Annotated in this window: 52 protein-coding genes (2 of these 52 cut by a window edge); 39 read left to right on the top strand and 13 right to left on the bottom strand. The window is 70.3% G+C overall.

All coding sequences use genetic code 11. The features are described 5' to 3' along the window. Both AB0I79_RS22365 and AB0I79_RS22360 read left to right on the top strand, forming a co-directional pair. Nucleotides 1-865 carry the 3' portion of a glycosyltransferase family 2 protein gene (locus AB0I79_RS22365; RefSeq protein ID WP_357875815.1) on the top strand. The gene continues 278 nt to the left of window position 1, outside the view, so 865 of the gene's 1,143 nt are visible here — the last part of the coding sequence; its start codon lies off the left edge, out of view; its stop codon occupies nt 863-865. Further along, a complete protein-coding gene (locus tag AB0I79_RS22360; RefSeq protein ID WP_357875813.1) occupies nt 862-2,490 on the top strand; it encodes a glycosyltransferase in 1,629 nt (542 codons plus the stop codon). The genes AB0I79_RS22365 and AB0I79_RS22360 overlap by 4 nt, the downstream gene beginning before the upstream one ends. Before the next feature lie 300 nt (nt 2,491-2,790). Here AB0I79_RS22360 and AB0I79_RS22355 read toward each other — a convergent pair whose 3' ends face one another. After that, the gene (locus AB0I79_RS22355) at nt 2,791-4,209 is read right to left on the bottom strand and encodes a glycosyltransferase (RefSeq protein WP_357875811.1); all 1,419 of its coding nucleotides are present in this window, start codon (nt 4,207-4,209) and stop codon (nt 2,791-2,793) included. Between the two features lie 240 nt (nt 4,210-4,449). Here AB0I79_RS22355 and thrC point away from each other — a divergent pair, with 240 nt between their 5' ends. From thrC to AB0I79_RS22235, 24 genes are all read left to right on the top strand, one after another. Next, nucleotides 4,450-5,508, top strand: coding sequence for a threonine synthase (gene thrC, locus AB0I79_RS22350; protein ID WP_357875809.1), 1,059 nt, complete (start codon nt 4,450-4,452; stop codon nt 5,506-5,508). Nucleotides 5,509-5,535: 27 nt separating this feature from the next. Next, nucleotides 5,536-6,441 carry a homoserine kinase gene (thrB, locus tag AB0I79_RS22345; protein WP_357875807.1) on the top strand — a complete coding sequence of 302 codons (906 nt, stop codon included), beginning with the start codon at nt 5,536-5,538 and terminating at the stop codon, nt 6,439-6,441. A 457-nt stretch (nt 6,442-6,898) separates the two neighbouring features. Further along, entirely contained in the window at nt 6,899-8,992 is a 2,094-nt protein-coding gene (gene rho / locus AB0I79_RS22340; RefSeq protein ID WP_357875805.1) for a transcription termination factor Rho, read from the top strand. Nucleotides 8,993-9,156: 164 nt separating this feature from the next. Beyond that, complete coding sequence (locus tag AB0I79_RS22335; protein WP_357875803.1) at nt 9,157-10,410, top strand: sensor domain-containing protein; 1,254 nt, start codon at nt 9,157-9,159, stop codon at nt 10,408-10,410. Between the two features lie 59 nt (nt 10,411-10,469). Then, on the top strand, nt 10,470-11,105 hold the full coding sequence (locus AB0I79_RS22330; RefSeq protein WP_357875801.1) for a response regulator transcription factor: 636 nt from the start codon (nt 10,470-10,472) through the stop codon (nt 11,103-11,105). A gap of 126 nt (nt 11,106-11,231) precedes the next feature. Then, a complete protein-coding gene (gene rpmE, locus AB0I79_RS22325) occupies nt 11,232-11,450 on the top strand; it encodes a 50S ribosomal protein L31 (RefSeq protein WP_357875799.1) in 219 nt (72 codons plus the stop codon). A gap of 90 nt (nt 11,451-11,540) precedes the next feature. Further along, the gene (gene prfA, locus AB0I79_RS22320) at nt 11,541-12,593 is read left to right on the top strand and encodes a peptide chain release factor 1 (protein WP_357875797.1); all 1,053 of its coding nucleotides are present in this window, start codon (nt 11,541-11,543) and stop codon (nt 12,591-12,593) included. After that, entirely contained in the window at nt 12,590-13,444 is an 855-nt protein-coding gene (gene prmC, locus AB0I79_RS22315) for a peptide chain release factor N(5)-glutamine methyltransferase (protein ID WP_080042514.1), read from the top strand. Before prfA ends, prmC begins: the two co-directional genes overlap by 4 nt. A gap of 10 nt (nt 13,445-13,454) precedes the next feature. Then, nucleotides 13,455-14,102: an L-threonylcarbamoyladenylate synthase gene (locus AB0I79_RS22310; RefSeq protein ID WP_357875795.1), complete on the top strand. Its 648-nt coding sequence runs from the start codon at nt 13,455-13,457 to the stop codon at nt 14,100-14,102. An 89-nt stretch (nt 14,103-14,191) separates the two neighbouring features. After that, nucleotides 14,192-16,282, top strand: coding sequence for a hypothetical protein (locus AB0I79_RS22305; RefSeq protein ID WP_357875793.1), 2,091 nt, complete (start codon nt 14,192-14,194; stop codon nt 16,280-16,282). Beyond that, nucleotides 16,282-16,650 carry a hypothetical protein gene (locus tag AB0I79_RS22300; protein WP_357875791.1) on the top strand — a complete coding sequence of 123 codons (369 nt, stop codon included), beginning with the start codon at nt 16,282-16,284 and terminating at the stop codon, nt 16,648-16,650. The genes AB0I79_RS22305 and AB0I79_RS22300 overlap by 1 nt, the downstream gene beginning before the upstream one ends. Nucleotides 16,651-16,713: 63 nt before the next feature. Further along, nucleotides 16,714-17,979: a serine hydroxymethyltransferase gene (gene glyA / locus AB0I79_RS22295; RefSeq protein ID WP_357875789.1), complete on the top strand. Its 1,266-nt coding sequence runs from the start codon at nt 16,714-16,716 to the stop codon at nt 17,977-17,979. Nucleotides 17,980-18,036: 57 nt separating this feature from the next. Further along, nucleotides 18,037-19,326, top strand: coding sequence for an MraY family glycosyltransferase (locus AB0I79_RS22290; RefSeq protein ID WP_357875787.1), 1,290 nt, complete (start codon nt 18,037-18,039; stop codon nt 19,324-19,326). A 130-nt stretch (nt 19,327-19,456) separates the two neighbouring features. Beyond that, nucleotides 19,457-19,879: a hypothetical protein gene (locus AB0I79_RS22285; protein WP_357875785.1), complete on the top strand. Its 423-nt coding sequence runs from the start codon at nt 19,457-19,459 to the stop codon at nt 19,877-19,879. Nucleotides 19,880-19,944: 65 nt separating this feature from the next. Further along, nucleotides 19,945-20,160, top strand: a complete 216-nt coding sequence (locus AB0I79_RS22280) for an AtpZ/AtpI family protein (RefSeq protein WP_357875783.1) — start codon at nt 19,945-19,947, stop codon at nt 20,158-20,160. Between the two features lie 67 nt (nt 20,161-20,227). Further along, entirely contained in the window at nt 20,228-21,025 is a 798-nt protein-coding gene (gene atpB / locus AB0I79_RS22275; protein ID WP_357875781.1) for a F0F1 ATP synthase subunit A, read from the top strand. 72 nt (nt 21,026-21,097) lie between these two features. After that, nucleotides 21,098-21,328, top strand: a complete 231-nt coding sequence (atpE, locus tag AB0I79_RS22270; protein WP_103955992.1) for an ATP synthase F0 subunit C — start codon at nt 21,098-21,100, stop codon at nt 21,326-21,328. Nucleotides 21,329-21,362: 34 nt separating this feature from the next. After that, entirely contained in the window at nt 21,363-21,917 is a 555-nt protein-coding gene (locus tag AB0I79_RS22265) for a F0F1 ATP synthase subunit B (protein ID WP_357875779.1), read from the top strand. Next, complete coding sequence (locus tag AB0I79_RS22260; RefSeq protein ID WP_357875777.1) at nt 21,917-22,726, top strand: F0F1 ATP synthase subunit delta; 810 nt, start codon at nt 21,917-21,919, stop codon at nt 22,724-22,726. The genes AB0I79_RS22265 and AB0I79_RS22260 overlap by 1 nt, the downstream gene beginning before the upstream one ends. 23 nt (nt 22,727-22,749) lie before the next feature. After that, nucleotides 22,750-24,399, top strand: coding sequence for a F0F1 ATP synthase subunit alpha (atpA, locus tag AB0I79_RS22255; RefSeq protein WP_357875775.1), 1,650 nt, complete (start codon nt 22,750-22,752; stop codon nt 24,397-24,399). A gap of 3 nt (nt 24,400-24,402) precedes the next feature. Continuing rightward, nucleotides 24,403-25,305, top strand: coding sequence for a F0F1 ATP synthase subunit gamma (locus tag AB0I79_RS22250; protein ID WP_357875773.1), 903 nt, complete (start codon nt 24,403-24,405; stop codon nt 25,303-25,305). A gap of 1 nt (nt 25,306) precedes the next feature. Continuing rightward, nucleotides 25,307-26,755: a F0F1 ATP synthase subunit beta gene (gene atpD / locus AB0I79_RS22245; protein WP_357875771.1), complete on the top strand. Its 1,449-nt coding sequence runs from the start codon at nt 25,307-25,309 to the stop codon at nt 26,753-26,755. Nucleotides 26,756-26,822: 67 nt separating this feature from the next. Further along, a complete protein-coding gene (locus AB0I79_RS22240) occupies nt 26,823-27,224 on the top strand; it encodes a F0F1 ATP synthase subunit epsilon (RefSeq protein WP_080042501.1) in 402 nt (133 codons plus the stop codon). A gap of 30 nt (nt 27,225-27,254) precedes the next feature. After that, nucleotides 27,255-27,635, top strand: coding sequence for a DUF2550 domain-containing protein (locus tag AB0I79_RS22235; RefSeq protein ID WP_357875769.1), 381 nt, complete (start codon nt 27,255-27,257; stop codon nt 27,633-27,635). Nucleotides 27,636-27,649: 14 nt separating this feature from the next. Here AB0I79_RS22235 and AB0I79_RS22230 read toward each other — a convergent pair whose 3' ends face one another. Next, entirely contained in the window at nt 27,650-28,240 is a 591-nt protein-coding gene (locus tag AB0I79_RS22230; protein ID WP_357875767.1) for a cob(I)yrinic acid a,c-diamide adenosyltransferase, read from the bottom strand. Nucleotides 28,241-28,367: 127 nt separating this feature from the next. Between AB0I79_RS22230 and AB0I79_RS22225 the strand changes: the two genes are divergently transcribed. From AB0I79_RS22225 to AB0I79_RS22210, 4 genes are read left to right on the top strand one after another with little or no spacing between them, the layout of a single operon-like run. Further along, nucleotides 28,368-29,264 (top strand): ATP-binding cassette domain-containing protein, encoded by an 897-nt coding sequence (locus AB0I79_RS22225; protein ID WP_357875765.1) that lies wholly within the window; start codon nt 28,368-28,370, stop codon nt 29,262-29,264. Beyond that, nucleotides 29,261-30,370, top strand: coding sequence for an ABC transporter permease (locus AB0I79_RS22220; RefSeq protein ID WP_357875763.1), 1,110 nt, complete (start codon nt 29,261-29,263; stop codon nt 30,368-30,370). Before AB0I79_RS22225 ends, AB0I79_RS22220 begins: the two co-directional genes overlap by 4 nt. Continuing rightward, entirely contained in the window at nt 30,371-31,537 is a 1,167-nt protein-coding gene (locus AB0I79_RS22215) for a histidine kinase (RefSeq protein ID WP_357875761.1), read from the top strand. A gap of 40 nt (nt 31,538-31,577) precedes the next feature. Beyond that, the gene (locus AB0I79_RS22210) at nt 31,578-31,895 is read left to right on the top strand and encodes an STAS domain-containing protein (protein WP_225272131.1); all 318 of its coding nucleotides are present in this window, start codon (nt 31,578-31,580) and stop codon (nt 31,893-31,895) included. A gap of 121 nt (nt 31,896-32,016) precedes the next feature. Here the strand turns inward: AB0I79_RS22210 and AB0I79_RS22205 are convergent, their stop codons facing one another. The 5 genes from AB0I79_RS22205 to nucS form a co-directional block, all read right to left on the bottom strand. After that, nucleotides 32,017-32,559 (bottom strand): TetR/AcrR family transcriptional regulator, encoded by a 543-nt coding sequence (locus tag AB0I79_RS22205; RefSeq protein ID WP_357875758.1) that lies wholly within the window; start codon nt 32,557-32,559, stop codon nt 32,017-32,019. 144 nt (nt 32,560-32,703) lie between these two features. Beyond that, a complete protein-coding gene (locus AB0I79_RS22200; protein WP_357875756.1) occupies nt 32,704-34,176 on the bottom strand; it encodes an aldehyde dehydrogenase family protein in 1,473 nt (490 codons plus the stop codon). Between the two features lie 38 nt (nt 34,177-34,214). Next, entirely contained in the window at nt 34,215-34,775 is a 561-nt protein-coding gene (locus tag AB0I79_RS22195; RefSeq protein ID WP_357875754.1) for a GNAT family N-acetyltransferase, read from the bottom strand. A 5-nt stretch (nt 34,776-34,780) separates the two neighbouring features. Continuing rightward, nucleotides 34,781-36,079 carry a carotenoid oxygenase family protein gene (locus AB0I79_RS22190; protein ID WP_357875752.1) on the bottom strand — a complete coding sequence of 433 codons (1,299 nt, stop codon included), beginning with the start codon at nt 36,077-36,079 and terminating at the stop codon, nt 34,781-34,783. A gap of 106 nt (nt 36,080-36,185) precedes the next feature. After that, nucleotides 36,186-36,848: an endonuclease NucS gene (nucS, locus tag AB0I79_RS22185; RefSeq protein WP_357875750.1), complete on the bottom strand. Its 663-nt coding sequence runs from the start codon at nt 36,846-36,848 to the stop codon at nt 36,186-36,188. Between the two features lie 104 nt (nt 36,849-36,952). Here nucS and AB0I79_RS22180 point away from each other — a divergent pair, with 104 nt between their 5' ends. From AB0I79_RS22180 to AB0I79_RS22160, 5 genes are all read left to right on the top strand, one after another. Then, nucleotides 36,953-37,243, top strand: a complete 291-nt coding sequence (locus tag AB0I79_RS22180; protein WP_357875748.1) for an ATP/GTP-binding protein — start codon at nt 36,953-36,955, stop codon at nt 37,241-37,243. 12 nt (nt 37,244-37,255) lie between these two features. Beyond that, the gene (locus tag AB0I79_RS22175) at nt 37,256-37,960 is read left to right on the top strand and encodes an alpha/beta fold hydrolase (protein ID WP_357875746.1); all 705 of its coding nucleotides are present in this window, start codon (nt 37,256-37,258) and stop codon (nt 37,958-37,960) included. Nucleotides 37,961-38,182: 222 nt separating this feature from the next. Continuing rightward, entirely contained in the window at nt 38,183-41,392 is a 3,210-nt protein-coding gene (locus tag AB0I79_RS22170; protein WP_357875744.1) for a LamG-like jellyroll fold domain-containing protein, read from the top strand. A gap of 34 nt (nt 41,393-41,426) precedes the next feature. After that, on the top strand, nt 41,427-47,666 hold the full coding sequence (locus tag AB0I79_RS22165; RefSeq protein ID WP_357875742.1) for an RHS repeat-associated core domain-containing protein: 6,240 nt from the start codon (nt 41,427-41,429) through the stop codon (nt 47,664-47,666). Between the two features lie 110 nt (nt 47,667-47,776). Continuing rightward, nucleotides 47,777-48,535 (top strand): SDR family NAD(P)-dependent oxidoreductase, encoded by a 759-nt coding sequence (locus tag AB0I79_RS22160; protein ID WP_357875740.1) that lies wholly within the window; start codon nt 47,777-47,779, stop codon nt 48,533-48,535. Nucleotides 48,536-48,617: 82 nt separating this feature from the next. On the opposite strand, the gene AB0I79_RS22155 is transcribed toward AB0I79_RS22160, so the two are convergent. Next, entirely contained in the window at nt 48,618-49,100 is a 483-nt protein-coding gene (locus AB0I79_RS22155; RefSeq protein WP_357875738.1) for a CAP domain-containing protein, read from the bottom strand. Nucleotides 49,101-49,319: 219 nt separating this feature from the next. On the opposite strand from AB0I79_RS22155, the gene AB0I79_RS22150 reads away from it, so the two are divergent. Next, complete coding sequence (locus AB0I79_RS22150; protein WP_357875736.1) at nt 49,320-50,063, top strand: alpha/beta fold hydrolase; 744 nt, start codon at nt 49,320-49,322, stop codon at nt 50,061-50,063. A gap of 107 nt (nt 50,064-50,170) precedes the next feature. Here AB0I79_RS22150 and AB0I79_RS22145 read toward each other — a convergent pair whose 3' ends face one another. The 3 genes from AB0I79_RS22145 to mce all read right to left on the bottom strand — a co-directional run bounded on the left by AB0I79_RS22145 (nt 50,171) and on the right by mce (nt 53,415). Beyond that, nucleotides 50,171-51,346 (bottom strand): AI-2E family transporter, encoded by a 1,176-nt coding sequence (locus AB0I79_RS22145; protein ID WP_357875734.1) that lies wholly within the window; start codon nt 51,344-51,346, stop codon nt 50,171-50,173. 146 nt (nt 51,347-51,492) lie between these two features. Further along, a complete protein-coding gene (locus tag AB0I79_RS22140) occupies nt 51,493-52,788 on the bottom strand; it encodes a DivIVA domain-containing protein (RefSeq protein WP_357875732.1) in 1,296 nt (431 codons plus the stop codon). 204 nt (nt 52,789-52,992) lie between these two features. Next, nucleotides 52,993-53,415 carry a methylmalonyl-CoA epimerase gene (gene mce / locus AB0I79_RS22135; protein WP_357875730.1) on the bottom strand — a complete coding sequence of 141 codons (423 nt, stop codon included), beginning with the start codon at nt 53,413-53,415 and terminating at the stop codon, nt 52,993-52,995. 86 nt (nt 53,416-53,501) lie between these two features. On the opposite strand from mce, the gene AB0I79_RS22130 reads away from it, so the two are divergent. Continuing rightward, the gene (locus AB0I79_RS22130; RefSeq protein ID WP_357875728.1) at nt 53,502-54,689 is read left to right on the top strand and encodes an acetyl-CoA C-acetyltransferase; all 1,188 of its coding nucleotides are present in this window, start codon (nt 53,502-53,504) and stop codon (nt 54,687-54,689) included. 63 nt (nt 54,690-54,752) lie between these two features. Here AB0I79_RS22130 and AB0I79_RS22125 read toward each other — a convergent pair whose 3' ends face one another. Next, nucleotides 54,753-55,127: a nitroreductase family deazaflavin-dependent oxidoreductase gene (locus AB0I79_RS22125; RefSeq protein WP_357875726.1), complete on the bottom strand. Its 375-nt coding sequence runs from the start codon at nt 55,125-55,127 to the stop codon at nt 54,753-54,755. Between the two features lie 96 nt (nt 55,128-55,223). Between AB0I79_RS22125 and AB0I79_RS22120 the strand changes: the two genes are divergently transcribed. After that, nucleotides 55,224-55,889 (top strand): TetR/AcrR family transcriptional regulator, encoded by a 666-nt coding sequence (locus AB0I79_RS22120; RefSeq protein ID WP_357875724.1) that lies wholly within the window; start codon nt 55,224-55,226, stop codon nt 55,887-55,889. A gap of 9 nt (nt 55,890-55,898) precedes the next feature. On the opposite strand, the gene AB0I79_RS22115 is transcribed toward AB0I79_RS22120, so the two are convergent. Then, the gene (locus AB0I79_RS22115; RefSeq protein ID WP_357875722.1) at nt 55,899-56,288 is read right to left on the bottom strand and encodes a hypothetical protein; all 390 of its coding nucleotides are present in this window, start codon (nt 56,286-56,288) and stop codon (nt 55,899-55,901) included. Nucleotides 56,289-56,501: 213 nt separating this feature from the next. On the opposite strand from AB0I79_RS22115, the gene AB0I79_RS22110 reads away from it, so the two are divergent. Beyond that, nucleotides 56,502-57,671 carry the 5' portion of a hypothetical protein gene (locus AB0I79_RS22110; RefSeq protein ID WP_357875720.1) on the top strand. The gene runs 252 nt beyond the window's last position, so the window shows 1,170 of its 1,422 coding nt (coding positions 1-1,170); it begins with the start codon at nt 56,502-56,504; its stop codon lies off the right edge, out of view.

Here is a 57,671-nt window from a genome sequence, read left to right as displayed (position 1 = left end):
CGCCGCCGACGGCACCGTGCGCTCGCCGGCCGACCTGCGGCGCGAGGAGCACAGCGTACGCCTGCGCCGCCTCGCCCACCCCGTCGCCGCCGCCCCGCAGGTCAGCATCGTCATGGCGACCAAGCGGCCCGCCCTGGCCGGCCAGGCGCTGGCCCAGATGGAGCGCCAGCGGGACGTGCGCGCGGAGGTGCTGCTGGGGCTGCACGGGGTGCGCCACGAGCAGGTACGCGAGGCGGTCTCGGCCTGCTCGCTGCCCGTGCGGTGGGTCGAGGCGGACGCGTCCGTGCCGTTCGGCGAGGTGCTCAACCGGGCCGCGGCGCTCGCGAGCGGCGACTACCTCGCGAAGTGGGACGACGACGACTGGTACGGCCCGCGGCACCTGGCCGACCTGTTGATGGCGATGTCCTACGCCGGGGCCGACGTGGTGGGCACCACGGCCGAGTTCTTCTACCTGGAGCCGCTGAAGGCGACGGTCAGGCGGACGACGTTCGCGAGCGGGGCGAGTTATCCGAGCGAGGTCTGGGCCGATCATGTGGCCGGTGGCACGATCCTGGTGCCCCGGGCGAAATTCCGTGAAATAGGCGGATTTCCTGGATTGCCGCGAGCGGTGGATCTTGAATTTCTGAAGGCGGCGCAAAAGGCAGAAGCGCGCATCTACCGGACTCACGGGCTCGGTTACGTCCTGCGCCGCGGCCTCAGCGCCGACCACACCTGGCAGCTCCCGCTGGCCCACTTCCTCAAGGTGGCCGCGAACCAGTGGCGCGGTTTCCGCCCCAGCCTGCTGATGGAAACCGCGGGCATGCCGATGGCGGCGGCTCCCAGCCCTCCGGCGCCGGCCTTGAGCGTGCCGATGGAAGCCGCATGACCTCACGTGTCAGGGTGCGCGGGAACGACTACCGGGTGCTCGTCCCCGACGAGCACTTCACACCCCGGCTGACGGTCAGCGTCGTCATCCCGGCCTACGGCGGGCAGGACAAGCTCGACCTGGTGCTCGCGGCGCTGGCCAGGCAGACGTACCCGGCCGAGCTCACCGAGATCCTCGTCGTCGACAACGGCAGCTCACCGCCCCTGCGCCTGCCCGCGGGCACGGCCGCCCGGCTGATCGTCTGCGACCGGCCGGGCCGGGCCAGCGCCCGCAACGCCGGCCTGGCGCAGGCCACGGGCGACGTCATCCACTGGCTCGACTCCGACGTGGTGCTCACGCCCGGCGCCATCGAGGCCCACATGCGCTGGCACCACGCGGCCCCGTACCTCGTCGTCACCGGCTACATCCGCTTCACCAGCGCCGACCTCCCCGCCGAGCTCCCCGGCGACCTCGCCGGACACTTCGAGCCCGCCGAGCCGCACGCCTGGATCGTGGACCTCGTCGAGCGCACCGACGGCCTCACCGACAACCCGCAGCGCCCCTTCAGCCTGCACGTCGGAGGCGCCACCTCCGTCAACGCCCGGCTCATCGAGGCCGCCGGGCCCATGGACGAGGAGCTGATACTCGGCCAGGACACCGAGATGGGCTACCGGCTGGGACAGGCGGGCGCCGTCTTCGTCCCCGAACCCGCAGCCCGTGCCTACCACCTCGGCCCGACCATGCGCATGCGCGACAAGCAGCCCATCGACCGGGTCAGCCACGCCTTCGTCGCCGACCGCATCCCGGCCTACCGCTGGCTCAGAGGGCATCCCGGGCGGCAGTGGAAGGTCCCGTACGTCACGGTCGTCGTGGACGGGACCCGCGGCTACGACGCCGTACGCACGACGGTCGACGCCGTGCTCGCCGGCACGCTCCCCGACGTGTCGGTACTGCTCGTCGGCCCCTGGTCCACGCTCGACCGCGACCGCCGCGCCCCCCTCCTGGACCCGAACCTGGAGCTGGTGCTGGTCCACGGGCACTACCTGCACGAGGGCCGCGTACGCCTGGCCGAGACGGCGGACGTGGACCCGGCCGTGCCCTTCGTCCTCCACCTGCCCACCGGCTGGGCGCCCGGCGAGGACACCCTCGCCCGCCTGCTCGACCTGGCCCGCGACGACGCCTTGGGCCTGGTCAACGTGCTCCTCCACGAAACCTCCTCCGACGGCGTCGTGGCGGCCCGCCTGGAACGCACCTCCGCCTTCGCCAGGGCCCGCCTCGTCGCGGCGGACGGCGAGGACCTGGACGACGTGGTGGACGAGGTGTCCGGCGTCTCGTGGGTCGAGGGCGAGACGTACGGCTTCACCACCTCACCCGGGGTTGCGCAGGGGCGGCGCGGGGCGTACCGGGCCCGGGCGGAGGCCGAGGCGGAGGCCGCCAGGCTCGCCAAGGAGGCCGAACGGCTGCGCGCGCAGGTGGCCAAGTGGCGCGAGGAGGCCGGACGGTGGCGCAAGTCCACCGTGGAGCTGCGCCGCGAGGTGGGCGCCCTGCGCCGCCAGCTCGCCGCCGTCAACCGAGCCCAGCAGGGTCTGCGCACTTTGGTCTCCACCACCATGAAACGCGCCCTCCGCAAACGCCTCCGCGGCTGACCCACCCCACCGCCCACCGAGCACACTGACGCGTGAGGCTTGGCGTGCCCGCGAGCCGCCTGCGCACCATCACCCCCGCGCACAAAGGCTCCCCGCGCCATGGGCCCACGAAGGCTCCCACGCAAGAGCGCCCCCAGCGCACAAGCGCCCCGTACGCACAAACACTCCCACCGCACGAGCCCGCTCACGCGAAGCGGCCACACGCGCAGCACAAGCCCCCTGCACGCGCGCACACCCCTCGCACGCACAACCGCCCCACGCCACAAGCCCCTCCAACGCAAAGCGCGCCGAGGGAAACCGTCAGTTGGGACGCAGAGCGGACTTCAGACGGCGGAACAGCGAGTTCTCCGCACTCTCCGCAGACACCGCAACAGGTCCGGACGTAGCGGCAGGCGCCGACGGCGGGGCGGGGATGGTGACCGGTTCGGGCTGGGCGGGAGCGGGCCAGAAGCGGTCGGGAGGTTCGTGACGGACACCGTGCGTGGCGGAGATGACCTCGTCCAGGTCGTCCCCGGGCGAGGTGAGCAGGCACGCGCGCCCCAGAGCCGAGGTGCGTTCGAGGCGGGCCGTACGCCCGTCCGGCAGGTCCACGATCAGCACCCCGGCGAGATCCTTCTGGACCGACTCGATCATGCGCTCCAGCGTCGCCCGGTGCAGCGGCACGTCCACCGGCCCCCGGTAGCGGAACGGGGTCGGCGCCGGGGTCGGGGCGGCCTCGTCGATGAGGCGGATGCGTTCGTCGTTGGCGAACAGATCACGCATGAGCCGCAGCTCGAAGCACGGGTCCGACAGGCCGAAGCGCTGCCCGGAGGAGAGCCGCGACCACGGCCCCACCAGCGTCACCACGATGTCCTGCAGCTTGCCGTCGAGAGCCGCCGCCACCGCCTGCCGCACCACCGACTCGCTGGTGTCGGTGACGTCGAGCACGACCTCCACGTACGGCACCAGCCACCGCCGCCCCCGGTCCTTGCGCAGGTCCCTGCGCAGCGGGATCCGGTGCGCCAGGTACGGCTCCACGGCCCGCACGGCCCGCTCCCGGTCGCGGTGCTGCGAGGGCAGCCCCAGGTGTACGGCCTGCGCGTCCAGGTCGGGCACGAAGACGACCCCGTACATGGCCAGCCGGTAGGAGAACTCGGTGTCCTCGCCGCGGATCACGGTCGGGTCGAGACCGCCCACGGCGTGGAAGACCTCCCTGGGAAGGGCGAAGGTCGGGCCCGTGCACACGTGGTACGGGTTGCGGCTCTTGCGTAGCCCGTCGGTCTTGGCGATGGTCGCCTCGGTCGAGCTGGGCACGGCGGTGTCCAGGTCGAACAGCTCTCCCAGGTGCCCCGCCCGGAAGACCTGGTCAGGAGTGACGTGCGGCGGCTCGACGAACTTCTTCATCCCGATCGTGACCAGGTAGTCGGTCACGTGGTGCCATCGAACCAGCGCCTCGATGTGCTCGCGGCAGGCCACCATGTCGGAGTCGAGCCGCTGGATGATCTCGCCGTCGGCGGCCTTCGCGCCGGTGTTGACGGCGTTGGAGATGCCCCAGCCGTCCTCCACCCGTACGAGACGGGTGTTGACGGGGCGGATCTCCGGCAGCCGGATCGGTGGCCGGCTGCCGTCGTCGACGACCAGGACCTCCAAGAGGTGCGCCGGGTACGTCTGTGCGGCCAGCGCCGCCAGCGTCAGGTCGAGCTTGTCCTGCCCGCCGTGCGCGGGTACCACCACGCTCACGGAAAGGGCGGGTGACCAGGCGCCGAGCTGCGGTGCCGCCACTGGTGAAAAGTCGTTCTGCCTCAGAGCAGGACGCGCGTTCATGGTCGTGACCCCCTGCCGAGACCCTATCGGGAGATGCTGAGTATTTCCTGAATAGTGCTCCTGTCTAACCATCAAGTCCGACTCGTGGACACCGCTCCGCGACACGTGCGCGCACCCCGTACACTCGGTGCCCAACAGCGCAGGTAGGGAGTCATCATGAGCAGGTCGTGGCGTGGCCTCATCGAGGAGTACCGCGAGCGTCTTCCGGTCACCGCGAAGACGCCGGTCATCACGCTGCTCGAAGGCGGTACGCCGCTGGTGCCCGCGCACCGCGTCTCGGCCCTCACGGGGTGTGACGTCTACCTGAAGGTCGAGGGGGCCAACCCGACGGGCAGCTTCAAGGACCGCGGGATGACGATGGCCATCAGCAAGGCCGTCGAGGAGGGGGCCAAGGCGGTCATCTGCGCCTCCACCGGCAACACCTCGGCCTCCGCCGCCGCCTACGCCGTGCGGGCGGGGCTGACCTGCGCCGTGCTGGTGCCGCGGGGGAAGATCGCCATGGGCAAGCTGGCCCAGGCGCTCGTTCACGGGGCCACGCTGCTGCAGGTGGAGGGGTCGTTCGACGACTGTCTGGAGATGACCCGCAAGCTGTCGTCCAGCTACCCGATCGCGCTGGTCAACTCCGTCAACCCGTTCAGGCTGCAGGGGCAGAAGACGGCGGCGTTCGAGATCGTCGACGCGCTCGGCGACGCGCCCGACATCCACTGCATCCCGGTGGGCAACGCCGGCAACATCTCGGCGTACTGGATGGGTTACCAGGAGTACGCGGACGACGGCGTGTCGACGAAGCGGCCGCGCATGTTCGGCTTCCAGGCCAGCGGGGCGGCGCCCATCGTCGGAGGCGCGCCGGTCGCGCATCCGCACACCATCGCCACCGCGATCCGCATCGGCAACCCCGCCTCCTGGTCGCTGGCCACCGCGGCCCGCGACGATTCGGGCGGGCTCATCCAGGCGGTGACCGACCGGCAGATCGCGGCCGCGTACAAGCTGCTCGCGCAGGAAGAGGGCGTGTTCGTGGAGCTGGCGTCGGCCGCCAGCGTCGCGGGGTTGCTGCAGGCCCACGCGCAGGGCATGGTTGAGGCGGGGCAGCGCATCGTGTGCACGGTCACGGGCAACGGGCTGAAAGACCCTGACTGGGCCATTTCGGGGGCACCGGCGCCGGTGGTCATCCCCATCGACGTCCACGCCGCCGCGGCGGCGCTCAACCTCGCCTGACGGGGAGTGACGAGGAAAAGTGAACGAATGAGGACCGTTGACATTCGCGTGCCCGCGACGTCGGCGAACCTGGGGCCGGGTTTCGACGCGCTCGGGCTCGCGCTGAGCCTCCACGACGACGTACGCGCCACGCTCACCGGCGAACGCGGCGTGCACGTCACCGTGGAGGGCGAGGGCGCGGGGGAGGTGGATTCCGGCGAGGGGCACCTGGTCGTCAAGGCCATGCGGATGGCGTTCGACCGCATGGGCGTGCCTCAGCCGGAGGGCATACACCTGCACTGCCGCAACCGGATCCCGCACGCACGGGGGCTGGGATCGTCGTCGGCGGCCGTGTGCGCGGGCATTCTCGCCGCGCGCGCTTTGGCTGATAGCGAACTTTCCGACGACGACGTGTACGCGCTGGCCACCGAGATGGAAGGGCATCCCGACAACGTCGCCCCCTGCCTGGCCGGCGGGCTGACCATCTCGTGGTCCGACCACGACGGGCTGCCGCATATGGTGAAACTGGCTCCCGACCAGCGCATCCGTCCGGTCGCCGTCGTTCCGTCGACGCGGCTGTCCACGGAGGCCGCGCGGGGGCTGCTGCCGAAGGACGTGCCCCACAAGGACGCCTCCTTCAACGCCGGCAGGGCCGCGTTGCTGATCGCCGCGCTGACCCGGATGCCTGAGCGAGAGCTGCTGCTCGCCGCCACAGAAGACCGCCTCCACCAGCAATACCGCGCGCCTGCGATGAGGGCGAGCGCGGATCTGGTAGAACGTCTCCGTGCAGTGGGCGTGCCCGCGGTCGTTTCGGGAGCGGGTCCCACGGTTCTTGCGTTTTCGACATCGGATACGCAGGATTTGATCGCGCCAGAAGTGGGTAATGACTGGCACATCCAGCAAATGGACGTCGACCCGGTTGGTGCGAACGTTCAGTTCCCCGAGACACGCTGATGCCTCTTTAGACCTTCAGGGAATAGCCGTGTGCGCTGGTGATGTTAGGCTGATAGCCGCACCAGATGCCCCCTTGGTGGGTGCGTGCTTGTCAGCCACACATCGCTGCATCATGCTTCACGTCGCGAGGCGGAAGCAGCGCGGCTGTCTCCCCGGAATCCGTTGCCTCCGGTTGGCCCACACCCGGTTGGCTCGACGTGAGGTGGCGACGACGGGGATCTGCGCGTTCGAATCACATCGACATCTGGTTGGCGACAGCAATCTGGGGGGTGTCAGCCACGCGCCAAGGGCCATCGGCGGCGTGGAAGAACCCCTCCCCAAGAGTGGCGGCCGTCTCCATCGACAGCCGAAGATCGCAAAGTGCACCCCGACCCGGTCTGTCCCGCCGGATCGCAAGCACCTCCGGGACGCCCGGAAGAACAAATCCGGCGCCCGACCCCTGGGAAGGACCTTTTAGTTGAGCGACACCACCGAACTCCTCTCCGACGCATCAGGCGCTGAGCCCGCGTCCGGCGACACCCCCACCCGCGCCGCGGCCAAGCCGCGTGCGCGTCGCTCCGGCACCGGCCTGTCCGCCAAGGTGCTGCCCGAGCTGCAGAAGATGGCAGCTGAGCTGGGCATCAGCGGGACCGGGCGCATGCGGAAGAGCCAGCTCATCGCGGCCATCCAGGAGAAGCAGGGTGGCGGTTCCGGAGACGGCGCACCCACTGCCGCGGCTGTGACCGAGGCGCCCGCGGCGACCTCGACGGAGGCGGCGCCCGCGGCCGAGCGGCCCACCCGTACGCGCAGGGAACGTTCCCGCACCAAGCCCGCCGACAAGCCCGCTGAGGAGACCGCTCCGCAGCCCGCTGCGGCGCAGGCCCCCGAGCCCGTGGCTGTCGCGCCGGAGCCGGTCGCCGCCGCCCAGGCGGAGCCCGTCGTGGAGCAGCAGGCCCAGGCGGAGACGCAGCAGGGCGAGTCGCGCTCCGAGCGCGGCGAGAGCCGGCGCGAGCGCCGCAGCCGTGGCGAGCGCCGCGAGCGCGGCGACCGCGGCGACCGCGGCGGCGACCGCGGTGAGGGCGGCCGCGCCGAGAGCAGCCGTGACGGAGCGCGCGACAGCGCCCGTGACGGGGCCCGCGACAGCGCCCGTGACAGCGCCCGTGACAGCGCCCGTGACGGGGCCCGTGATGGGGCCCGCGACGGCGGCCGTGACGGTGGCCGCGATGGCCGCGACAGCCGCGACGGCGGCCGTGGCGAGCAGCGCGACCGCATCGCCGCCGACACCGGCAGCCGTGGCGACCAGCGTGGCGACCAGCGTGGCGGCGGGGACGACGACGATCGTGGCGGGCGTGGCCGCAGGGGCCGCTTCCGCGAGCGCAACCGCGGCCGCGGCCGCGAGCGTTACGAGGCGGGCGAGCCCGTCATCGGCGACGACGACGTGCTCATCCCGATCGCCGGCATCCTCGACATCCTCGACAACTACGCGTTCGTCAGGACCAGCGGCTACCTGCCGGGCAGCAACGACGTCTACGTCTCGCTGGCCCAGATCCGCCGCAACGGCCTGCGCAAGGGCGACGTCATCACCGGCGCCGTCAGGCAGCCGCGCGAGGGCGAGCGGCGCGAGAAGTTCAACGCCCTGGTCCGCCTCGACACCGTCAACGGCATGGACCCGGAGCAGGCCCGCAACCGGCCCGACTTCAACAAGCTGACGCCGCTCTACCCGCAGGAGCGCCTGCGCCTGGAGACCGAGCCGAACATCCTCACCACGCGGATCATCGACCTCGTCTCGCCGATCGGCAAGGGCCAGCGCGGCCTCATCGTCTCCCCGCCCAAGGCCGGTAAGACGATGGTGCTGCAGTCCATCGCCAACGCGCTCACCCGCAACAACCCCGAGTGCCACCTCATGGTCGTGCTCGTGGACGAGCGGCCGGAAGAGGTCACCGACATGCAGCGGTCGGTCAAGGGCGAGGTCATCCACTCGACCTTCGACCGTCCCGCCGAGGACCACACCACGGTCGCCGAGCTCGCCATCGAGCGCGCCAAGCGCCTGGTGGAGCTGGGTCACGACGTGGTCGTCCTGCTCGACTCGATCACCCGTCTCGGCCGCGCCTACAACCTGGCCGCGCCGGCGTCCGGGCGCATCCTGTCGGGTGGTGTCGACTCCACGGCGCTCTACCCGCCGAAGCGGTTCTTCGGCGCCGCCCGCAACATCGAGAACGGCGGCTCGCTGACGATCCTCGCCACGGCCCTGGTCGAGACCGGGTCCAAGATGGACGAGGTCATCTTCGAGGAGTTCAAGGGCACCGGCAACATGGAGCTCAAGCTCAACCGGTCCCTGGCCGACAAGCGCATCTTCCCCGCGGTGGACGTCGACGCGTCCAGCACGCGTAAGGAAGAGATCCTCATGGCCAAGGAGGAGCTGCAGATCGTCTGGAAGCTGCGGCGCGTCCTGCACGCGCTCGACATGCAGCAGGCGCTGGAGCTGCTCCTGGAGAAGATGAAGGAGACGAAGTCCAACGCGGAGTTCCTCCTGCAGGTCCAGAAGACCACGGTGAGCAACGACCGCGACTAGCGGCCGCGCGTGCGTGAGGGGGTGGCAGGTTCGCCTGCCGCCCCCTTTCGCGTCCCTGGGGAACGGGGTGGGGGAACGGGGGTGGGGCTAGCCCCACCCCCGCAACGGTTGCTCGCTGTATTCCCGTGCCACCGCCGCCGGGGCACGCTTGCAGCATGCGAACGGTGGCGTTGAAGGACCGCGTGCCGTTGGGCCCCTGGGGCCCGCTCGGCGTGCTGGTGGATCCGATGACGTGGCGCGCGGCGCCCTACCTGCTGGTCAGCGGGGTGATCGGGCTGTTGTGGTACCTCGTGCTGGCCCTCACGATCCCGAGCTCGCTCGTGCTCTCCGCCGTGTGGGTGGGCGTGCCGCTGTCGATCGCGACCGTGCTGCTGTGGCGCGGCGGGGCCCGGCTGGAGCGGCGGCTGCTGCGGCTGGCGTTCGGGATCGGCATCGCCGACCCGTACCGGCCGCGTCCCGAGCGCGGGCTGGGCGCGCACGTGCAGTGGCTGCTGAAGGACCCGGCGACCTGGCGGGACCTGGGGTACCTGCTCATGCTGCTGCCGCTGGGGTTCGTCGAGGCCGTGGTGTCGTTCGCGATGTGGATGGGGACGGCAGGGCTGCTGCTGGCCCCCGTCCTGTACCCGCTGGAGCAGGGGGCGGACGGCAGCGGATACTTCGTCGAGGACTGGGCGGGGGCCTGGGTCGCCGGCCTGTTCGGCGTGCTGCTGCTGGTGCTGAGCGCGTACCTGGCCAGGGGGATGGCCTGGCTGCACGGGACGCTGGCGACGGTGCTGCTCGGCGGCGGCGAGGAGGAGCGGCTGCGGGCCAGCAGGGCCCGCGGCATCGACGCGGCCGAGGCCGAGCGGCGCAGGATCGAGCGCGACCTGCACGACGGCGCCCAGCAGCGGCTGCTGTCGGTGGCGGTGGACCTGGGGCGGGCGCAGTCGAAGTTCGACAGCGACCCGGAGACCGTCAGGGAGCTCATCGCGCAGGCCCACGCCGGCACCAAGGCGGCCATCGCCGAGCTGCGCAACCTCGCCAGAGGCATCCACCCGGCCATCCTGAGCGACCGCGGGCTGGACGCGGCCCTGTCGGGGCTGGCGGCGCGGGCGCCGATCAGGGTGGACGTGTCGGTCGAGCTGGACGAGCGGCCGCCGCCCGCGGTGGAGAGCATCGCGTACTTCATCGTGGCCGAGTCGCTGGCCAACATGGCCAAGCACTCCGCCGCCACCGAGGCCTCGGTCGCGGTCATCCGGGATCGCCGGGGCGTGGTCGTGGACGTGTGGGACAACGGCATCGGCGGCGCCACGGTCGTCCCCGGCGGCGGCCTGGCCGGGCTGGCCGATCGGGCGGCCACCATCGACGGCATGCTCCTGGTGCACAGCCCCATGGGCGGCCCCACGATCGTCCGCGCGGAGCTGCCGTGCGAGTGGTAGGCGCGCAGGAGCGCCGCCCGCGGTTGACCGCCGGACATCGCCGACTGTAAGCCTGGGCCATGCGCGTGGTCATCGCGGAGGACTCGGTACTGCTGCGTGAGGGGCTGGCGCGGCTGCTGGCCGACGGGGGCATCGAGACGGTGGCGGCCGTCTCCGACGGCCCCGCGCTGGTGGGCGCCGTGGCCGAGCACGAGCCCGACCTGGCGATCGTCGACGTGCGCATGCCGCCCACCCACACCGACGAAGGGCTGCGGGCGGCCCTGCAAGTACGGGCGGCCCGGCCCGACTTCCCGATCCTGGTGCTGTCGCAGTACGTCGAGGAGCGCTACGCCGGCGACCTCATCGGCAGGGCCGTCGGATACCTGCTGAAGGAGCGGGTGGCGGACGTGGCGGAGTTCCTCGCCGCGGTGCGGCAGGTGGCGGCGGGTGGCACGGTCATCGACCCCGAGGTGGTCGTGCAGCTGCTCAGCCGCCAGCGCCGCGGCGCGCCGCTGGACTCGCTGTCGCCCCGCGAGCGCGAGGTGCTCGCCCTGATGGCCGAGGGCCGCTCCAACACCGCCATCGCCGGCCGCCTGGTCGTCACGGAGGGTGCCGTGGAGAAGCACATCTCCGGAATCTTCGCCAAGCTGGCGCTGGGTCCGGCGCCGGAGGACCACCGGCGGGTGCTGGCCGTCCTGACGTACCTGGGGCGCTGATCGACGGGAATGACCGATGGCCTGGGATGGTTACACGATCTGGCACACTGGTAGCTGACCATTTCGCGGCTCCGGTTCACGCCATGCGTGAAGGCGACCCGGCGGCCGCGCCCCGAAAGGACAGCAATGAAGCGCGACATCCACCCTGAATACCACGTGACGCAGGTGACCTGCTCCTGCGGTAACACGTTCACCACCCGTAGCACCGCCAAGAACGGCGCCATCCACGCCGACGTGTGCTCGGCCTGCCACCCGTTCTACACGGGCAAGCAGAAGATCCTCGACACCGGCGGCCGGGTGGCTCGCTTCGAGAAGCGCTTCGGCAAGAAGGCCACGGGCAAGTAGCTCCACCCACGCCGGCCCGGACGCACCCCGGTGCGCCGGGTCGGCGTTGTTGGTGAAACGGCCATACTTTTACGAAAAAAGGGACCCACGGTGAACCTCGACGAGTTGCTCAAGGAGTATTCCGAGCTGGAGCTGCAGCTCGCCGACCCCGCCGTGCACGCAGACCAGAACAAGGCCCGCACGCTCGGCCGGCGTTACTCGCAGCTCACGCCGATCATCGGCACCTACCGCGAGCTCGAGTCCACGCGTGACGACCTGTCGGCCGCCAAGGAGCTGGCCGGCGAGGACGAGGCGTTCGCCACCGAGGCCGCCGAGCTCGAGGAGCGCGTCCCCCGGCTCGAGGAGAAGCTCCGGCACCTGCTCATCCCGCGCGATCCCAACGATGACAAGGACATCATCATGGAGATCAAGGCGGGCGAGGGCGGCGAGGAGTCCGCGCTGTTCGCGGGCGACCTGCTGCGGATGTACCTCCGCTACGCCGAGCGGCTCGGCTGGAAGACCGAGATCATCGACAGCCAGCCCTCCGACCTGGGCGGGTACAAGGACGTCACGGTCGGCATCCGGGCCAAGGGCGACGAGGGCGTCTGGTCGCGGCTGAAGTACGAGGGCGGCGTGCACCGCGTGCAGCGGGTGCCCGTCACCGAGTCCCAGGGCCGCATCCACACCAGCGCCGCGGGCGTGCTCGTCTACCCGGAGGCGGAGGAGGTCGACGTCCAGATCGACCCCAACGACCTGCGCATCGACGTCTACCGCTCCAGCGGCCCCGGCGGTCAGAGCGTCAACACCACCGACTCCGCGGTCCGCATCACCCACCTGCCCACCGGCGTCGTCGTCTCGTGCCAGAACGAGAAGAGCCAGCTGCAGAACAAGGAGTCGGCCCTGCGCATCCTGCGCGCCCGGCTGCTGGTCATCGCGCAGGAGGAGGCCGACGCCGCGGCCCAGGCGGAGCGCAAGTCGCAGGTCCGCACCGTCGACCGCTCCGAGCGGATCCGCACCTACAACTTCCCGGAAAACCGTATCTCCGACCACCGCGTCGGCTTCAAGGCGTATAACCTCGACCAGGTTCTCGACGGCGAGCTGAACGCCGTCACCCAAGCCCTCATCGACGCCGAGACGGCGGAGAAGCTCGCACAACACTCATGACATTTCTGCTGGACGAGATCGCGCTCGCCACCGCCCGGCTAGCCGAGGCAGGCGTTCCTTCGCCGCGCACCGACGCGGAGGAGATCGCGGCGTTCGTCCACGGCGTGCGCAGGAGCGAGCTCCACACGGTCAAGGACTCCGAGTTCGACGCGCTGTTCTGGGAGGGCGTCGCCCGGCGCGAGGCCCGCGAGCCGCTGCAGCACATCACCGGTCACGCCTACTTCCGCTACCTGGAGCTGGCCGTCGGGCCCGGGGTGTTCGTGCCGCGGCCCGAGACCGAGGTGATGGCCGGCTGGGCCATCGAGACCCTGCGCGAGATGGACGTCAACGCCCCCCTCGTCGTCGACCTCGGCACCGGCTCCGGCGCGATCGCGCTGTCCATCGCGCAGGAGGTGGCGCTGGCCGAGGTGCACGCCGTGGAGGTCGACCCGGCGGCGTACACGTGGGCCAAGCGCAACATCTCCGAGCTCGGCCAGGGCCGCACCCACCTGCACCCCGAGGACCTCGCCGAGGCGCTGCCCGAGCTCAACGGCAAGGTGGACCTGGTCATCTCCAACCCGCCGTACATCCCGCCCGGCGCGATCCCGCGCGATCCCGAGGTGCGCGACTACGACCCCTCCAGAGCCCTGTACGGCTCGGGCGACGACGGGCTCGGCGAGGTGCGCGCGGTGGAGCGCACGGCCCGCCGCCTGCTGCGTCCCGGCGGCTGGGTGGCCGTGGAGCACGCCGACGAGCAGGGCAGGGCCGTCTACCTGACGTTCCCTGAGGACAACGGCTGGCGCGACGTACGCCTGCGCCAGGACCTCACCAGAAGAGACCGCTTCGTCACGGCTCGGCTGGGCCAGGACTAGGATGCACGCCGTGGGACGACGTTTTGACTGCTCCGACCCCGACCAGCGGACCATCGCGCTGATGGAGGCGGCCGCGGCCGTGCGCCGCGGCGACCTGGTGGTGCTGCCGACCGACACGGTCTACGGCATCGGCGCCGACGCCTTCACGCCGGCGGCCGTCCAGGCGCTGCTCGACGCCAAGGGCCGGGGCCGTGACATGCCCCCGCCCGTGCTCGTGGGCACCGTCAGAGCCGCCACAGCGCTCGTGGACGACCTGGGGGCGTACGGGCAGGACCTGATCGACGCCTTCTGGCCCGGGCCGCTCACGCTCGTCTGCAAGGCCAACAGGGCCCTTTCCTGGGACCTGGGCGACACCAAGGGCACGGTGGCCATTCGCATGCCGCTCCACCCGGTGGCGCTCGACCTGCTCAAGGAGACCGGGCCGATGGCCGTCTCCAGCGCCAACCGCTCGGGCTCGCCCGCCGCGACCACCGCGGAGGAGGCCCAGGAGCAGCTCGGCGACTCGGTCGAGGTCTACCTCGACGGCGGCAAGACCACCGACAACACGCCCTCCACCATCCTCGACCTCACCACGGCCGTCCCCCGGCTGCTGCGGCGCGGGGCCATCCCGGTGGAGAAGCTGCGCGGCATCATCGGGTACGTCGCCACCGACGACTGACGTATACCCGCTGCTTATTCCGGCTGCGATCGCGCTCGGGCCATGATTACGGTGAGGCCCGGAGCGGCGATACGTCCCGGGAGCGGCCCATGGGCAAGTACGACGGCATGGATCCCCAACTGGTCCGTGACCTGCTGGCCGAGGTGAAGCACGCGGCTGCGGAGATGCGCAGGATCGAGGACCGGGTCAGGGCCACCATGCAGCGCGCCGGCGTGCCCACCGAGGCCACCCACCGGCCCGCCCAGGTCGCCGACGCCGTGGGCGAGATGGTCAAGGACGTCAACGGGCGGCTCGCCGTGCTGGAGAAGCGGGCGGATCGTCCTGGGAACGGGGCGGGGCCCGCGGACGAGCCCAAGGACGTGCGGGGGGATCGGGACCAGTACGAGAATCCGCGTGCCGGTGAATCCGACGGGGACAAGAAGACCGGCTCCGACAAGACGACGGACGCCGAGGGGAAGACCGGCTCGGAGGGGAAGACCGGCTCGGATGGCAAGACCGGCTCGGACAGCAAGACCGGCTCGGAGGGAAAGACCGATTCGGACGGCAAGACCGGCTCCGAATCGAAGACCTGCGACGACGCAGAGGGCGCGGGAACGGGGCGGGACGGCGGGACCGGCACCGAGGGGAAGACCGGGGACCAGCCTGCGGAGACGCCCAAGGACGACGACCTGGGCAGCAGGCGCGATCAAGGGGCCGAGGCGGATCGCGGTGTGACGGACCCGCCCGCCAAGGACACGGACACCCCCGCTCGGGACACGGACACGCCTGCCGCAGGCGGGCAGGACGGGCAGGACGGGCAGGACGCCACCAAGCCGAGGGTCGTGGTGGTCGATGGTGTCAAGGTCCTCCAGGTGCCGCTCGACGCGCCTCAGGCGGCGGTGATCGAGGACATGCTCGAGAACCCGGACCAGGTGCAACCGGCCGAGATGCCGAAACTTCCCGCCGACGGCACGGACCCGACGAACGCCACGAACGTCAACGACCATGCCGACGACGGCAGTGACGTGGTCTCCGCCGAGGCGAACCCGCCGGACCTGGACGCTCTCAAGACCGTCATCGAGGACCACCGGCAGATCGCGCCCCAGGACATGCCCGGCGTGCAGGTTCCGGAAGGCGAGTACGGCAAGGGCGAATGGGCCGAGCGCGACATCCGCCCGGACGGACCTGCGGGCTCGATCGACGCGGGCGGCCCGGGTACGGGCGGAGACACGCCCGTGACGCCTCCGCCGGCGGACTCGGCGAGCGCCGGCGGCACGGTGACGGACGTCGGCTCGGCCGCGGAGGCGTCGGGCGCCGCCACCACGCCGGGCGACGAAGCCTGCGACTCGGGCAAGGGCACGGACAACCCGCCGCGCGGTGACGGGACAGGCCGGGACGGGGACAGCCCCCCACGCGGTGATGGCACAGGCCGGGATGCGGACAGTCCGCCGCGCGGTGACGGGACAGGCGGCGACACGGATGTCCCGCCGACGGATCAGGACACGAAGCCGGATCAGGACACGAAGCCGGATCAGGACACGAAGCCGGATCAGCCGACGGGCGATGGCTCCACGGGAGATCAGCCCACGGGCGACAGGCCTGCGGGAGATCAGCCGACGGGTGACCGTCCGGTCGGCGACCAGCCGGAGCGGGGCACAGGCGGCCCAGGAGAGCCTGTGGCCATCCCGCCGACCAACCCCGCCGAGACGCCCACCGGCAACGCCGACACGCCGGCCACAGCCCCGGAGACAGGCCACCGTGCCGGCGCCGAGGACCCTGCGCCGGGCCGGACAGCGGAGACCGGCTACGGAGCGGGCCCGGCCTCGCAGCCACCGGCAGGCGCCGGCGCGGATCCCGCGTACGACATATTGATCGCCTACGACGTGGAGCCCGGCCACGACGCGACGGCCGGCACGGCGGCCGGCACGACGGCCGGCACGACGGCCGGCACGGCGGCCGGGCCGGACGGCGCCGCGTGGGCGGGCGACGGCAGCGACGTCGTCACCGCCGACACGACCCCGCCCACCCTGGACGCGCTCAGAACGGTGATCGACCACCACCGCGACATCCAGCCCCAGGACATGCCCTCCGTCCAGATCCCCCCAGGCGAGTACGGCAAGGGCGAATGGGCCCCTGAGGACGTCGGGCCGGACGGTCCGCCAGGGGCGATCGACCCGGACCGGCCGGAGAGGAGCGCGTGATGTACGCCGACCCACCGGCCCCCAGGGCCAAGGGCCGTGACGAGGCCCCGCCCGCCTCCCCGGGCGGCCTCGACGGCCAGCAGCACCCCTGGAGGTTCAACCCCGACTACCAGAAGCTGGTCGAGGCGTGGGAGGAGGTCCTGCCCCAGCTGGAGACGCTCAGGACCACGCTCGACAAGGCGTACTCGCTGGCCAGGAGCCCCCAGACGTGGGACGCCCCGGTGGGCGAGCGATACGTGGAGGACATCCGCGAGTGGCGGCGCAGGCTCGCGCTGTACCGTCACTCCATCCTGACGTCGATCAGCGACGCGGCCGGGGACACGCCCCGGTGGGTACGGACGACGGACGTGCCGCAACCCTTCTGGTGAGATGAAATTTCGGGGAATCACCGGCATATGGGAGAAACGGACATTGGGGCGTACAGTGGGGAAATGGGTACGGAGCCCTACTACGGTCCGGATTTCGGGATGCTGCGGAGCCGCGATCCCGAGATCGCGCAGGTCCTGATCGACGAGCTCGACCGGGTGCGCGGCGGGATCCAGCTCATCGCGAGCGAGAACTTCACCTCGCCCGCCGTCATGGCCGCCCTCGGTTCCACCCTCACCAACAAGTACGCCGAGGGCTACCCGGGCAGGCGCTACTACGGCGGCTGCGAGGTGGTGGACCGGGCGGAGCGGCTGGCGGTCGAGCGGGCACGCGACCTGTTCGGGGCCGAGCACGCCAACGTCCAGCCCCACTCCGGCGCCTCGGCGAACCTGGCCGCGTACGCCGCGCTGCTGCAGCCCGGCGACACCATGCTGGCCATGGCGCTGCCGCACGGCGGCCACCTCACCCACGGCTCGAAGGTGAACTTCTCGGGAAGATGGTTCGACGTCGTCTCGTACGGGGTGCGTCGCGACACCGAGCTCATCGACTACGACGAGGTCCGCGACCTGGCGCTACGACACCGGCCGAAGCTCATCGTGTGCGGGGCCACGGCGTATCCGAGGCTGATCGACTACTCGGTGTTCCGCGGCATCGCGGACGAGGTGGGGGCGTGGCTGCTGGCCGACGCGGCGCATCCGATCGGGCTGATGGCGGCCGGCGCGATCCCGTCGGCGGTGCCGTACGCGGACGTCGTGACGTTCACCACCCACAAGGCGCTGCGCGGGCCGCGCGGCGGCGCGATCCTGTGCACGGGGGAGCTGGCAGGCAAGATCGATCGCGCGGTGTTCCCGTTCGTGCAGGGCGGGCCGCTGATGCACGTGGTGGCGGCCAAGGCGGTGGCGTTCGCGGAGGCGATGCGCCCGGAGTTCGCCGACTACGCCAGGCGGGTGATCGCGAACGCGCGGGCGCTGACGCAGGCGCTGGCGGTGGAGGGGATGCGGGCCGTCTCAGGCGGCACGGACACGCATCTGGCGCTGATCGACCTGCGCGGGGTGGGGGTGTCAGGGGCCGAGGCGGAACGCAGGTGCGCGGCGGCGGGGATCACGCTGAACCGCAACGTCATCCCGTACGATCCCGAGCCGCCCGCGATCACCTCGGGCATCCGCGTGGGCACGCCGTGCGTGACCACTCAGGGGATGGGGCTCCAGGAACTCGAAGAAGTCGGCGCGCTCGTGACGCGGGCGGTGCGGAATCCGGGCAGCTCAGCGGAGGTCAGGGAAAGAGTTGCGGCGCTTCTCGCCATCCACAAGCCATATCTCAGCGAATATTAAGCGGGTCTGTGTCGTTTTCCGGTCACAGCTGGCCGGAGCATCCGGGAAACTAGGTTCGTGCGCGAATACCTGTTCATGGCGCTCATCTCAGCGGCGGTGACGTATCTGCTGGTCCCGCTGGTGCGCCGCTTCGCCATCCGTATCGGCGCCATGCCCGAGGTTCGCGAGCGCGACGTGCACACCACGCCGACGCCCAGGCTGGGCGGCCTGGCGATGTACGGCGGCCTGGTCGTCGGCCTGCTGACGGCCAGCCAGCTCACCCACACCGGCGAGGCGCTGGCCGGGTACGACGCCGACGTGGTCACGGGCCTGATCCTGGCCGGAGGCCTCATCACGGTGACCGGGTTCCTCGACGACTGGTGGGGCATGGACGCCTTCATCAAGCTCGGCGGGCAGATCGCGGCGGCGGGCGTGCTGGTCTACTTCAACCTGCGGCTGCTCTACATCCCGTTGCCCAAGGACTGGGGCGGCTCGATGAGCCTCGACTACACGCTCAGCACGGTGATCACCATCCTGGTCGTGGTCGTGACCATCAACGCGGTCAACTTCGTCGACGGGCTCGACGGGCTCGCGGCCGGCATCGTGTGCATCGCGGCCATGGCCACCTGGGCGTACTCCATCTTCCTCGCGCAGAGCATGAGCGCGGGCAACATCACCACGACGGCCGCCATCGCCGCCGTCCTCATCGGCACCTGCCTGGGGTTCCTGCCGCACAACTTCCATCCGGCGAAGATCTTCATGGGCGACACGGGGGCCATGCTGATCGGCCTGGTGCTCGCCTCCTCCATCGTGACGGTGACCCCGCTCGACCCGGCCGCCATCGACGACATGAACAAGGTCGGCGTCCTGGTCCCGCTGATGCTGCCGGCCGCGGTGCTGGTCCTGCCGCTCGTCGACCTGATCACGGCCGTGGTGCGGCGCACCTCGCAGGGCCTTTCGCCGTTCGCGCCCGACCGCGGCCACCTGCACCACCGGCTGCTCGACATCGGCCACTCGCAGCGGCGTTCCGTGCTGATCATGTACGCGTGGGCGTTCCTGTTCGCGTTCGGTGTGGTCCTGATGTCCCGCGAGGGCGTGCCGGTGCTGCTGTTCCCCGTCGTCATCGTGCTGGCGCTGGCCGTGCTGGTGCTGATGGCGGCCCCGCGCTGGCGCGGCAGGGGCGGCGCGCACTCGGCGCCGCGGCGCAAGGAGCCCGACAACGACGACGGCCCGCCCACGGGTCCGATGCCGCCCATTTTGCCGGATACGCAGGTCAGGCCCCAAATGCCGCCGGCCGACGGTCCTTCGCGCGAACGCGCGACGGCCGAGGGGAATCCGGTCATTCCCGTCTTCCCGAGCCGTTCTTGATCGCGAACTAGAAACGGCAGGTAAAAGCGGTCTTCCGTGAGCTTGTGATATCTTTCACGAGCAGGGACTCCAGACTTACCGGTTCTGGAGGTAGCAAACGCTCGCTTGATAACTCGCTGATGGAGCACCGATGCAGGCCAACGACGTGCGCGTACTCAAGAGCGCCGCGATTCCGACCGCAGTGGTTGGAGTGGTCACCGTGGTCGTGGCATTCCTCACCGCAGCGGGCAAGGGAGCACTGGGCGCGGCCATCGGCACCTTGCTCGTCGGGGTTTTCTTCAGTATCAGCGTGGTAGCGGTGTCCTATGCCGCCCGCGTCTCACCGCAGATGATGGCGATCGCCGCGATGCTGAGCTACCTCGTCAAGGTCGTCGCCATCATGATCGTGCTGAGCGTCTTCGGCGACACGACCGCCTGGAACCCCCAGGCTTTCGCCTGGTCGGTCGTGGTCTGCACGCTGGTGTGGACGGCCTTCGAGGTGCGCGCCTTCATCAAGACCAAGATGCTTTACGTCGACCCCGAAGCCAAGGTCCCCGGTAAGGGCGACTCATGAGGCTGGTTCACGGACGGGGTCCGATATGACTAGTCCTCTACTCGCCTGCTATCGTCGGGGCCGCGATGAGCGCACAGGAACGCCGACCGGAAGAAGACGGTCGCGACTTCGCCGATGCCATGTGGTCAATTCCCAGCTATCTACTCGCGGGGATGGCCATCTACGGTGGCATCGGCTGGTTGCTGGACCGCTGGCTCGACACGTCCGCGTTCTTCCCCATAGGCACCGTCCTGGGGCTGGTGCTTGCCGGCTATCTGGCCTACCGGAAGTTCTCTCGCTAGTCCGACGTAGCGAAAACTTCGCCGAGGAAACCCTTGTGATCCACTACGACGTTGAAGGGAACGCCGCGTGATTACGCTGACGGCCCCAGCCCACGGCGACGGCGAGTTCACCGCGCCGACACCGAACGAGCTCTTCGACCTGGCTCCGATCATTCCCGGGGTCGAATGGTTCACCAAGCCGGTCCTGCTGGCGGTCCTCAGCGCCATCATCGTGATCGGCTTGACCTGGGCCGCCTTCTCCAAGCCGAAGCTCGTGCCCAGAGGCATGCAGAACGTCGTCGAATACGGCTACATGTTCGTCCGTGACCAGGTCGCCCGGCCCTTTCTGGGCAAGGACGCCGACCGGTTCATGGGCCTGCTGCTGACCCTGTTCTTCCTGGTCCTGGTCTGGAACCTGATGGGCGTCGTGCCGATCGCCCAGTTCCCCGTGGCCTCGCACATCGCCTTCCCGGCGGTGCTCGCGATCTCCATCTACGTGCTGAAGATCTACCTCGGCATCAAGCATCAGGGCGCCGGCGGCTACTTCAAGAACATGATGTTCCCGCCCGGGCTGCCGAAGCCGATCTACCTGCTGCTGTCGCCGATCGAGTTCCTCTCGAACATGATCATCGCGCCGTTCACGCACGCGGTCCGACTCTTCGCCAACATGTTCGCCGGGCACATGCTGCTCGCGTTCTTCAGCATGGTCGGCTTCTGGTTCCTGTTCGAGAAGCTCACCCCGCTGGGGGCCGGCGTCGGTGTCGTCGGCGTGGTCATGACAATCATCTTCACCGGGTTCGAGATCTTCATCCAGTTCCTGCAGGCATTCCTCTTCGCGATGCTGGCATCGATGTACATCGGTGGCTCCTTGCACGCAGAACACTGAGAACCACATACCGGAATATCCATGACCGGTGAGACTCCGCTTCACCGGCCGTCCAGTAAAGGAATAACAGTAATGAGCGTTCTCGCTGAGGTCTCCGGCAACGTCACCGCCATCGGTTACGGTCTCGCCGCCATCGGCCCCGGCATCGGCGTCGGCATCATCTTCGGTCAGGGCGTCCAGGCGATCGCCCGCCAGCCGGAGGCGTACGGCCTGATCCGCCAGAACATGCTCCTCGGCTTCGTCCTCACCGAGGCCCTCGCCCTGATCGGTCTGGTCGCGCCGTTCCTCTTCGCGAACCTCTAAAGGCCAGAAGAATCCCTGACGAAAGGCTGCACCCATGACGTTGGCAGCTACGCTCCTCGCGGCGGAGGAGGGTGAGTTCAACCCGCTCCTGCCGCACACGTACGAGCTCGTCGTCGGTATCTTCGCCTTCCTCGTCGTCTTCTTCGTCGTCGGCAGGATGCTGGTCCCGCGTATTCAGAAGACGCTGGCCGAGCGGACCGACGCGATCGAGGGCGGCATCAAGAGGGCGGAGGAGGCGCAGGCGGAGGCTCAGGCCCTCCAGAAGCGCTACTCCGAGCAGCTCGAAGAGGCCCGGCGCGACGCGGCCAGGCTGCGCGAGGAGGCTCGCGAGCAGGCCGCGCAGATCAAGGCCGAGCTTCGTGAGGAGGCGCAGGCCGAGGCCCGCCGCCTCGTCGAGGCCGCGCACGCGCAGATCGAGGCCGACCGCCAGGCGGCCTTCGCCCAGCTCCGCACCGAGATCGGTCGCCTGTCGACCGACCTGGCAGGCCGCATCGTCGGCGAGTCCCTCGAGGACGAGGCCCGCCAGAGCCGCATCGTGGACAGGTTCCTCGACGAGCTGGAGAGCTCCAACGCGCAGGCGGTGCGCTGATGCGCGGTTTGAGCAGGACCTCGCTGGCCGAAGTCGAAGAGCGCTTCAACGCGGTCGCCGGTAGTGCCGACCTCGGTGCGCTCTCCGACGAGCTGTTCGCGGTCGCGGATCTGCTCGACCGCGAGCACGGCCTGCGCCGCGCCCTGTCCGACCCGGCCAGGGCGGCCGAGCAGAAGGCGGGCGTCATGCGCTCGCTGCTCGACGGCAAGGTCGGCGCCGCGGCCCTGGCCACCGCCGAGGCGGCGGTCTCGGCCAGGTGGTCGCGCGCCGGTGACCTGGCCGACGTGCTCGAACGGCTCGGCGTCGTCGCCGCGGCCGCGGAGGCGGAGAGCCAGAGAAGGCTCGACGACGTGGAGGACGAGCTCTTCCGCTTCGGCCGCATCATCGCCGCCAACTCCGACCTGCGTCGCGCGCTCGCCGACGCGGCCGCTCCCGAGGAGGGCAAGCGCGAACTGCTGCGCAACCTGCTCGAGGGCAAGGTCGCCCCGTCCAGCCTGCGCCTGATCACGCAGCTGGTGGTGCACCCGCGTGGGCGTAGCCTGGAAGTGGGCCTGGAAGAGGTCGGTCAGCTCGTGGCCCAGCAGCGCCGGCGCCTGGTGGCGGTGGTGCGCAGCGCGGTCGAGCTGACCGAGGCGCAGAAGCAGCGCCTGGAGGCGTGGCTGCGCACCTCGTACGGCCGTGACGTGCACCTGAACGTCGAGGTGGACAAGCGAGTGCTCGGTGGGTTCTCGGTCCGCATCGGCGACGAGATCATCGACACCACAATCGTGGGACGAATCGAAGAAGTCCGCCGCCGGTTGGCCGGCTAGGCGAAGAGGGAGACAGAGTAGAGATGGCGGAGCTTACGATCCGGCCGGACGAGATCCGGGACGCGCTTGAGCGCTTCGTCCAGGCGTACGAACCGGAAGGCGCCGCGCGCGAGGAGATCGGGACCGTCGTCGACGCCGGCGACGGCATCGCCCATGTCTCCGGCCTTCCCTCGGCGATGGCGAACGAGCTGCTCGAGTTCGAGAACGGTACGCGCGGCCTGGCACTGAACCTCGACACCCGCGAGATCGGTGTCGTCATCCTGGGCGAGTTCAGCGGCATCGAGGAGGGCCAGACGGTCCGCCGGACGGGCGAGGTCCTGTCCGTGCCCGTCGGCGACAACTTCCTCGGCCGCGTGGTCGACCCCCTGGGCAACCCGCTCGACGGCAAGGGCGCCATCGAGGCCGAGGGCGTGCGCGCCCTCGAGCTGCAGGCCCCCACGGTCGTCCAGCGCCAGCCCGTGAAGGAGTCGCTGGCCACGGGCATCAAGGCGATCGACGCCATGACGGCGATCGGCCGCGGCCAGCGCCAGCTCATCATCGGCGACCGCGGCACGGGCAAGACCGCGATCGCCGTCGACACCATCCTCAACCAGCGCGAGAACTGGGCCTCTGGTGACCCCACCAAGCAGGTGCGCTGCGTCTACGTCGCGGTGGGCCAGAAGGGCTCGACCGTCGCGCAGGTGCGCGCTCGCCTGGAGGAGGCCGGCGCGATGGAGTACACCACCATCGTCGCCGCTCCCGCCTCCGAGGCCGCTGGTTTCAAGTACATCGCCCCCTACGCCGGCTCGGCGATCGGTCAGCACTGGATGTACCAGGGCAAGCACGTCCTGATCGTCTTCGACGACCTGACCAAGCAGGCGGACGCCTACCGCGCCGTCTCGCTGCTGCTGCGCCGCCCGCCGGGTCGTGAGGCCTTCCCCGGTGACGTCTTCTACCTCCACTCCCGGCTGCTGGAGCGCTGCGCCAAGCTCTCCGACGACATGGGCGGTGGCTCGATGACGGGTCTGCCGGTCATCGAGACCAAGGGCAACGACGTCTCGGCGTTCATCCCGACCAACGTCATCTCCATCACCGACGGCCAGGTCTTCCTCGAGACCGACCTGTTCAACGCCGGCGTGCGCCCGGCCATCAACGTCGGTGTCTCGGTGTCCCGAGTCGGTGGTTCCGCCCAGTCCAAGGCCATGCGGAAGGTCGCGGGCACGCTGCGTCTGTCGCTGTCGCAGTACCGCGACCTCGAAGCCTTCGCGGCCTTCGCCTCCGACCTGGACGCCGCCTCCAAGGCTCAGCTGGAGCGCGGTCAGCGTCTGGTCGAGCTGCTCAAGCAGGCCCAGTACAGCCCGTTCTCGCTCGAGCGCGAGGTCGCCTCGATCTGGGCGGGCACGACGGGCGAGCTGGACGAGGTGCCGATTGAGGACGTGCGCCGCTTCGAGGGCGAGTTCCTCGACTACATCCAGTCGTCGCACAAGGGCATCTTCGACACCATCCGCGAGACCCGTGAGCTGACCGACGACACGGTGACCGCTCTGAAGGACGCCATCACGGAGTTCAAGAAGGGCTTCACCACCTCCTCGGGTGAGCTGCTGGTCAAGGACGAGCCGGTGGCGCCGCTGGGGGCCGACGAGGTCGGCCAGGAGAAGATCAAGAAGGTCGTCCGGCCGGCGGCGGAGAAGTAGGACATGGGTGCCCAGCTAAGGCTGCTGCGGCGGCGGATCAGCTCGGTCAAGTCGACCGCGAAGATCACGCGCGCCCAGGAGCTCATCGCCTCTTCACGGATCGTGAAGGCGCAGCAGCGGATGCAGGAGGCGCTGCCGTACGAGCGCGAGATCACTCGCGCCGTCACGGGCGTCGTCAGCAACGCTGCCAGCGTCGACCATCCGCTGACCGTGGCGAAGGAGAACCCCGCCAAGGCGGGCGTCCTCGTCGTCACCAGCGACAGCGGGTTCTGCGGTGGCTTCAACGCCAACGTGCTGCGCGAGGCCGAGGCCCTGCGCGGGTTGCTGGAGGGCCGCGGGATGACCGTGGTGCCGTTCGTGACCGGGCGTAAGGGTGTCACCTGGCACACCTTCCGCAACCGGGAGATGGGCGGCAGCTGGGTCGGGTTCTCGCGGAAGCCGGCCTACGCCGACGCCAAGGAGATCGCGAACACGCTGATCGACTCCTTCAAGGACGAGAACGGGATCGACGAGATCCACATCGTCTCGACGGAGTTCGTCTCGATGCTCACGCAGAACGTCGTGGTCAAGCGGGTCCTGCCGCTGGAGGTCGAGGAGACCGAGGCGACGGACACGACGGTGATCCCGCCGTACTTCGAGTTCGAGCCGACCGCCGGCGACGTGCTGGAGTCGCTGCTGCCGCGGTACGTGGAGTCGCGCATCTTCACGGCGCTGCTCCAGTCGGCCGCCTCCGAGGAGGCCGCCCGGCGGCGCGCGATGAAGTCCGCGACCGACAACGCCAACGAGCTGATGCGGGTGCTCACCCAGCAGATGAACCAGGCTCGCCAGGCCGAGATCACCCAGGAAATCAGCGAGATCGTCGGTGGCGCCAACGCGCTCGCTGACGCCGCAGCGGGGAAAGAGTGAAATGACTGCAGAGGCTGTTGAAACTGTAGAAGCCCCCGCGGCCGGCACTGGCCGCGTGGCACGTGTCACCGGCGCCGTCGTCGACGTGGAGTTCCCCGTCGAGGCGATGCCGGCGATCTACAACGCGCTCAAGGTCGAGGTGACCCTCGGCGGCGAGACCAAGACCCTGACGCTCGAGGTCGCCCAGCACCTGGGTGACAACCTCGTCCGCGCCATCTCCATGCAGCCCACCGACGGCCTGGTCCGTGGCCAGGCGGTCACCGACACCGGCGCGCCGATCTCGGTGCCCGTCGGCGACGTCGTCAAGGGTCACGTGTGGAACGCGCTGGGCGAGACGCTCGACGTCCCGACCTCCTCGCTCAAGATCGAGGAGCGGTGGGGCATCCACCGTCCGTCGCCGGCCTTCGACCAGCTCGAGTCCCGTACCGAGCTGCTCGTCACCGGTATCAAGGTCATCGACCTGCTCACCCCGTACGTGCAGGGTGGGAAGATCGGCCTGTTCGGCGGCGCCGGCGTGGGCAAGACGGTTCTCATCCAGGAGATGATCCGCCGCGTCGCCCGTAACTTCGGTGGTACGTCGTGCTTCGCCGGTGTGGGCGAGCGCACCCGTGAGGGCAACGACCTCTGGCTGGAGATGGAGGAGGCGGACGTCCTCAAGGACACCGCGCTCGTCTTCGGCCAGATGGACGAGCCGCCGGGCACCCGTCTGCGCGTGGCCCTGTCGGCCCTGACGATGGCGGAGTACTTCCGCGATGTGCAGAAGCAGGACGTGCTGCTGTTCATCGACAACATCTTCCGCTTCACGCAGGCCGGTTCCGAGGTCTCCACGCTGCTCGGCCGTATGCCGTCCGCCGTGGGTTACCAGCCCACGCTGGCCGACGAGATGGGTGTGCTCCAGGAGCGCATCACCTCGACGCGCGGTCACTCGATCACCTCCATGCAGGCGATCTACGTGCCCGCCGACGACATCACCGACCCGGCCCCGCACAACGCGTTCGCGCACCTCGACGCGCAGACCGTTCTGTCGCGGCCGATCTCGGAGAAGGGCATCTACCCCGCGGTGGACCCGCTCGACTCCTCCTCCCGGATCCTCGACCCGCAGATCGTGGGCGAGGAGCACTACCGGGTGGCCCAGGAGACCAAGCGGATCCTGCAGAAGTACCGCGAGCTCCAGGACATCATCGCGATCCTCGGTATCGACGAGCTCTCCGAGGAGGACAAGGTCACCGTCCAGCGGGCCCGCCGCATCGAGCGCTTCCTGTCGCACCCGATGTACGCGGCCGAGGCCTTCACCGGCCAGCCCGGCGAGACCGTGCCGCTCGACGAGACCATCGCCTCCTTCAAGGGCCTGTGCGCCGGCGACTACGACCACCTGCCTGAGCAGGCGTTCTTCATGGTCGGCGGCATCGACCAGGCCATCGCGAAGGCCGAGGAACTCAAGCGTCGCTAATCGCCCCACGGTGGTGGTGCGGCGTTGACCGCCGCGCCACCACCTGATCGGAAAGGAACCTACACAAGTGGCGAAGCTACGCGTAGGGGTTGTCTCACCCGAGCGTGAGATCTGGTCGGGCGAGGCCGACATGGTGATTGCCAAGACCGTGGACGGCGAGATCGGTATTATGCCGCAACACGCACCTGTGCTCGGTGTCCTCGTCGAGGGCGGAGTGCTGCGCGTGAAGCGGGAGGGTGAGCCGGAGCTGGTGGCGGCGGTGCACGGGGGTTTCATCTCCGTGGCCGACGACGAGGTCTCCGTGCTCGCCGAGGTGGCCGAGCTCGGTTCCGAGGTCGACGTCGCGGCTGCCCGCGACGCTCTCGACCGGGCCCAGGCCTCGATCGAGGCCAACCAGGAGGACGCCGACGCGGCAATCGAGGCCAAGCGTGCCAGGGCTCGGCTGCGGGCGGCGGGCGAAGAGGTTTAATACATATCAAGCGGCGTTCAGGGGGGCGGCATGGTAGCGACGGTTGTGATTCTCGTAGTGCTGCTGGCCGCCCTCATCGTGCTGCGCGGGGTGACGCTTGCCCGTTCGCGCGGCAGTGTGCCCTGTCGCCTGCGGGTGGGGGACCGCGGGTGGCAGAGCGGAGTAGCCCGGTACGCCGACGGGGAGCTCCACTGGATCCCGCTGCTCGGCGTTCGACTCCGGCCGCGTCACGCAATCGCGAGGCGCGGCCTTGTTGTATCCGCCCGGCGGGAGATCGACGGGGGTCTCTTCGCGGTCGACTGCACGGGGAGCACCCGGGGGATCTCGCTGGCGATGAGCGCTGATGCGATGACGGGGTTCCTGGCCTGGCTGGAGTCCGCGCCGCCCAGCGCCTATCTGGACGTCGCGTAGCCAGGCCGCCGCGGTCAGCGGGTGCCGCCGGGCTTCCAGAGGAGCTCGTTGCCGGCGTGAGCCACGCGGCAGGCGACGAACAGCAGGTCCGACAGCCGGTTGAGGTATTTGGCCGTCAGCGGGTTCATGTCGTCGTGGGCCTCCAGGGCGGCCCAGGCCGTACGTTCGGCCCGGCGTACCGTGACGCGGGCCACGTGGAGGGCGGCCGTGGCGGGGTCGCCGCCCGGCAGGATGAAGCTGCGTAGCGGCTTGAGATCGGCGTTGAAGCGGTCGATCTGCTGCTCCAGGCGGTCGATGTACGACTGCTCCACCCGCAGCGGCGGGAACTGCGGATCCGGGACGACCGGCGTGGCCAGATCGGCCCCGACGTCGAAGAGTTCGTTCTGGATGCGTACCAGGCACTGGGCCAGCTCGTCGGGGAACGTCCCGTGCGACAGCGCCAGGCCCAGATGGGCGTTGGCCTCCTCCACGTCGGCGTAGGCCGCCAGCCGGGAGTCGGTCTTCGCGGTGCGGCTCATGTCGACCAGCGCTGTAGTGCCGTCGTCTCCGCCCCGGGTGTAGATATGTGAGAGAACGACAGGCTTGTCCTTGTCGGCGCGCGTCATGGTTTCAGCGTAGTGACAAATGTCATCCGAATCCTCCGCGAGATCCACATCCGGCCGGTGATTTCCACGACTACCTGGGCGAACCCGGACAAGGCCACTATTGACCCATGACGAAGGAGATGACCTGATGCTCGAGATCAGCGAGCTGCGCAAGCGTTTCGCGGGCGGCCCCGACGCCCCCGGCGGCAAGGTCGCCCTCGACGGGATCAGCTTCACGGTGCGGACGGGCGAGATGTTCGGCTTCGTCGGTGCCAACGGCGCGGGCAAGACGACGACGATGCGCATCGTGATGGGCGTGCTCCAGGCCGACTCCGGTTCGGTGAGCTGGCAGGGCCGGCCCCTCGGCCACGACGACCGGCACCGGTTCGGGTACATGCCCGAGGAGCGCGGCCTGTACCAGAAGATGCGGGTCGCCGAGCAGATCGAGTACTTCGGCCGCCTGCACGGGCTGAGCGCGCCGGCCGCCAAGCAGGCCACCGACGACCTGCTGCAGCGGCTCGGGCTGACCGAGCGCAGGGGCGACATGGTGCAGGCGCTCTCGCTGGGCAACCAGCAGCGCGTGCAGCTCGCCGTGGCTCTGGTGCACGACCCCGAGCTGCTGATCCTCGACGAGCCGTTCTCGGGCCTGGACCCGATCGCGGTGGACGCGCTGGCCACGGTGCTGCAGGAGCGGTGCAGGGGCGGCGTGCCGGTGATCTTCTCCAGTCACCAGCTCGAACTCGTCGAGCGGCTGTGCGACTCCGTCGGCATCGTCTCCGCGGGCCGGATGGTGGCCTCCGGCTCGGTGGCCGACCTGCGGGCCGCCGAGAGCGACACGCTGCGCGTGGTCGTCCGCGAGCCGGCTCCCGGCTGGGCCGACGGCCTGCCCGGCACGGTGACCGTGCGGGGTGACAGGCACATCCTGCTGACGAACGAGGGCGACGACCAGGAGATCCTGCGCCGCGCCATGAAGGCCGGGCACGTCGAGCACTTCGGCGTCGAGCAGCCGTCCCTCACCGAGATCTTCAAGGAGGCCGTGGCGTGAACGGATTGTGGCTGGTCGCCCGGCGCGAGATCAGCACGCAGGTCAGGACCAGGGCGTTCGTGATCGGCCTGCTCGTCACGGCGCTGCTGGTGGGGGCGGTGTCCTTCCTGCCCAGGATCATGGGCGGGGGCGACACCTACACCATCGGCCTCGTCAACTCCCAGCAGCTCCCGCTGCACGCCGCCGCTCCCGACACCGAGTTCGAGTGGCGCAAGTTCGCCGACGAGGCGGCGGCCAAGCAGGCCGTGCTCGACGGTGACCTGGACGCGGCGCTGGTCGACAACAGCAGGGTGCTCACCGACGGGGAGATCGAGACCGAGCTCGGGGTGCTGCTGCAGAGCGTCAACCGCGAGTTCAAGCTGGGCGCCGCCGGCGTGGCCATCCCGCCGCTGGAGATGCAGTCCGTGGGCGCCGACACCCGGTACGAGGCCGCGCGCCAGGGCATCGCCACCGTGCTCGTGCTGCTGCTGTTCATGCTGCTCATGGGGCAGATCGTGATGGTGGCCATGGGGGTGGTCGAGGAGAAGGGCAGCCGGATCGTGGAGATCCTGCTGGCCTCGGTGCGGCCGTGGCAGCTGCTCGGCGGCAAGATCCTCGGCCTGGGCGTGCTCGGCCTGATCAACCTGGTCACGATCCTGGTGATCGGTCTGGGCGCCTCGTCGGTCTCCGGCCTGGCCGCCGACTTCCCGCCGGGCATGGTGGGGCTGGTGGTCGCGGTGCTGCTGTGGTTCGTGCTCGGGTACGCCTTCTTCGCCACGCTGTCGGCGGCGTTCGCCTCGCTGGTCTCCCGCCAGGAGGAGGTGAACAGCGTGCTGACCCCGCTCACCATGATGATCATGGCCACCTACTTCGTGTCGTTCTACGTCACCAACGAGCCCACGAGCACGCTGGCCACGGTGCTGTCGTACGTCCCGCCGTTCTCCTCCATGGTCATGCCGGTGCGGATGGCCGCGACCGACGTGCCGATGTGGCAGGTGGGGGCCTCGATGGCGGCGATGTTGCTGGCCGTGCTGGTGGTGCTGAAGCTCGGTGCCACGGTGTACGAGCGGGCCGTGCTGCGGACGGGGGCCAGGCTGAAGTTCGGCGAAGTGCTGCGTAGCCGGTAGATGAATGAGATCGAACGGGCACGGCGCTACACCTGGCACGTTCTGATATCGGGCATCGCCGCCACGTGGGTGGTCATCGCCATCAGCGTCGGCGTCAGGCTCGAGGACGGGCAGCTGGACTGGCGGCGCATCGCGCTCGCGCTGATCGCCGCGATCGGTTTCACCTCTCTGTGCCCGCGCATCATCCGCGCGGTCCTGGACCGCCGCTACCCCACCAGGCTGGTGGCGGTGGCGGCGGTCCTCGCGTTGACCGCCGCCGTCGTGGGTGGGGCGGCCCCCACAGCGTGGGGTTTCGTGCTCGTGGCCTGGCTGTCCATCGCCACCCTGCACATCCCCCGCCGTGCCTCGCTGATGGTCGCGGTGGGCACGTGGCTGACCTGTGTGGGGGTGTCGACCCTGACCTGGCAGGACAACCTGTTCGCCGGTGGGATGGACCTGACGTTCCAGGAGGTGCTGTTCTTCAACGCGCTGATCTACGGGGTCTTCTGCGTCGTGGTGCCGCCGTCCAACCGGCTGTGGGTCTGGATCTGGATGCTGGCGGAGGAGGCGCACAAGGGCCGCGAGGCGCACACGAAGCTGGCGCTGGCCGAGGAGCGGCTGCGCTTCGCCAGGGACCTGCACGATCTCGTGGGGCACCAGCTCTCGGCCATCGCGGTCAAGACCGAGCTGGCCGTACGCCTGTCGGACGTGGACGGGGACGCAGCCAGGGGCGAGATGGCCGAGGTGAACACGCTGACCAGGAAGGCGCTCAAGGAGCTGCGGCAGGCCGTGCGCGGCTACCGCGAGCTTGACTTGGCCGCCGAGGTGAATAGCGTGAAAGGTGTGCTCGAAGCGGCGGGGGTCCGCTGCGAGGTGCGCCTGCCCTACCGCGAGCTGCCGCCCGGCGTGGCGCCGGTGTTCGCCTACGCCGTGCGCGAGGCGGTGACGAACGTACTCAAACACAGCACGGCGACGTTCTGCGAGATCACCATCAGCTTCACCGCGCAGGAGGCGGAGCTCATCGTGCGCAACGACGGCGTGGCCCGCCGTCAGGCGGTGGATCTGGGGAGCGGACTGGCGGGCATGGGCGAGCGGCTGGCCGCCGTGGGCGGCAGGATGACGGCGAACCCGACGGCCGACGGACAGTTCCTGCTCACGGCGGTCGTGTCATTGCCGCTGACGGGGTAGGGGGGTACTACGTACGTGCGTACGTGACTGAGGAGGTGGCATGCGCGTCCGGGGCAATCCGGGTGCCCAGGTGGTGCGGATCGGGGCCCGGCTCGACGCCGGCACGTCGGCCGGAGTGCGAGAGCGCCTGCACAAGGCGCTCGACTCCGGCGAGGGCGATCTGATCCTGGATCTCTCCAAGCTGGAGATGATCGACGCCACCGGCCTCGGCGTGCTCGTGGGGGCGCACAGGCGCGCGCTGAGCGTCGAGCGCCGACTCGTTCTTCGGGGGGTGCCACCGCGGATCATGCGGATTCTCGCGGTGACCCGGCTGAATCGGGTGCTGCACGTGGAGGCTCCGGCGGCCGCGGTGGCCTGAGGTGACATATCGGAGCGGGCGACGATCAGCCGTTGCCCGCTCTTTCCATACTTAGACAAAATGTAGTTTTCGGCTGACCGAGTCCGCTAAACGCCCGATGAATGACCGGTGGATAACGCGCTCAGCCGGTGCCGAGGCTGCGATTGAAGATGTGGACGGCCACCGCGACGAGTTCGTCGATGCCCGGCTGGTCCTCCGCGAGCAGCCATTCGATGAGCAACTCTTGTAACGCCCCAATGACTCCGAGTGCCACCAGGCGCCGATTCAACCCGGTGCCGAGCGGGAAATCGGCGGACGCGTCCTCGACCAGCCGCGCGAACGCGGCCACCGCGCGCTGACGGGAGAGTGTCAGGACGTCTCCCGATCTGCGCACCTCGACATGCATGATCCGGGCCCGCCGCCAGTCGGCCGTGGTGAACTCGATATAGGCGCGAATCCCGGCCCTGACTCTGCCGTCAAGCGTGGTCGGCGCCTCCTCCAGCGCCTTGGCGACGACCGAGAGGCTTTCCTCCACGCAGCGCTCGTGCAACGCCTGCAGGAGCTCCTCGCGTCCGCCGAAACATTCGTAGAAGGCGCGGTTGGAGATCCTCGCCTCCGAGCACAGCCTTTCGATGGTCGTCGCCGTGAAACCCGGCTTCGCGTATAGCGTGTACGCGGCCGTCATCAGCCGCTCGCGTCTGTCTGCCAGCCTTTGCTCAGCCGACATTCCCCGGTAAGACCGGTTCACATTCCACCCGTCCAACATGATCGTGGCCCCCAGAGCACACAATTATGGACGGATGATCCGTTAAGGGAAAGGGTAAGAAGATTATCTTTTACGTCGGCCGTGCAAGAACGTGACGAGTCTGACCAGCCGCTCAAGCTCCGCGGGCCCTCGATTGAACGATGTCAGGTTCATCCCGGGCATCGCGAAGCGCTGCCGGGCGATCGCCTTCGGCCGGGCGAACTCGCGCAGCCCGTCGGCTCCGTGAATCCTGCCGAACCCCGAATCGCCGATCCCGCCGAAGGGCAGCGCGGGCACCCCGGCGAAGGAGATGACGGAGTTGATCGCGGTCATCCCGCTGCGCATGAGGCGCGCCAGCTCCGCCGCGCGGCGGGCGTTCCGGCTGAAGATCGTGCCGCCCAGCCCGTACGCCGACGCGTTGGCCAGCGACAACGCCTCCTGCGCGTCGCGGGTGCGGCGCACCGTGATGGTGGGGCCGAACGTCTCCTCGCGGACGGCGGGCGAGTCCTCCGGCACGTCCTCGACGATCACCGGATCCACGTACGGCGCCCGCACGGAGCCGGGCCCGCCCGTGACCACCTTGCCCGCCTTCGTGGCGTCGTCGATGTGCCGCTTGATGATCTCCACCTGGCCTGGCATGGTGATCGGCCCGTAGTGCTCGCCGGCCTTCACCTTCGTCACCCGCTCGGACAGCTCGCGCATGAAACTTTCATAGACGGCGTCCACGACGTAGACCCGCTCGACGCCGACGCAGGTCTGCCCGGCGTTGGCCATCGCGCCCCACAGGCAGGCGTCGGCGGCCGCCCCGAGGTCGGCGTCGGCGTCCACGATGAACGCGTCCTTGCCGCCGCACTCGGCCACGATCGGCGTGAGATTCTCGGCGCAGGCGGCCATGACCCGCTTGGCCGTGGCGGTGGAGCCGGTGAAGGCGACCTTCCTCACCCGGGGGTCGGCCGCCAGCGCCGCGCCGGTCTCGCCCAGCCCCGTCAGGGTCTGGAACACGGGGTGCTCGGGCACCGACTCCGCGAAGAGCTCGGCCAGCCGCACGCCGACGCCGGGGGTCAGCTCGCTGGGCTTGAACACGATCGCGTTGCCGGCCGCCAGCGCGTACGCGATGGAGCCCATGGGCGTGAAGACCGGATAGTTCCACGGGCCGATGACGGCGACGACGCCGAGCGGGAGGTACTCGAGGGTGGCGGCCAGGTTGAGGCCGATCATGCCGGTGGCCACCCGGCGGCGCCCGAGCACCTTCTGGGCGTTGCGCGCGGCCCAGTCGAGATGCGTGAGGGTGAGCACGAGCTCCAGCGTGGCGTCACCCACCGGCTTGCCCGTCTCCTGGTGGATGAGCGTGGCCAGCTCCCTGAGGTGCTGGGCGAGGACCGCCTTGTAGTCGAGCAGCCGCCGCCTGCGCTCGGCCGGGCCGAGCGCGGCCCACCACGCGGCGGCCTCCTCGGCCCGGCCCACCGCCTGGTGCACGGCGTCGGGGGTCTGCTTGGGGTGACTGCCGACGATCTCGCCGGTCGCCGGGTTGAGTGAGTCGAACGTCAGCGTCGTCATGGCGTCACGATAATCCGGTAAGGCGTCACTTACCACAATCAGGGGGCAGGTCGCCACATTCCCCATACCGGCGGGCCGTCGGGCAGCGTGAAGCGCTCGGTGACCCGGAAGCCGTGCTTCTCGTAGAAGGGGACGTTCGACTCCTTGCTGCTCTCCAGATAGACGGGCGCGTCGCAGCGAGCCAGCCCCTCCCGCATGAGGGCGCTGCCCACGCCCGTGCCCTGCAGCTCCGGCACCGTGCCGAGCTGGGCCAGGTACCAGTGCGGCTGCTCGGGCCGGTGCCCGGCCATGGTCTCGTCGAGCGTGATCCCGTACGAGACCCGGTCCCCCATCGCGGCGACCAGGCCCGGGACACCGGCCTCCTCGTCGGGCCGGTGACCGGGCGGGTCCCAGATCGCCACGCCGGAGATGTCGCCGGAGATGTCGCCGGCCACGTCGGTGACGGCGTGGATGTGCCGGGCGAGCGCGACGAACATGGCGGCGGTGCCCTTCTCGTCGGGCAGCAGCCACCGGATCACCGGATCGTCGTGGAAGGCCCTGGCCAGCGCGTCGCCGATCGCCTCTGCCTCGTGCTCCCACCGAGCGGCTCTGATCCGCATCGTCCTCACTCCTCTCCCAGCCAGGACCCGTGGAAGCCGGCGGGCACGCGGCGCGGCAGCCGTACCGAGGCCACGTCGGACAGGTCGCGGGCGTCCAGCACCAGCAACTGCGAGGAGTCGCCCGCGGTGACCACGGACAGCAGCCACCCCTCGTCCTCCCCGGACGCCCCGTCGGCCGGTACGAACACCGCCTCGCCCGTGTCGCCCCCGGTCTTCCTGACCTGGGAGCCGCCGTCGCGCTGGTCGTACTTGACCAGGCTGTCCTCGCCGACCGTGTAGAGGTAGCGGCTCTGCCGCCCGAGCAGGTCCTCGTTGAACGTCGGGAACTCCACGTTGCGGTCGTCCAGCTGCTCCTCCTTGGCCACGCCCGTCACCGGGTCGAGCGTCCACCGGTGCAGCACGGCCGCTCCGGAGGCGGCGGCCGACACCGCGGGGTCCTCCGCGCCGCCGATCTGGTCCCACAACGGCGTGAAGCGGTCGCGGGTGTACCGGGCCGCGTTGAGGACGATGCGCCCGTGAGCGTCCTCCCAGGCGTTCCCGACGTGGAAGACGTAGCAGGGGTCCACCTCGAACCACCGCGTCGGCCCGCCCGCCCTGGGTGTCACGCCGATCCTGGCGCCGTAGCCGTCCTCCCACGCGTACGGCATGCCGCCGCGTTCCAGGCGGAAGACCATCGGCAGGTCGAGCCAGACGAGGTGGTGCTCGGTGACGGCGAAGTCGTGCATCATCGTCGGGCCAGGCACCTCGATCTCCTTGCTCTCCACCAGCTCGCCGTCCGCCGACAGCCGGTGGTAGGTGAGATACGGCGGGAAGAAGCCGTAGCCGAAGAAGTGCAGCTCGCCGGTGAGCGGGTCCTGCTTGGGGTGGGCGGTCATCGCGGTGGTGAGCCGCCCTCCGAAGTCCACCGGCCCGACGGTGTCCAGCTCGGGCGTCACCTCGTACGGGAAGCCGTTCTCGACCAGGGCCAGGATGCGGCCCGAGTGCCGGACGACGTGGGTGTTGGCGGAGACGGCCGCCAGGTCGACGCCGGTCTGGCCGGCGAAGGGGGCGTTCTCGGTGAACTGCTTGGTGCGCACCCACCGGTTCCGGTACCACTCGGCGCGGCCGTCGCGCAGGCGCACGCCGTGCAGCATGCCGTGGCCGGCGAACCAGTGGCCGGGGTCCTCACCGGGGCGGGGGTTGGGGCCGTTGCGGAAGTAACGGCCGGTCAGCTCCTCCGGCAGCTCGCCGGCGACGGTCAGGTCGTGGGCGTCGATCTCGTCGGGGACGGGAGCGAGGTTGCCGCTGAGGTACGTGGGGGACATCGAGCCTCCAATGTTGATAGGTCGAAGGTAAAACGTCCAAATATGACCTGTCAACATTGGAATGTCACAACATGAGAGGAGCCGTCCCGCCCTGCCGGGGAGACGGCTAGAAGAGGGTCGGGTTCTCCGGCTCGATGCCGCGCAGGGCGTCGTAGTCGAGCGTCACGCAGTCGATGCCGCGGTCGGCGGCCAGCACGCGGGCCTGGGGCTTGATCTCCTGAGCCGCGAAGACCCCGCGTACGGGAGAGAGCAGCGGATCGCGGTTGAGCAGCTCCAGGTAGCGCGTGAGCTGCTCGACCCCGTCGATCTCGCCGCGCCGCTTGATCTCCACCGCCACCGTCGCCCCCGTGGCGTCCCTGCACAGGATGTCCACGGGCCCGATCGCCGTCATGTACTCGCGCCGGACCAGCGAATACCCCTCGCCCAGCGTCGTGATGTGCTCGGCGAGCAGCTCCTGCAGGTGGGCCTCCACGCCGTCCTTGATCAGCCCGGGGTCCACCCCCAGCTCGTGACTGGAGTCGTGGAGGATCTCCGCCATGGTCAGGACCAGCTTCTCGCCGGTCTTGCCGTGGGTGACCGTCCAGGTCTCGCCGTCCTCCTTGAGCTTGCACGGCGGATTCATCCAGTTGAGCGGCTTGAAAGCGCGGTCGTCGGCGTGAATGCTCACGCTGCCGTCCGCCTTGATGAGCACGAGCCTCGGCGCCATCGGCAGGTGTGCCGTGAGCCGTCCGATGTAATCCACGCTGCATCGCGCGATGACCAGCCGCATGACCGTCCACCTTAGTGCCTCTGGAAAACTGGACGCATGGCGTTCGAACGGGTGGGTGTGATCGGTCCTGGCACGAGGGGTGCCGCGAGCGGGTTCCCCCGCGGATGAGCCCTCGCCGTGCCCGCCGGAGGGAGTCCTCCCGCCCTTTCGGCTTCCCGACCGGCCTGGACAAGGTGGAGGAATGGCCCGACGGGGAGTGGAAGGTGCGCATGCTCACCGGCGCCTCCTCGACCAAGAACTACCGGTGCCCCGGTTGTGACCAGGAGATCCGCAGCGGCCAGCCGCACCTCGTGGCCTGGCCCAACTGGACGGGCGGCGACGAGGAGCGCCGCCACTGGCACCAGGCCTGCTGGCGTAAGAGACTCGACCGCGGCCCCGGCCGCACCCGTTACTGAAGGGACCTTTCGGTGGAGATTCGCGCGGCGACGGTGCTGCCCGCCCGGCGGGAGCCGATCGAGCTGCACACGGCCGACGGCCTGGCCCTGGTTGGCGAGCTGGCCCAGCCCCTCGACCGGCCGCCGGTGGCGACGCTGGTGACCCTGCACCCGCTGCCCACCCACGGCGGGTTCATGGACAGCCACGTCTACAAGAAGGCCGCCAACCGGCTGCCCGCGCTGGCCGACCTGGCCGTGCTGCGCTTCAACACCCGCGGCACCTCCTCCGAGCGCGGCACCTCCCAGGGGGCGTTCGACGGCGGCGAGGGCGAGCGGTACGACGTGGCCGCGGCGCTGGAGTACGCCGAGTACCACGACCTGCCGCACGTGTGGGTGGTCGGCTGGTCGTTCGGCACCGAGCTGACGCTGAAGTGGGCGCACGACCCGCTGGTGGAGGGCGCGATCCTGCTCTCGCCGCCGCTGCACAGGGCCACCGACGCCGACCTCGACTCCTGGGCGGCGTTCGGCCGGCCGCTGACGGCGCTGGTGCCGGAGTTCGACGACTACCTGCGGCCGGAGGAGGCCCGCGCCCGGTTCGCCAGGGTGCCGCAGGCCGAGGTGATCGGGGTGGACGGGGCCAAGCACCTGTGGGTGGGGGAGCCGTACGTGCGGATCGTGCTGGACGAGATCGTCAAACGGGTCAACCCGGCCGCCTGGCCGCTGCCGACGGAGGTCTGACGAAAACCTCGCGCCCATAGTGCGGTCATGAAGAAATCTTTGAGCAGAATGACCAGAACTATGGACCCCGTGGACGGGCCGGAGTGAGAATCCGATCGTCAACAGAAGATCGTGGAGACGCCGGGCGGCCTCCTGCCCCGGGCGTAATCCCTGCTCGGCATGGGCGAGGCACGTATGCGGGTAGTGCATGGACTGGTCGCGGCGGCGTTATCTATCACGGCATTGACGGCCCCCCAACCGGTGGCCGCGCAGGACGAACCCGAGCGGCCCGCGGCCGCTCAACCAGCGCAGGAGCGGGCCGCGGTGGCCGCGGCGCGCACTGCCGGCAAGCCGGTCGAGGTGGAGTCGCTGCGCAGCGAGACGCGCACGGTCTTCGCCCAGCCCGACGGCACGATGACCATGGAGCTCAACGTCCGGCCCGTCCGGGTGCGCAAGGACGGCCGCTGGGTGCCCGTGGACACCACGCTGCGCCTGCGCCCCGACGGCGCGGTGGAGCCGGTCGCCGCCGCGGTGGACCTGGCCTTCTCCGGCGGCGGCAGCACGCCACTGGCCCGCCTGTCGCGCGGCGCCAAGTCGATGGAGCTCGGCTGGACCGGCGCGCTGCCCAAGCCCACGCTGAGCGGCGACACCGCCACCTACGCCGAGGTCATGCCGGGCGTGGACCTCCAGGTCACCGCCGACGTGGACGGCTTCTCACACCTGCTGGTGGTCAAGTCGCGGGCCGCCGCCGCGGGGCTGACCGAGCTGACCTACCCGCTCACGGCCGACGGCCTGACGCTGGAGGCCGACAGGGCGGGCAACCTGGAGGCCACCGACGAGAACGAGGGCACGATCTTCATCGCGCCCACCCCGAAGATGTGGGACTCCCAGGGCATCACCAGCCCCAAGGCGCTGAAGGAGGGCCGCTCGCCCGAGGCCCGCGAGGCCACGATGGGCGTGGAGCTGAAGGGCAGGAACCTGCGGCTCAAGCCCGACCTGCAGATGCTGTCGGACGCGAGGACGAAGTTCCCCGTCTACCTGGACCCGTACTTCTCGGCCGCGCGCGGCTCGTGGACGGCCGTCTGGAGCAACTGGCCCAACTCCAACTACCTCAACTCCAGCGACGTCGCGCGGGTGGGCCACGTCGAGTCGCAGAAGAACCGCTCGTTCTTCAACATGGCCACGGGCTCGACCATCCACGGCAAGCAGATCATCAAGGCGACGCTGCGTACGTACGAGACGTGGTCGTACTCGTGCAGCGCCCGCAAGGTGGAGGCGTGGGGCACCGGCGCCGTCACCAAGAGCACCACGTGGAACAACCAGCCGTCGTGGAGCAGGCTGCTCGCCACGGTGAACGTCGCCAAGGGCTGGGGCGCGAGCTGCCTGCCCGGCGGCGTGGAGTTCGACGTCACGTCGTGGATCGCCGACGCCGCCGCCAAGAAGTGGTCGCAGGCCACCATCGGCCTGCGGGCCACCAGCGAGACCGACGTCTACGCGTGGAAGAAGTTCAAGAACAACCCGAGCCTGGTCATCGAGTACAACTCGCTGCCGGCCGCCCCGCTCGCCGCCGACGTGTGGTCGGACCCGGGCGGCCCCTGCGTCTCCGGTGACGGCCGCCCGATCATCGCCACCGCCGCGCCCAAGCTGTGGGCCAAGCTCAAGGACACCGACAACTCGGTCAAGGGCCGTTTCGAGTGGTACAACGCCGCCGGCGTGAAGACCGGCGAGTACGTCACCCCGCTCGGCTCCACCGGCACCGCCTTCTCCGCCACGATCCCGCAGACCCTGTACGCCGACGGCTCGCTGATCCGCTGGCGCGTCCGCGCCGAGGACGGCAAGGCCACCAGCGCGTGGAGCCCCTGGTGCGAGGCCACCGTGGACGCCACCGCCCCCGGCAGGGAGCCCGAGGTCTCCTCGCCCGAGTACACCGAGAACGGCTGGAGCGACGGGGTCGGCCTGCCCGGCAGGTTCTCCTTCGGCCCGAACGGCGTCGCCGACGTGGCCGCCTACGTCTGGGGCCTGGACACCACGCCCACGACCGTGGTCGCCCCCGGAGCGGACGGCAGGGCCACGATCGCGGTGACCCCGCGCCACGACGGCCCGAACGTGCTGGCCGTGCGCAGCAAGGACCGCGCCGGCCAGCTCGGCCCGATCCGCACCTACGTCTTCAACGTCAACTCGGGCAGGGGTCCCAGCGGGCACTGGACGATGGACGACGGCCAGGGCGCCACGGCCGCCGACGCCACGGGAGCGCACCCGGCCACGCTCAGCGGGGCCACCTGGACCACGGGCAAGACCGGCACCGCGCTCAAGCTGGCCAACTCCTACGCGCAGACCGCGGCCCCCGTCATCGACACCAGCCGCAACTTCACCGTCACCGCCTGGGCCCGCCTGACCGGCAACGCCGCCTCCGCCACCGCCGTCACCCAGGAAGGCGGCAGGACGGGCGCGTTCGCCCTGCAGTACGCCAAGGCCAACGACCGCTGGGCGCTGACCCTGGCCGGTTCGGACACCGACGGCGCGCCCGCCGTGCGCGCCCTGTCGGCCGCGGCCCCGCGGCTGAACGAATGGACCCACCTGGCCGGCGTCTACGACTCGGCGGCAGGCCAGATCTCCCTCTACGTGAACGGCCGGCTGGAGGGCACTGCCGCCGTCACCACCCCATGGAACGCCACGGGCCCCCTGACGATCGGCCGAGGGAAGGTCGGCGGGGCGGCTTCGGACCACTGGCCCGGGGACGTCGACGAGGTGCGCGCCTACGGCCGCGCGATGTTCGCCGACGAGGTCGCCGATCTGGTCAACAGCGCTGCCACGCTGGTGGGCCACTGGGCGCTGGACGAGGAGTCCGGCACGTCGGCGGCCGACTCCTCGGGCCGGGCGACCGCCGCGACGCTGTCCGGAGCCGCCTCGTGGACATCGGGCTGGCTGGACGGGGCCCTCGCGCTGGACGGCGTGAACGGCCACGCCCAGACGAGCGCGCCCGCCGTCAACACCAGGACCGGCTTCACCGTCGCCGCCTGGACCCAGCTCGACTACCTGCCCACCCGCGACACGGCAGCCGTGGCACAGCCGGGCGGCCGGGCCGCCGGGTTCCAGCTCGGCTTCGACAAGGAGCAGGGGCGGTGGACGCTCGGCATGGCCGCCGCCGACACCGACACCGCCGCCCTCGTACGGACCCGCTCCGACGCCATCCCCAACCCGCTGGAGTGGACGCACATCGCCGGTGTGTACGACGCGCTGGCCGGTGAGCTCCGCGTCTACGTCAACGGCCGCCTGTCCGCCACCACCGTCACCGATCACCTGAGCACCTGGAATGCCACCGGCCCGCTGCAACTGGGCCGGACCAAGGCCGCGGGCGTCTTCACCGGCCACTGGCCGGGGACCGTCGACGACGTCCGCACCTACGACGGCGTCCTGAGCGCCGAGCAGATCGCCCAGCTAGCAGCCCAGTAAGTCTCCCTTTCCGCCCCTCACCTGGGAGAGGTACATGGACCCGCAGGATGAGTTCGACCTGCCCGAATCCCGCTGGAATCGTTTACCCGAACCCGACGAACCCCACCTGCCCGACACGTCCTGGAACACCTTCCGGGACGTGGCCAGGCCCGAGTCCCCGTGGCCGCGCCGCCTGGCGGCCGCCCTCTCGATGGTCCTTGTGCTGCCCCTGGTCAACGCCATGCCCGCGGCGGCCGAGTCCCGCTCGGCCCCGTCGGTGCAGAAGGAGACCCCGGTCAAGGGCACGAGTGTGCCGGTGCAGCCGCCGCCGGCCGATCCCGTGCAGAAACAGGCGTGGCAGACGCCGCCGGCGGTCACCTGGCCCAAGCCGCAGAAGGCGGAGCTCGGCAGGGCCAAGGCCCTGGCCGGGTTCCCGGTGCAGGTGGCCGCCGACCGGAGCAGCAGCGACCCGGTCAGCGTGGAACTGCTGGAGACCGACCGTCTCGGCCTGGCGATGCGGGTGTCGCCGGGCCAGGGCGTCGCGGTCGCCACCGCCAAGGCCGCGAAGAAGACCGAGCTGAAGATCGACTACTCCGGTTTCCGCTACGCCTACGGCGGCGACTACGGCGCCCGCCTCGGCATGGTCAAGCTGCAGGAATGTGCGCTGAAGTCGGCCACCGCCACGGCGGGCTGCCCGCGGCCGGAGCCGGTCAAGAGCGCCAACGACCCGAAGGCGGGCACGCTGACCGCCGAGGTCGAGACCGGCGCCGTGTACGCGCTGGCCGCCGCACCCTCCGGCCAGTCGGGCGACCACTCCGCCACCTCGCTGGCGCCCTCGGCCGACTGGAGCGTCGGCACCCAGACCGGCGACTTCTCCTGGAACTACGAGCTGCGCACCCCGCCCGCGCTGGGCGGCGACGAGCCCGAGCTGTCGCTCGGCTACTCCTCGCAGAGCGTGGACGGGCGCACCGCCTCCACCAACAACCAGGCGTCCTGGGCCGGTGAGGGCTTCGAGCTCAGCCCCGGCGGCTACATCGAGCGCCGCTACAAGCCCTGCATGATCGACGGCAAGAAGACCGGCGACCTGTGCTGGGACCAGGACAACGCCGTCCTGTCGCTGGGCGGCTCGTCGATCGAGCTGATCAAGGACGCCACGACCAAGCAGTGGCGGCCCAAGCGCGACGACGGCACCCGGATCGAGGCGCTGACCGGCGCCACGAACGGCGACAACAACGGCGAGCACTGGCGGGTGACCACCGCCGACGGCACCCAGTACACCTTCGGCCTCAACCGCCTGCCCGGCTGGGTGAGCGGCAAGGCCGAGACCAAGTCGGTGCAGACGGTGCCGGTGTTCGGCAACAACAGCGGTGAGCCCTGCTACAGCAGCACCCCGGCCAACGCCTGGTGCCAGCAGGCCTACCGGTGGAACCTCGACTACGCCGTGGACACCCACGGCAACGCCACCACCTACTGGTACGCCCAGGAGAAGAACTACTACGGCCGCAACTCCAAGCCCGAGCTGGGCACGGTGTACGACCGGCACGCGTACCTCACCCGCATCGACTACGGCTATCTGAGCAGCGAGCTGTTCACCAAGCCCGCGGCGTCCCGGGTGCTGTTCGAGGTGGCCGAGCGCTGCCTGCCCAGCGGCACCGTCACCTGCGCTCCGGCCGAGCTGAAGAAGGAGACCGCGAGCCACTGGCCGGACGTCCCGTTCGACCAGATCTGCGACGCGGGAGTGAAGTGCGTCGACCGCCTGGCGCCGACGTTCTTCAGCCGCAAGCGGCTGACCAAGGTGACCACCCAGGTGCTCAACGCGGCCGGTCAGTACTACGCGGTGGACTCCTGGGCGCTGGCCCACCAGTTCCCGGCCACCGGTGACGGGCTGAGCCCGGCGCTGTGGCTGGCCTCGATCCAGCAGACCGGCCACGTGGGCGGCACGATCACGCTGCCGAAGACCACGTTCAAGGGTGTGCAGCTGCCCAACCGGGTGGACGCCACCGAGGGCCGCGCCCCGCTGGTCAAGTGGCGCGTCCAGGCCGTCGACAACGGCACGGGCGGCGAGCTGCGGGTCAACTACAAGGCCGCCGACTGCCAGGCCGGCGCGCTGCCCGCCGCCGACAAGAACACCAGGCTCTGCTTCCCGCAGCGCTGGGCCCCGCCGAACGAGGCCGAGGTCACCGACTGGTTCCACAAGTACGTGGTGGCGCAGACGGTCGAGGTGGACCGCGTCGCGGCCGCGCCCGCCGTGGTCACCAGCTACGAGTACCTGGACGGCGCCGCCTGGCGCTACGCCGACAACATCCTGGTCAAGCCCGAGCACCGCACGTGGTCGGACTTCCGCGGGTTCGGCAGGGTACGGGTGCGCGAGGGCGACGGGCAGGACACCAAGCGCACGCTGACGGAGTTCCGCTACTTCCGCGGCATGCACGGCGACAAGCAGGCCGACGGCTCCAAGCGCAGCGTGCAGGTCGAGGACTCCGAGGGCGTCAAGCTGGACGACCTGGACCAGTACTCGGGCTTCGAGCGCGAGGAGATCCTGTACGACGGCGACGGCGGCGCCCTGCTGAAGGCCACCGTCGAGGCGCCCTGGTCGGTGAAGACGGCCGAGTCCACGCAGGGCGGCGTCACCAAGGCCGCGTACGTGGTCGAGGCCGAGTCCATGGTCACCCGCACGGCGCTGCCCGGCGGCAAGTGGCGGCGCACCGGCGAGGCGCGCACGTACGACGCCAAGGGCCTGCTCACCCAGGTCGAGGAGAAGGGCGACCTGGCCAGCACGGACGACGACCGGTGCACCCGCTACACCTACGCCCGCAACGACACGAGCTGGATGCTCGACTACACCAGCCGCGTCCAGAAGGTGGCCGCGCCCTGCGCCACGTCCGTCTCCACGCTGGCCGCCGGAGAGCTGATCTCCGACGAGAAGGTCCAGTACGACGGCAAGGCGTTCGGCCAGGCGCCGAGCAAGGGTGACGTGACCTCGGTGCAGCAGACCGTCAACGCCGACGGCACCACGATCACCGACACCACGCACACCTACGACGTCTACGGCCGCGAGACCAGCGAGACCGACACGGTCGGCACCAAGACCGTGACCAGCTACACCCCGGCCACGGGCGCCCTGGCGACCGAGATCAAGGAGACCAACGACCTCGGCCACGTCGATCGCACGTTCATCGAGCCGGCCTGGGGCGAGCCCGTCGCCGAGGTCGACACCAACAACCGCCGCGTCGACATGGAGCACGACGCGCTGGGCCGCCTGACCAAGGTCTGGCAGCCCGACCGCAACAAGGCGGCAGGGCAGTCGCCCAGCACCGAGTACTCCTACCTGATGCGGGCCGACGGCCCCAGCGTCGTCACCACCAGGACGCTGCGCGCCGACGGCGGCTACACCGAGAGCCACGAGCTGTACGACGGCCTGATGCGCGAGCGCCAGACCCAGGAACCCGCGCCCACCGACGACCAGACGCAGGACCCGGCGCTGCGCGACGGCCGCACGATCACCGACACCTTCTACAACTCCCAGGGTGAGGACTACAAGCAGAACACCGGCTACTTCGCCACGGGCACGCCGTCCACCGCCCTGCTCGCGGTGGCCGACGCGGACGTGCCGAACCAGGTCGTGACGCTGTTCGACGGCGTGGGCGACGTCAACGCCCAGCTCCTCAAGGCCAAGGGCGTGGAGAAGTACCGCGTCACCGCCAAGGACGAGGGCGACCGGATCCACATCACCCCGCCGCCGGGCGGCACGGCGACGACCCGCATCGGCGACGCCGAGGACCGCCTGATCGAGCTGCGCCAGTACAAGGGCGCGACCCCGACCGGCGAGTACGAGTCCACCAAGTACACCTACGACCACGCGGGACGCCTGTCCACGGTGACCGATCCGGCGGGCAACGTCTGGCGCCACCACTACGACTTCCGCGGCCGGGAGATCAAGACCGAGGACCCGGACAAGGGCGTCACGACGATGACGTACAACGACGCCGACGAACTGGTCTCCACGACCGACTCGCGCGGCAGGACGCTCTGGTACGGCTACGACGCCCTCGGCCGCAAGACCGAGATGCGCGAGGGCTCGGCGAGCGGCACGCTGCTGGCCGAGTGGAAGTACGACGCCCTGGCCAAGGGCCACCTGAACGCCAGCATCCGGTACGTGGACGGGCAGGCGTACAAGGCGGAGATCAACGCCATCGACGCCGACTACCGCCCGCTGCGCGAGACCGTGACCGTCCCGGAGCGGGAGGGCAAGCTGGCGGGCTCCTACCAGCTCAACACCCGCTACACGCTCGACGGCCAGGTGCAGTCGGTCAGCTTCCCGGCGGGCGGCGGGCTGGCGGAGGAGCAGGTCGTCTACACCTACGACGCGCTCAGCCAGCCGGTCAAGGTCACGGGCCTGTCGGCGTACGTGAACGCGACCCGCTACTCCAAGCTCGGCGAGACCCTGCAGTACGAGCTGGGCGACAACGGCAGGAAGACCTGGCTCACCTACACCCACGACGAGTCCACCCGCAGGCTGACCAGCATGCGGCTGGACCGCGAGGGCACGACCAAGACCGACCTGGACGTCAACTACACCTACGACGCCATCGGCAACATCACCAAGATCAATGATAAGGCGAACCAGGACACGCAGTGCTTCACCTATGACCACCTGCGCCGGTTGACCTCGGCGTGGACGGCCACGGACGACTGCGCGAGCGGCTCACCCCAGTCCGGCACGATCGGCGGCGTGGCCCCGTACGCGGTCAGCTACGCCTACGACGTCACCGGCAACCGGACCAAGGAGACCAAGCACGCCTTCGGCGGCGGGGGCGAGCAGGTGCGCGACTACACCTACCCCGAGCCGGGCGGCAAGCAGCCGCACGCGCTGCGGAGCGTCGGGCAGGACCTGTTCGAGTACGACGCGGCGGGCAACACGACCAGGCGCAAGGTCGGCAACTCCGACCAGAGCCTGGTGTGGGACGCCGAGGGCAACCTGGAGTCGGTGACCGAGGCGGGCAAGACCACGTCGTTCGTCTACGACGCGGAGGGCGACCGGCTGATCCGCAAGACGCCCACCGACGCCACGCTCTACATCGACGACATGGAGCTGCGTCTCGACTACGCCAAGGACGCCGTCGAGCAGACCCGCTACTACACCATCGGCGACGAGCCCATCGCGGTGCGCACGCCGGACAACCAGGTCTACTTCATGGCCACCGACCACCAGGGCACCGCGCAGGCCGCGGTGAACGCGGGCAACGGCGAGCTGGCCGTGCGCAGGCAGACCCCGTTCGGCGAGGACCGGGGCTCGCCACCGCCGTGGTGGCCGGGGCAGCGCGGGTTCGTCGGCGGCACGAAGGACGCCTCGACCGGGCTCGTCCACCTGGGCGCCCGCGAGTACGACCCGAGGTTCGGCCGGTTCCTGTCGGTCGACCCGATCATCGACGACACCGATCCGCAGCAGCTCAACGCCTACGCCTACGCCAACAACAGCCCCGTCACCATGAGCGACCCCGACGGTCAGCTCGTGTGGGTCGTGGTCGGCATCGGCGTCCGCGTCGGTGCTCGTTACCTGCTGAAGAAGGCGGCCCAGCGCCGTCTGCGGCAGCTCGCGATCAAGAAGGCCAAGGAGGCTGCCAGGAAGCGGAAGATGGAGGAGATGAAGCGGAAGCTCAGGGAGGAGGCCAAGAAGCGGGCCAGAGAGGCGGAGAAGAGGCGGAAGGCCGCCGAGGCCAAGCGCAAGCGGCTGGCCGAGGCCAGGAAGCGCGCCAGGGAGGCGGCCGAGCGGGCCCGCGAGGCGGCGGCGAAGCGGCGAGCCGCGGCCAGGGCCCGCCGGGAGATCAGGAAGGCGGGTCGCGAGGCGGCGGCCAAGCGGCGCATGGCGCAGGCGGCCCAGCGGCGCAACCACCGGGCCGGCCAGCTCCCGCGCGGCATCCAGCACGCGCGCTCGCGGCCCGCCAGGCGGCCCACGAGCCACCGCTCCGTCCAGCGGCAGTCGCCGCCGAAGGCGACCAGGCAGCCGGCACAGCCACGGCCGAGCCAGGTCTACCGCAACGACGGCAGCGTGCAGCCGACCCAGTCGTACACCGTGTACGGCAACGGCCGCATGTACCCGCAGGGCAGGCCGCCGTCGAACCTGCCGAACAGCGGCGGCAGCGGCCAGGGTCAGAAGCAGATCTTCCGGCCCGAGAAGATCGAGATGGAGGTCAACACCAGGCGAGGGGCCATGGGTCACCTGGGCATGCGTGGCGGGAAGCTCGGCGACGACGTCGCCGACTTCCTCGACACCTTCCTGGGCGGCCTCGGCTGACCTCGATCTCCGAGCGACCGGCGCGGGACCTTCGCGGTCCCGCGCCGGTGGCGCTTTCTGGGGAGATGTCCTTAGAATCTTGTTCGGTTTCCGGCCATGGAGGAGGCGGCGTGGGCGCATTCGATCTCGCGGGCAAGCAGGCCCTGATCACCGGGGCGTCGAAGGGGATCGGGCGGGCCATCGCGCTCGCGTACGCCGAGGCGGGGGCCGACGTGGCGCTCGTCTCCCGCTCCGCCGGAACGCTGGCCGAGGTGGGCAAGGAGATCGAGGCGCTGGGGCGGCGCGCGGTCGTCATCCCCGCCGACCTCACCGACCGCGAGGCCGCCGCCTCCGCCGTCGCGGCCGCGATCGACGGGCTCGGTCACCTCGACATCGTCGTCAACAACGCGGGCGGGTCGAACTTCCTGGTCGAGTTCAAGGATCTGCGGCTGTCCGGATGGGACAAGCTGATGCGGCTCAACCTCGACTCCGCCATGGCCGTCTGCCACGCGGCCGCCCCGCACCTGCTCGGCCGGGGCGACGGGGTGGTCATCAACGTGGCCTCCGTCGCCGCGCTCGGCGCGCCCCTGCTCGCCCCCTACGCCGCCGCCAAGGCCGGGCTGGTGGCGCTGACCAAGACGCTGGCCGTGGAGTGGGCGGGCTCCGGCGTGCGGGTCAACGCCCTGTGCCCCGGGTGGACGGCCACCGACCTCAACCGCAACCTGTGGGAGGACGAGGCGTCGAGCTCCGCCACGGTGGCGAGCGTGCCGATGCGGCGGTGGGGGACGGCGGAGGAGATGGCGCAGCCGGCCGTGTTCCTGGCCAGCGCGGCGTCGGCGTACATGACGGGGCAGGTGCTGTTCATCGACGGGGGCGCGACCGCCGTCTGAGCGCGCCGGTGGCACATTGTGGCGGGGTGTGCACCGCTGCCTGGGCGCGCCGGCGGTGCGTTGGCGGGTGACCGCCGGCTGGTCACGCCGGGGGCACGTTCTCCTCGTACTCGCCGTCCACGTTGCCCGGGGGCTCGAAGACGAAGACGATGTAGGTCTCGTAGTGGGCCTGGCCCTGGCCGGCCACGCGGGCGGCGCCCATCGCCTTGCTGGCCTTCCAGACGAGCTGGCTGAAGTGGCAGGGGCGCGGATCATCCCAGTCGTAGCCCGCGCACTGGGCGTACCAGCCGGCCACCGCTTCGGCGGCCTCGCTCATCTCCTCGCCCTCGCTCCTGAACACGATCTCGCCGGTGCCCGCCCGCACGGGCCCGTACCCGGCCTGCCGGGAGATCTCGGCCGCCCTGGTCTTGGCGTACTCGACCAGGAGCGGGTCCATGACGAGGGGCGGGACCTGGTGGCGGTCGCGGCGCGCGTTCGTCTCGCGCAGCGCCTGGAGGAGGAAATCGGCGTTGGTGGCGTCGGGAAGCGCGGGTCGGGTGCCTGCCATGCCTGTGGGACCTGTCATGCCTTGTCACCTCGGGATGCACGTCGCTGTGCCTGGATTGTGCGCGCGAATTATTCGTCGGGCAATGTCAGATTTATGGCGAACACTGGCTAAGTGTGGCTTTTGTCGGCATAGTCGGGGGCGATCGGCATGAACCATTGAGTGATTGTCGCCGTGAACCGGGCTACCGTGTGATCCGTGCAGCTCTACACGAGATCTGCCGGGACCGGGATCCCGGTTGTGCTGCTTCACGCGTTCCCGCTGTCGTCGGCCATGTGGCTGGCGCAGCGGGAAGGGCTGGCCAAGGTCTGCCGGGTCATCACCCCGGACCTGCGCGGCTTCGGCGGGTCGCGGCTGGGCGAGGACGAGCCCTCGCTGGACCTGATGGCCGACGACGTCGCCAGGCTGCTCGACGAGGAGGGCATCGACAGGGCGGTCGTCGGCGGGCTGTCGATGGGCGGTTACGTGACCATGGCGTTCTGCCGCCGGCACCCCGACCGGGTGCTCGGGGTGATCCTGGCCGACACCAAGGCCGGCGCGGACCCGCCGGCGGCGCGGGACAACAGGGAGCGCATCGCGCAGGCCGTGCTGTCCGGTGGCAGCGAGGTGCTGGTCACCGAGGTGCTGCCCGCGCTCATCGGGCGGACCACCAGGGAGCGGCGGGCCATGGTGGTCGGCCGGGTCAAGGGGCTGGTGCAGTCCGCGCCGCCCGGCGCGGTGGCCTGGGCCCAGCGGGCCATGGCCGCCAGGCCCGACTCGTTCGAGACGCTGAACGGGCTCAAGGTGCCGCTGCTGATCATCGTGGGGGAGGAGGACGAGCTGTCACCGCCTTCCGACGCCGACGCGATGGCGCAGGCCGTGCCGGAGGGCAAGGTGGAGATCATCCCGAAGGCGGGGCACCTCAGCGCGGTCGAGCAGCCGGAGGCGTTCAACACGGCCGTGATCGGGTTCCTCGAGACCGAGCTCGGCGGGGTGCGGAGGTAGTCCGGGGCCCGATGCCGCCGGGGCGGCATCGGCCCGCGGGTCAGTGCGAGGAGGTCACCCCCGGCCTGAGCGGGGAAGCGCCGGCTTGCCGGGTCACCGCGAGGAGGTCACACCTGGTCCTGGTGCGGGAGCACCAGCTCGCGGATGATCAGCGCGATCGCCGCGGCCACCGGGATGGCCAGCAGGGCGCCGACGATGCCGAGCAGCGCGCCGCCGAACAGCGCGGCGATCACCGTCACCGCCGGCGTCACGTTCACCGAGTGCTTCATCACCCTGGGGTAGATGAGGTAGTTCTCGACCTGCTGGTAGGCCACGAAGAAGATGGCGCACGCGATCCCGGCGGGCCACGAGTCGAGCAGCGCGACCGCGGTCACCAGCACCGCGCCGATCGTCGCGCCCACCAGCGGGATCAGGTCCGTCAGCGCCACGACCAGGGCGAGCGCGAGCGCGTACTGCACGCCCGCGATCGACAGGAAGATCCACGTCACCACGCCCGCGATGACCGAGATGAGCACGTTGCCCGCCACGTACCCGCCGATGCCGCGGAGGATCTCCTCCGTGATCGCGCGCGTCCGCGTCCTGCGCGAGGACGGTACGAGCTTGAGCAGGTAGTCCTTGATCGTGTGCAGCGAGCCGAGGAAGTACAGCATGAGCACCAGCAGCGTCACCGTGGTGAACACGCCGTTGAGCACCACCAGCCCCGCGCCCATGATGCCGGTCGCCAGCGACGGCCCCAGCGTGCCCGTCACGAACGTCCTGATTTGCGGGAGGATCTGGTAGTCCTGGTCGAGCTGGCGCAGCGTCGGATGGTTGCTCAGCTCCGTGAGGTAGCCCGGCACCGCGTCGATGAACTCGGTGAGCTGCTTGCTGACCGGCGGCACGATCGCCAGCCCGAACAGCGCGAACGCCACGATGACCCCGGCGAACACGATCGAGATCGCGCCCCGCCTGGCCAGACCGCGCCGGTGGAGGGCCTCGACGGCCGGGTTCAGGCCGACCGCCAGGAACATCGCCACGACGATCAGGATGATCGTGCTCAGCGAGGCCACGATCATCTGGGCCAGCGCGATCGCCGTCAGCACACCCAGGCCGCCGACCAGGCCGAAGAGGAAGGGGCCGCGGGCGAGCGGCTTGCCGGGCAGCCCGTACGACCCGGGGCCGGCCTCGTCCTGCGCCTTCCCCTGTGCCTTCCCCTGGGCTTTCTCCCGTGCCTTCTCCGGGGCCTCGGGCTCCTGGGGGCGGTCTTCTTCCTGCGTGGTCGCCGGCTCGACGTCTGCGGACAAGGGGGACACTCCAGGGGGATCGGCAACACAGCATGACGGACTCGTACCACTTCGTACACGCCCGACGGCAAAGAGAGAGCCTAGCGACCATTCGGCCGCCAGGCTCTCCCCAGCCGTCGTTCAGCCCCGTGTCGTGATCGCCGGCGTTACTCCTGCCACCACTCCGCGTCGTCGTCGGCCTTCTTGACCTCCACCTTGGGCGCGGGGGTCGTGGCCGGGGCGATCGACTCGGCCGCAGCGGGCGCGGCGAGCGCGGGCTTCGGCGGGGCCGCGGTGACCGCGGGCTCCGGCTCCATGCCCGGCAGGGCGGCGCCGCCGAGGAGCTGGCGGAGCTGGGCCAGGTGGCTGGTGATGCTGTCACGCTGGCGGGTGAGCTCGTCGACCTGGCGCTGCATCGCCGTACGGGTGCGCTCGGCCTCGTTCTTCGCCTCGGTGACGATCGTCTCGGCGCTCGACTTGGCGTCGGCCACGATGGTCTCGGCGCTCTTGCGGGCGTTCGCGACGAGCTGCTTGGCGTGCAGATCGGCCTCGCGGCGGGTCTGCTCGGCCTGCTGCGTGGCCTTCGTGGCCCGCGACTCGGCGGTGGCGGCGCGCTGCTCGGCCTCGGCGACCAGCTTCTGCGTGGCGGCCTGGGCGGTGGCGTGGCGCTCGGCCTCCTGGCGCTCGGCCTCCTCGCGGCGGGAGGCGAGCTGGATCTCGAACTCCGCCTCGTCCTGCGCCCGCTTGGCCTCCGACTCCTCCAGCACCCGCTGCGCCTGCGCGCGCATCTCGTCGGCCTGCCGCTTGGCGGTGGTCAGCACCTCGTCACGCTCGCGCTTGGTGGACGCGCGCAGCTGCGCCACCTCGCGCTCGGTGGTGGTGCGCAGCTTGGCGATCTCCCGCTCGGCGTCGGCCCGCTTCTCCGCCACCTCGTGGTCGGCGGTGGCGCGCAGCTTGGCGGCCTCCCGCTCGGTGGTGTTGGTCAGCTCGTCGGCCTCGCGGCGCGCGGTCGAGCGGATGTCCTCGGCCTCCCGCTCGGCAGTCGTCCGCATCTCGTCGCTCTCGCGCGTGGCCTGGGCGCGCTTCTCGGCGGCCTCGGCCTCGGCGGCGGCGCGCACGTCGGCCGCCTCGACCTTGGCGGCGGCCTTGATCTCGTTCGCCTCGGACCTGGCGGCCTGGACGAGCTCGGTCGCCTGCTCCTCGGCCAGCCGGAGCAGCTGCTCGATGCGGGCGCCCAGACCGGAGTAGGTGGGGCGCTCCTGCTCCTGCAACTGGCGCTGGGAGTCGGACAGGTCGCGCTGGAGGCTGGCAACCTGCTCGCGGGCCTGGCGTAGCTCCCCGTCGAGCTGCTTGAGGTGATCGTGGACCTGATGCCGGTCGTAACCCCGGAGCACCACGTCGAACTCGCGTGCGGGGGCGTCCTCGAAGAAGTTGTTGAGCTGGGCGTCGATGTCGGACTGCATGGAGGCTCGATCCTGGGTTGTCGAGACGGCTACACGGGCCGGACGGGGGGTTCGGGGCATCCGTACCAGGAGCCTGTGCCTCTCGGCAGGCCCCATGTCCGGTGGAAGGTCAAGCGTACTCCGCTGGTGCCACCTGCGAAGCCCCGTCCATCTTTATGCGTGACTAGTTACATATGAACGTTTTTTACGTTTTGTGGGGGTTTGTTAATGCTTGGCCGCTTGGACCAGCTCTGTCAGCATCCCGCCCACATCCTTGGGGTGCAGGAACGCGATCTGCGACCCCATCGAGCCGTGGCGGGGGCGCTCGTCCAGCAGCCTCACACCCTTCTCGCCGATCCTGGCCATGGCCTCCTCGACGTCCGGAACCCCGAACGCCACGTGATGGACGCCTTCGCCCCGCTTCGCCAGGAATTTTCCCACAGGCGAGTCGTCGGAGAGAGGCTCCAGGAGCTGAATGTAGGAGCCCCCGCCTTCGCCGTCGGCGATGTGCAGCATCGCCTCCTTGACGCCCTGCTCCTCGTTGACCTCCCTGGCCACGACCGTGAGCTCGAACGTGCGGGAGAAGAGCTCGATCTTCTCCTCAAGGTCACGACAGGCGATCCCGATGTGGTCGATCCGCATGAACATGTGTGGCCTACCTCCATGGCGAGCGACGTCGTACTCGTGGGTATCGTGTCAAAAGACCGGACGCGCGAGCACAGGAGGCCGTTGTCATGTCCAGTTCCGTCATCGTCGCCGGAGCTCGCACCCCCATCGGAAAGCTCCTCGGCTCCCTGTCCGGCCTCCCGGCCGTCGAGCTCGGCGGCATCGCGATCAAGGCCGCCCTGCAGCGGGCCGGGGTCGCGCCCGAGGCCGTCGAGTACGTCATCATGGGCCAGGTCCTCCAGGCCGGCGCCGGGCAGATCCCCTCCCGCCAGGCCGCCGTCAAGGCCGGCATCCCCATGACCGTCCCCTCGATCACCATCAACAAGGTCTGCCTGTCGGGCCTCGACGCCATCGCCCTGGCCGACCAGCTCATCAGGGCCGGCGAGTTCGAGATCGTGGTGGCCGGCGGCATGGAGTCCATGACCAACGCCCCCCACCTGCTGCCCGGCCTGCGCAAGGGCGTCAAGTACGGCGGCTCGCAGGTGGTCGACTCGATGGCGCACGACGGCCTGTTCTGCGCCTTCGACCAGTGCGCGATGGGCGAGTCGACCGAGCGCCACAACAGCCGCCTCGGCATCGGCCGCGAGGAGCAGGACGCCCTGTCGGCCCGCTCCCACCAGCTCGCCGCCGCCGCCGTCAAGAACGGCGTCTTCGAGGAAGAGATCGTCCCCGTGGAGATCCCGCAGCGCCGCGGCGAGCCGCTGGTCGTCAAGGAGGACGAGGGCGTACGCGGCGACACCACGGCGGAAACCCTCGCCAAGCTGCGCCCCGCCTTCGCCGCCGACGGCACCATCACGGCCGGCTCGGCCTCCCAGATCTCCGACGGCGCCTGCGCGGTGGTCGTCATGTCCAAGGCGAAGGCGGAGGAGCTCGGCCTGCCCTGGCTGGCGGAGATCGGCCGCCACGGCAACGTCGCCGGCCCCGACGCGTCCCTGCAGTCGCAGCCGGCCAACGCCATCAAGCACGCGATGTCCAAGCAGGGCGTGACGGCGGCCGACCTGGACCTGGTGGAGATCAACGAGGCGTTCGCCAGCGTGGTGCTGCAGTCGGCCAAGGAGCTGGGCGTGCCGCTGGACAAGGTCAACGTCAACGGCGGCGGCATCGCCCTGGGGCACCCGATCGGGGCGTCGGGGGCCAGGATCGTGCTGACGCTGGCGTACGAGCTGAAGCGGCGGGGCGGAGGGCTGGGCGCGGCGGGTCTGTGCGGAGGCGGCGGCCAGGGCGACGCCCTCCTCATCACCGTCCCCAGGTCCTGACGCTCCGTGCCGCGGGCCGCAGGCGCTTGATCAAGGTGCCTGCGGCGCGCGGGGCACCCGTTCTCAGCCCGCGGCCAGGTCCATGCGAAGGAACTCGGTGATCCGCAGCACTCTCGGCGGCCGGGCCACCTCGTCGGGCAGCGCCCGGAACGCCTCGTCCTTCCCGATGACCCGCGGCGAGGTGAGCTCCACCTCCCGCCCGCCGACCCTGAGCCGCGCCCCATCGGCCGCCAGCACGTTCCGCACCCAGTCCGAGCCCGACCCGTACACCAGCACGAACAGGTAGCCCCCCGCGACGGGATGCGCGTCGAGAGGGGTGCGGTACGTCGCGCCGGAGACGCGCCCGACGTGGATCAGCACCGGCGACTTCCCGGCGGCGAGCGTGAGGGGGTTGAACACCCGCTTGTTCACGTGCCCCCACCATCTCGGCATCGGCATCGCGATCCCCTCCTCTTACGCGCGTAAGGTGACTTACATGTGTAAGACTGGCTTACGCTCGTAAGGTTGTCAATCGCCTAATCCGCCGGAGCCGTCGTGTCACCACCATCGCAACCGCTCAGCAGGGATCTCGTGCTCGAAGCGGCGATCCGGGTCGCGGACCGCGGTGGGGCGGAGGCGATCACGATGCGCAAGGTGGCGCAGGAGCTGGGCGTGGAGGCGATGTCCCTCTACCACCACGTGCCGAACAAGGACGCGATCCTCGACGGCGTGGTCGACATGGTGTTCGCGGCGATCGAGCTGCCCGGCGCCGAGCACGGCGACTGGCGGGAGGCGATCCGCGCACGTGCCTTCTCCGCCCGTGAGGTGCTGTCGCGGCACAACTGGGCCCTCGGCCTCATGGACTCCCGCCGCGATCCCGGGCCGGCCACGCTGCGCCACCACGACGCCGTCCTCGGCGTCCTGCGCAGGGCCGGGTTCACGCTGCCGATGGCCGCGCACGCCGTCTCGCTCATCGACAGCTACATCGGCGGGTTCGTCCTCCAGGAGGCCAACCTGCCGGTGATGACGCCGCACGACGTCGAGGAGGTGGCGGGCAACATCCTGGAGCACCTGCCGGCGGACGAGCTGCCGTACCTCACCGAGATGATCGTCGACCACGCCATGCGGCCGGGCTACGACTACACCAGCGAGTTCGGCTACGGCCTGGACCTGATCCTGGACGCGCTGGAAGCTCGGCGGGGCCCCGGCGGCCAGACGTGAGACCGCCGGCTACGGCCGCCGATCCTCGTTGATCGTCTGGTCACCGCCGGCCTGGTAGACGCGTCCCTGCCCGGACGCCTCGGCACGCATGTGGATGTTGGTCGCGCCGTCGCCCGTGGAGATGATGCCTGAGTTGTCGCCCCCGATGGCGACCGACCCCGGCCCCGACGCCGTCACCCCGGGCCCGGGGGCCCGCTCGGGCTCGTCGTTCGCCGGCGCCGGACGGCTGCGCAGGCCGTGGATCGCGACCCCCAGCCCGGCCACGGTGAAGAAGAGCCCGATCACGCTCGCCAGCTTGTCGGCGTTGTCGAGGCCGACCCGTACGAAGGAGTAGATCAACGCCGCCGCTGCCACCACCGCGACCGCGGCCCCGCCCCACACCAGCACCCGCTTGCGCATACCGGCATCATCGGCCTTCAGCGCCCGTGAGCACAATGTGAACGGACGCAGGTACGCGCGGGCGGCTCGGGCGACCTCGCTGGGCTCCCCTGTACGGGGCGGCGCTGCGCGAGCCGGGGGAGGACGGCGGCATGGCGGCCGTCAGGTGAACACCGGCAAACGAACTCACGTGACCGTATTGTCGGCAGAGGTCCCCGATATGAAGATCAGGGAGTGCCTCACATCGGAGCCATTCCCGCCGCGCTCGCCCTCGCCGCATCAACGCTGCTGACCAGCGGAAACATCAACACGACGGCAGACGTCCCGTTACCCTCGGCGGTCTTCCGCGCCACCCACAACAGCTACTCGGGCAACCTCGGCGGCGCCAGGAACTCGATCGCCTACCAGCTCGACCACGGCATCCGCTTCATCGAGCTCGACATCCACGACAACGGCTACGCCACCTCCCGCGACTACGCCGTCGGCCACGACTCCCCGGGGAACCAGGTCGACCACGCCGGAAACCCCGCCTCGAACCTGCTGCGCGACTGGCTCGGCGTCATCGACGCCTGGTCCGCGCGGCATCCCACCGCCGCGCCGATCGTCGTCGCCCTGGACGTCAAGGACGACCTGACCGACAACACCTCGTACGCCGCGGGCAACCTGGCCGCGCTCAACCAGCAGCTCACCTCCGCCTTCGGCGCACGGTTGTACCGGGCCGAGGAGTACCCGGCGAGCCCGCCGACGGTGGACGAGCTGCGTGGCCGCGTCCTCGCGGTGATCTCCGGCGACGGGAGGACCCGCAGCGCGTACCGGCGCGACCTCGGCCACAACCCGGCCGTCGCGATCAACGGCCGCGGCCAGGTGGTGGAGGTGCACGACTCGGGCTCGGGCGACCTGTGGTACTGGACCGGCGCGTACGGCGCCGACGGCCGCGTCACCTGGCTGCGCCACGGCAGGTACGACAGCGGCGTCACCCCCGCCGTCGCGCTGAACGACCACGGCGACCTGGTCGAGGTCCACCAGTCCCAGACCGCGACCACGCTGTGGTACCGCGTCGGCCGGCTCGGCGCCGACGGCGAGATCACCTGGTCGGCCAGCCGCAAGTACGACGACGGCGTCCTGCCCACGATCAGGTTCACCGACCCGGCCGGCACGCGGCTGCGCGAGATCCACCGCAGCCAGAGCTCCAGCCAGAACTGGGAGTGGGGCGGCGTGCTCGACGCCGGCGCCATGTCGGTCTCGTGGAGCGGCAACGCCAGGACCTCCGACGCCCGCCACGACAAGACCACCTCGGCCAGCGGCACGGCCCGCGTACGCGTGTGGACCGGCGCCGACGGCCCCACACCCGCGCAGACGCTGCGCGTCGACACCGACAGGCACGCCGGGGACCGCGTCCGCTAC

The sequence above is a fragment of the Nonomuraea sp. NPDC050202 genome (assembly GCF_040656115.1).
In the GTDB taxonomy this organism is placed as follows: Bacteria; Actinomycetota; Actinomycetes; order Streptosporangiales; family Streptosporangiaceae; genus Nonomuraea.
Note: the sequence above shows the minus strand (reverse complement) of the source record. Positions and strands in the feature narration are given on the sequence as shown.

What these genes read in the sequence shown, in the direction of transcription:
- AB0I79_RS22285 (WP_357875785.1), top strand. Translation starts at nt 19,457, where the DNA reads ATGCAGGCCAACGACGTGCGCGTACTCAAGAGCGCCGCGATTCCGACC.
- AB0I79_RS22190 (WP_357875752.1), bottom strand. Translation starts at nt 36,079, where the DNA reads ATGTCCCCCACGTACCTCAGCGGCAACCTCGCTCCCGTCCCCGACGAG.
- AB0I79_RS22265 (WP_357875779.1), top strand. Translation starts at nt 21,363, where the DNA reads ATGACGTTGGCAGCTACGCTCCTCGCGGCGGAGGAGGGTGAGTTCAAC.
- prmC (WP_080042514.1), top strand. Translation starts at nt 12,590, where the DNA reads ATGACATTTCTGCTGGACGAGATCGCGCTCGCCACCGCCCGGCTAGCC.
- AB0I79_RS22300 (WP_357875791.1), top strand. Translation starts at nt 16,282, where the DNA reads ATGTACGCCGACCCACCGGCCCCCAGGGCCAAGGGCCGTGACGAGGCC.
- AB0I79_RS22140 (WP_357875732.1), bottom strand. Translation starts at nt 52,788, where the DNA reads ATGCAGTCCGACATCGACGCCCAGCTCAACAACTTCTTCGAGGACGCC.
- AB0I79_RS22200 (WP_357875756.1), bottom strand. Translation starts at nt 34,176, where the DNA reads ATGACGACGCTGACGTTCGACTCACTCAACCCGGCGACCGGCGAGATC.
- AB0I79_RS22210 (WP_225272131.1), top strand. Translation starts at nt 31,578, where the DNA reads ATGCGCGTCCGGGGCAATCCGGGTGCCCAGGTGGTGCGGATCGGGGCC.
- AB0I79_RS22215 (WP_357875761.1), top strand. Translation starts at nt 30,371, where the DNA reads ATGAATGAGATCGAACGGGCACGGCGCTACACCTGGCACGTTCTGATA.
- glyA (WP_357875789.1), top strand. Translation starts at nt 16,714, where the DNA reads ATGGGTACGGAGCCCTACTACGGTCCGGATTTCGGGATGCTGCGGAGC.
- AB0I79_RS22155 (WP_357875738.1), bottom strand. Translation starts at nt 49,100, where the DNA reads ATGACAGGTCCCACAGGCATGGCAGGCACCCGACCCGCGCTTCCCGAC.
- atpA (WP_357875775.1), top strand. Translation starts at nt 22,750, where the DNA reads ATGGCGGAGCTTACGATCCGGCCGGACGAGATCCGGGACGCGCTTGAG.
- AB0I79_RS22280 (WP_357875783.1), top strand. Translation starts at nt 19,945, where the DNA reads ATGAGCGCACAGGAACGCCGACCGGAAGAAGACGGTCGCGACTTCGCC.
- AB0I79_RS22330 (WP_357875801.1), top strand. Translation starts at nt 10,470, where the DNA reads ATGCGCGTGGTCATCGCGGAGGACTCGGTACTGCTGCGTGAGGGGCTG.
- AB0I79_RS22180 (WP_357875748.1), top strand. Translation starts at nt 36,953, where the DNA reads ATGAGCCCTCGCCGTGCCCGCCGGAGGGAGTCCTCCCGCCCTTTCGGC.
- AB0I79_RS22235 (WP_357875769.1), top strand. Translation starts at nt 27,255, where the DNA reads ATGGTAGCGACGGTTGTGATTCTCGTAGTGCTGCTGGCCGCCCTCATC.
- AB0I79_RS22205 (WP_357875758.1), bottom strand. Translation starts at nt 32,559, where the DNA reads ATGACGGCCGCGTACACGCTATACGCGAAGCCGGGTTTCACGGCGACG.
- AB0I79_RS22115 (WP_357875722.1), bottom strand. Translation starts at nt 56,288, where the DNA reads ATGCGCAAGCGGGTGCTGGTGTGGGGCGGGGCCGCGGTCGCGGTGGTG.
- thrB (WP_357875807.1), top strand. Translation starts at nt 5,536, where the DNA reads ATGAGGACCGTTGACATTCGCGTGCCCGCGACGTCGGCGAACCTGGGG.
- nucS (WP_357875750.1), bottom strand. Translation starts at nt 36,848, where the DNA reads ATGCGGCTGGTCATCGCGCGATGCAGCGTGGATTACATCGGACGGCTC.
- AB0I79_RS22125 (WP_357875726.1), bottom strand. Translation starts at nt 55,127, where the DNA reads ATGCCGATGCCGAGATGGTGGGGGCACGTGAACAAGCGGGTGTTCAAC.
- AB0I79_RS22195 (WP_357875754.1), bottom strand. Translation starts at nt 34,775, where the DNA reads ATGCGGATCAGAGCCGCTCGGTGGGAGCACGAGGCAGAGGCGATCGGC.
- AB0I79_RS22360 (WP_357875813.1), top strand. Translation starts at nt 862, where the DNA reads ATGACCTCACGTGTCAGGGTGCGCGGGAACGACTACCGGGTGCTCGTC.
- AB0I79_RS22230 (WP_357875767.1), bottom strand. Translation starts at nt 28,240, where the DNA reads ATGACGCGCGCCGACAAGGACAAGCCTGTCGTTCTCTCACATATCTAC.
- AB0I79_RS22305 (WP_357875793.1), top strand. Translation starts at nt 14,192, where the DNA reads ATGGGCAAGTACGACGGCATGGATCCCCAACTGGTCCGTGACCTGCTG.
- atpE (WP_103955992.1), top strand. Translation starts at nt 21,098, where the DNA reads ATGAGCGTTCTCGCTGAGGTCTCCGGCAACGTCACCGCCATCGGTTAC.
- mce (WP_357875730.1), bottom strand. Translation starts at nt 53,415, where the DNA reads ATGTTCATGCGGATCGACCACATCGGGATCGCCTGTCGTGACCTTGAG.
- thrC (WP_357875809.1), top strand. Translation starts at nt 4,450, where the DNA reads ATGAGCAGGTCGTGGCGTGGCCTCATCGAGGAGTACCGCGAGCGTCTT.
- AB0I79_RS22225 (WP_357875765.1), top strand. Translation starts at nt 28,368, where the DNA reads ATGCTCGAGATCAGCGAGCTGCGCAAGCGTTTCGCGGGCGGCCCCGAC.
- atpD (WP_357875771.1), top strand. Translation starts at nt 25,307, where the DNA reads ATGACTGCAGAGGCTGTTGAAACTGTAGAAGCCCCCGCGGCCGGCACT.
- AB0I79_RS22165 (WP_357875742.1), top strand. Translation starts at nt 41,427, where the DNA reads ATGGACCCGCAGGATGAGTTCGACCTGCCCGAATCCCGCTGGAATCGT.
- AB0I79_RS22250 (WP_357875773.1), top strand. Translation starts at nt 24,403, where the DNA reads ATGGGTGCCCAGCTAAGGCTGCTGCGGCGGCGGATCAGCTCGGTCAAG.
- AB0I79_RS22260 (WP_357875777.1), top strand. Translation starts at nt 21,917, where the DNA reads ATGCGCGGTTTGAGCAGGACCTCGCTGGCCGAAGTCGAAGAGCGCTTC.
- AB0I79_RS22130 (WP_357875728.1), top strand. Translation starts at nt 53,502, where the DNA reads ATGTCCAGTTCCGTCATCGTCGCCGGAGCTCGCACCCCCATCGGAAAG.
- rpmE (WP_357875799.1), top strand. Translation starts at nt 11,232, where the DNA reads ATGAAGCGCGACATCCACCCTGAATACCACGTGACGCAGGTGACCTGC.